The 56,779-nt window shown below is 71.0% G+C and carries 50 protein-coding genes and 1 riboswitch (1 of these 51 running past the window's edge); of the genes, 29 read left to right on the top strand and 21 right to left on the bottom strand.

The window, feature by feature from the left end:
- The 6 genes from IE198_RS07600 to ctaE form a co-directional block, all read right to left on the bottom strand.
- Positions 1-1,374: the 5' portion of an aminotransferase class V-fold PLP-dependent enzyme gene (locus IE198_RS07600; protein WP_189884057.1), read on the bottom strand. The gene continues 18 nt to the left of window position 1, outside the view; 1,374 of the gene's 1,392 nt are visible here — the first part of the coding sequence; its start codon is at positions 1,372-1,374; its stop codon lies off the left edge, out of view.
- 190 nt (positions 1,375-1,564) lie between these two features.
- Positions 1,565-1,681, bottom strand: a riboswitch (SAM riboswitch).
- A gap of 212 nt (positions 1,682-1,893) precedes the next feature.
- On the bottom strand, positions 1,894-2,958 hold the full coding sequence (gene trpD / locus IE198_RS07595) for an anthranilate phosphoribosyltransferase (RefSeq protein WP_189884055.1): 1,065 nt from the start codon (positions 2,956-2,958) through the stop codon (positions 1,894-1,896).
- 154 nt (positions 2,959-3,112) lie between these two features.
- Positions 3,113-4,738 carry a cytochrome bc1 complex cytochrome b subunit gene (gene qcrB, locus IE198_RS07590; protein WP_189884053.1) on the bottom strand — a complete coding sequence of 542 codons (1,626 nt, stop codon included), beginning with the start codon at positions 4,736-4,738 and terminating at the stop codon, positions 3,113-3,115.
- On the bottom strand, positions 4,735-5,811 hold the full coding sequence (gene qcrA, locus IE198_RS07585) for a cytochrome bc1 complex Rieske iron-sulfur subunit (RefSeq protein ID WP_189884051.1): 1,077 nt from the start codon (positions 5,809-5,811) through the stop codon (positions 4,735-4,737). The genes qcrB and qcrA overlap by 4 nt, the downstream gene beginning before the upstream one ends.
- On the bottom strand, positions 5,808-6,617 hold the full coding sequence (gene qcrC / locus IE198_RS07580; protein ID WP_189884048.1) for a cytochrome bc1 complex diheme cytochrome c subunit: 810 nt from the start codon (positions 6,615-6,617) through the stop codon (positions 5,808-5,810). The genes qcrA and qcrC overlap by 4 nt, the downstream gene beginning before the upstream one ends.
- A 92-nt stretch (positions 6,618-6,709) precedes the next feature.
- Positions 6,710-7,330, bottom strand: coding sequence for an aa3-type cytochrome oxidase subunit III (ctaE, locus tag IE198_RS07575; protein ID WP_100106741.1), 621 nt, complete (start codon positions 7,328-7,330; stop codon positions 6,710-6,712).
- A gap of 181 nt (positions 7,331-7,511) precedes the next feature.
- Here ctaE and IE198_RS07570 point away from each other — a divergent pair, with 181 nt between their 5' ends.
- Positions 7,512-7,913 (top strand): DNA-binding transcriptional response regulator, encoded by a 402-nt coding sequence (locus IE198_RS07570; RefSeq protein WP_189884046.1) that lies wholly within the window; start codon positions 7,512-7,514, stop codon positions 7,911-7,913.
- A gap of 13 nt (positions 7,914-7,926) precedes the next feature.
- Here the strand turns inward: IE198_RS07570 and IE198_RS07565 are convergent, their stop codons facing one another.
- From IE198_RS07565 to ctaC, 4 genes are all read right to left on the bottom strand, one after another.
- A complete protein-coding gene (locus IE198_RS07565) occupies positions 7,927-9,183 on the bottom strand; it encodes a L,D-transpeptidase (RefSeq protein WP_189884044.1) in 1,257 nt (418 codons plus the stop codon).
- A gap of 134 nt (positions 9,184-9,317) precedes the next feature.
- Complete coding sequence (locus IE198_RS07560) at positions 9,318-9,716, bottom strand: cytochrome c oxidase subunit 4 (RefSeq protein ID WP_189884042.1); 399 nt, start codon at positions 9,714-9,716, stop codon at positions 9,318-9,320.
- Positions 9,713-11,452 (bottom strand): aa3-type cytochrome oxidase subunit I, encoded by a 1,740-nt coding sequence (ctaD, locus tag IE198_RS07555; RefSeq protein ID WP_189884040.1) that lies wholly within the window; start codon positions 11,450-11,452, stop codon positions 9,713-9,715. Before ctaD ends, IE198_RS07560 begins: the two co-directional genes overlap by 4 nt.
- Positions 11,449-12,420 carry an aa3-type cytochrome oxidase subunit II gene (gene ctaC / locus IE198_RS07550; protein WP_100106744.1) on the bottom strand — a complete coding sequence of 324 codons (972 nt, stop codon included), beginning with the start codon at positions 12,418-12,420 and terminating at the stop codon, positions 11,449-11,451. Before ctaC ends, ctaD begins: the two co-directional genes overlap by 4 nt.
- A gap of 272 nt (positions 12,421-12,692) precedes the next feature.
- On the opposite strand from ctaC, the gene IE198_RS07545 reads away from it, so the two are divergent.
- Positions 12,693-14,108, top strand: a complete 1,416-nt coding sequence (locus IE198_RS07545; RefSeq protein ID WP_189884038.1) for a cysteine desulfurase/sulfurtransferase TusA family protein — start codon at positions 12,693-12,695, stop codon at positions 14,106-14,108.
- Between the two features lie 380 nt (positions 14,109-14,488).
- Here the strand turns inward: IE198_RS07545 and IE198_RS07540 are convergent, their stop codons facing one another.
- A complete protein-coding gene (locus IE198_RS07540) occupies positions 14,489-15,463 on the bottom strand; it encodes a carbohydrate kinase family protein (protein WP_189884035.1) in 975 nt (324 codons plus the stop codon).
- A gap of 128 nt (positions 15,464-15,591) precedes the next feature.
- On the opposite strand from IE198_RS07540, the gene IE198_RS07535 reads away from it, so the two are divergent.
- Both IE198_RS07535 and IE198_RS07530 read left to right on the top strand, forming a co-directional pair.
- Positions 15,592-15,816, top strand: a complete 225-nt coding sequence (locus tag IE198_RS07535) for a hypothetical protein (RefSeq protein ID WP_189884034.1) — start codon at positions 15,592-15,594, stop codon at positions 15,814-15,816.
- A 112-nt stretch (positions 15,817-15,928) separates the two neighbouring features.
- Positions 15,929-17,386, top strand: coding sequence for a hypothetical protein (locus tag IE198_RS07530; RefSeq protein WP_189884032.1), 1,458 nt, complete (start codon positions 15,929-15,931; stop codon positions 17,384-17,386).
- A 102-nt stretch (positions 17,387-17,488) separates the two neighbouring features.
- Here the strand turns inward: IE198_RS07530 and IE198_RS07525 are convergent, their stop codons facing one another.
- Positions 17,489-17,845 carry a HesB/IscA family protein gene (locus tag IE198_RS07525; protein WP_005318559.1) on the bottom strand — a complete coding sequence of 119 codons (357 nt, stop codon included), beginning with the start codon at positions 17,843-17,845 and terminating at the stop codon, positions 17,489-17,491.
- A gap of 257 nt (positions 17,846-18,102) precedes the next feature.
- On the opposite strand from IE198_RS07525, the gene nadA reads away from it, so the two are divergent.
- A complete protein-coding gene (gene nadA / locus IE198_RS07520) occupies positions 18,103-19,290 on the top strand; it encodes a quinolinate synthase NadA (protein ID WP_189884030.1) in 1,188 nt (395 codons plus the stop codon).
- 176 nt (positions 19,291-19,466) lie between these two features.
- On the opposite strand, the gene IE198_RS07515 is transcribed toward nadA, so the two are convergent.
- From IE198_RS07515 to IE198_RS07500, 4 genes are all read right to left on the bottom strand, one after another.
- Entirely contained in the window at positions 19,467-20,156 is a 690-nt protein-coding gene (locus IE198_RS07515; RefSeq protein ID WP_189884028.1) for a response regulator, read from the bottom strand.
- Positions 20,153-21,394, bottom strand: a complete 1,242-nt coding sequence (locus tag IE198_RS07510; protein ID WP_189884026.1) for a sensor histidine kinase — start codon at positions 21,392-21,394, stop codon at positions 20,153-20,155. The genes IE198_RS07515 and IE198_RS07510 overlap by 4 nt, the downstream gene beginning before the upstream one ends.
- A gap of 358 nt (positions 21,395-21,752) precedes the next feature.
- Positions 21,753-22,037 carry a PspA-associated protein PspAA gene (pspAA, locus tag IE198_RS07505; protein ID WP_189884024.1) on the bottom strand — a complete coding sequence of 95 codons (285 nt, stop codon included), beginning with the start codon at positions 22,035-22,037 and terminating at the stop codon, positions 21,753-21,755.
- 32 nt (positions 22,038-22,069) lie between these two features.
- Entirely contained in the window at positions 22,070-22,867 is a 798-nt protein-coding gene (locus tag IE198_RS07500) for a PspA/IM30 family protein (protein ID WP_189884022.1), read from the bottom strand.
- 273 nt (positions 22,868-23,140) lie between these two features.
- On the opposite strand from IE198_RS07500, the gene IE198_RS07495 reads away from it, so the two are divergent.
- From IE198_RS07495 to IE198_RS07480, 4 genes are all read left to right on the top strand, one after another.
- Positions 23,141-23,740 (top strand): DUF3043 domain-containing protein, encoded by a 600-nt coding sequence (locus tag IE198_RS07495; protein WP_189884020.1) that lies wholly within the window; start codon positions 23,141-23,143, stop codon positions 23,738-23,740.
- A 71-nt stretch (positions 23,741-23,811) separates the two neighbouring features.
- Positions 23,812-24,549 (top strand): class I SAM-dependent methyltransferase, encoded by a 738-nt coding sequence (locus IE198_RS07490; protein WP_189884393.1) that lies wholly within the window; start codon positions 23,812-23,814, stop codon positions 24,547-24,549.
- A gap of 84 nt (positions 24,550-24,633) precedes the next feature.
- Positions 24,634-26,421, top strand: a complete 1,788-nt coding sequence (locus IE198_RS07485; RefSeq protein ID WP_189884018.1) for an ABC transporter ATP-binding protein — start codon at positions 24,634-24,636, stop codon at positions 26,419-26,421.
- Positions 26,422-26,472: 51 nt separating this feature from the next.
- The gene (locus tag IE198_RS07480) at positions 26,473-27,558 is read left to right on the top strand and encodes a S1C family serine protease (protein WP_189884016.1); all 1,086 of its coding nucleotides are present in this window, start codon (positions 26,473-26,475) and stop codon (positions 27,556-27,558) included.
- 151 nt (positions 27,559-27,709) lie between these two features.
- Here the strand turns inward: IE198_RS07480 and IE198_RS07475 are convergent, their stop codons facing one another.
- Positions 27,710-27,913, bottom strand: coding sequence for a hypothetical protein (locus IE198_RS07475; protein ID WP_189884014.1), 204 nt, complete (start codon positions 27,911-27,913; stop codon positions 27,710-27,712).
- Between the two features lie 95 nt (positions 27,914-28,008).
- Here IE198_RS07475 and IE198_RS07470 point away from each other — a divergent pair, with 95 nt between their 5' ends.
- From IE198_RS07470 to IE198_RS07460, 3 genes are all read left to right on the top strand, one after another.
- A complete protein-coding gene (locus IE198_RS07470) occupies positions 28,009-29,208 on the top strand; it encodes a bifunctional adenosylcobinamide kinase/adenosylcobinamide-phosphate guanylyltransferase (protein WP_189884012.1) in 1,200 nt (399 codons plus the stop codon).
- A gap of 61 nt (positions 29,209-29,269) precedes the next feature.
- On the top strand, positions 29,270-30,337 hold the full coding sequence (gene cobT, locus IE198_RS07465) for a nicotinate-nucleotide--dimethylbenzimidazole phosphoribosyltransferase (RefSeq protein ID WP_189884010.1): 1,068 nt from the start codon (positions 29,270-29,272) through the stop codon (positions 30,335-30,337).
- A 368-nt stretch (positions 30,338-30,705) separates the two neighbouring features.
- The gene (locus tag IE198_RS07460) at positions 30,706-31,296 is read left to right on the top strand and encodes a hypothetical protein (RefSeq protein ID WP_189884008.1); all 591 of its coding nucleotides are present in this window, start codon (positions 30,706-30,708) and stop codon (positions 31,294-31,296) included.
- Here IE198_RS07460 and IE198_RS07455 read toward each other — a convergent pair.
- The gene (locus IE198_RS07455) at positions 31,245-32,000 is read right to left on the bottom strand and encodes a hypothetical protein (protein WP_189884391.1); all 756 of its coding nucleotides are present in this window, start codon (positions 31,998-32,000) and stop codon (positions 31,245-31,247) included. The two genes, IE198_RS07460 and IE198_RS07455, sit on opposite strands and share 52 nt — an antisense overlap.
- Before the next feature lie 77 nt (positions 32,001-32,077).
- Here IE198_RS07455 and IE198_RS07450 point away from each other — a divergent pair, with 77 nt between their 5' ends.
- From IE198_RS07450 to IE198_RS07410, 9 genes are all read left to right on the top strand, one after another.
- Positions 32,078-32,872, top strand: a complete 795-nt coding sequence (locus tag IE198_RS07450) for an adenosylcobinamide-GDP ribazoletransferase (protein WP_189884006.1) — start codon at positions 32,078-32,080, stop codon at positions 32,870-32,872.
- Between the two features lie 376 nt (positions 32,873-33,248).
- Positions 33,249-34,760, top strand: coding sequence for a leucyl aminopeptidase (locus tag IE198_RS07445; RefSeq protein WP_189884004.1), 1,512 nt, complete (start codon positions 33,249-33,251; stop codon positions 34,758-34,760).
- A gap of 558 nt (positions 34,761-35,318) precedes the next feature.
- Positions 35,319-36,707, top strand: a complete 1,389-nt coding sequence (lpdA, locus tag IE198_RS07440) for a dihydrolipoyl dehydrogenase (RefSeq protein WP_189884002.1) — start codon at positions 35,319-35,321, stop codon at positions 36,705-36,707.
- Positions 36,708-36,762: 55 nt separating this feature from the next.
- The gene (sucB, locus tag IE198_RS07435) at positions 36,763-38,511 is read left to right on the top strand and encodes a 2-oxoglutarate dehydrogenase, E2 component, dihydrolipoamide succinyltransferase (RefSeq protein ID WP_189884001.1); all 1,749 of its coding nucleotides are present in this window, start codon (positions 36,763-36,765) and stop codon (positions 38,509-38,511) included.
- Positions 38,512-38,626: 115 nt separating this feature from the next.
- On the top strand, positions 38,627-39,250 hold the full coding sequence (locus IE198_RS07430) for a GntR family transcriptional regulator (protein WP_189883999.1): 624 nt from the start codon (positions 38,627-38,629) through the stop codon (positions 39,248-39,250).
- Positions 39,251-39,394: 144 nt separating this feature from the next.
- Complete coding sequence (locus IE198_RS07425) at positions 39,395-39,841, top strand: hypothetical protein (protein ID WP_189883997.1); 447 nt, start codon at positions 39,395-39,397, stop codon at positions 39,839-39,841.
- Positions 39,842-40,080: 239 nt separating this feature from the next.
- Positions 40,081-42,750, top strand: a complete 2,670-nt coding sequence (gene aceE, locus IE198_RS07420) for a pyruvate dehydrogenase (acetyl-transferring), homodimeric type (protein WP_189883996.1) — start codon at positions 40,081-40,083, stop codon at positions 42,748-42,750.
- A gap of 97 nt (positions 42,751-42,847) precedes the next feature.
- Positions 42,848-43,666, top strand: a complete 819-nt coding sequence (locus tag IE198_RS07415; protein WP_189883994.1) for a MerR family transcriptional regulator — start codon at positions 42,848-42,850, stop codon at positions 43,664-43,666.
- 18 nt (positions 43,667-43,684) lie between these two features.
- On the top strand, positions 43,685-44,677 hold the full coding sequence (locus IE198_RS07410) for a helix-turn-helix transcriptional regulator (protein ID WP_189883993.1): 993 nt from the start codon (positions 43,685-43,687) through the stop codon (positions 44,675-44,677).
- 28 nt (positions 44,678-44,705) lie between these two features.
- Here IE198_RS07410 and IE198_RS07405 read toward each other — a convergent pair whose 3' ends face one another.
- Positions 44,706-45,623 (bottom strand): SDR family oxidoreductase, encoded by a 918-nt coding sequence (locus IE198_RS07405; protein ID WP_189883991.1) that lies wholly within the window; start codon positions 45,621-45,623, stop codon positions 44,706-44,708.
- A 133-nt stretch (positions 45,624-45,756) separates the two neighbouring features.
- Here IE198_RS07405 and IE198_RS07400 point away from each other — a divergent pair, with 133 nt between their 5' ends.
- Positions 45,757-46,278, top strand: a complete 522-nt coding sequence (locus tag IE198_RS07400; RefSeq protein WP_100106768.1) for a DUF4240 domain-containing protein — start codon at positions 45,757-45,759, stop codon at positions 46,276-46,278.
- A gap of 93 nt (positions 46,279-46,371) precedes the next feature.
- Positions 46,372-48,654, top strand: a complete 2,283-nt coding sequence (locus tag IE198_RS07395; protein WP_189883989.1) for an MMPL family transporter — start codon at positions 46,372-46,374, stop codon at positions 48,652-48,654.
- Here IE198_RS07395 and IE198_RS07390 read toward each other — a convergent pair.
- Positions 48,638-49,141, bottom strand: coding sequence for a GNAT family N-acetyltransferase (locus tag IE198_RS07390; protein WP_189883987.1), 504 nt, complete (start codon positions 49,139-49,141; stop codon positions 48,638-48,640). The two genes, IE198_RS07395 and IE198_RS07390, sit on opposite strands and share 17 nt — an antisense overlap.
- A gap of 43 nt (positions 49,142-49,184) precedes the next feature.
- Between IE198_RS07390 and IE198_RS07385 the strand changes: the two genes are divergently transcribed.
- A complete protein-coding gene (locus IE198_RS07385) occupies positions 49,185-50,084 on the top strand; it encodes a TIGR01777 family oxidoreductase (protein WP_189883985.1) in 900 nt (299 codons plus the stop codon).
- Between the two features lie 184 nt (positions 50,085-50,268).
- Entirely contained in the window at positions 50,269-51,615 is a 1,347-nt protein-coding gene (locus IE198_RS07380) for an NAD(P)/FAD-dependent oxidoreductase (RefSeq protein ID WP_189883983.1), read from the top strand.
- A 237-nt stretch (positions 51,616-51,852) separates the two neighbouring features.
- Here the strand turns inward: IE198_RS07380 and IE198_RS07375 are convergent, their stop codons facing one another.
- Positions 51,853-53,307: an NsdA family TPR-like regulatory protein gene (locus IE198_RS07375; RefSeq protein ID WP_189883981.1), complete on the bottom strand. Its 1,455-nt coding sequence runs from the start codon at positions 53,305-53,307 to the stop codon at positions 51,853-51,855.
- 295 nt (positions 53,308-53,602) lie between these two features.
- Here IE198_RS07375 and lipB point away from each other — a divergent pair, with 295 nt between their 5' ends.
- The 4 genes from lipB to IE198_RS07355 all read left to right on the top strand — a co-directional run bounded on the left by lipB (position 53,603) and on the right by IE198_RS07355 (position 56,720).
- On the top strand, positions 53,603-54,415 hold the full coding sequence (lipB, locus tag IE198_RS07370; RefSeq protein ID WP_189883979.1) for a lipoyl(octanoyl) transferase LipB: 813 nt from the start codon (positions 53,603-53,605) through the stop codon (positions 54,413-54,415).
- Positions 54,416-54,533: 118 nt separating this feature from the next.
- A complete protein-coding gene (lipA, locus tag IE198_RS07365) occupies positions 54,534-55,538 on the top strand; it encodes a lipoyl synthase (protein ID WP_229833787.1) in 1,005 nt (334 codons plus the stop codon).
- 246 nt (positions 55,539-55,784) lie between these two features.
- On the top strand, positions 55,785-56,003 hold the full coding sequence (locus tag IE198_RS07360) for an SCO2195 family GlnR-regulated protein (protein ID WP_100106775.1): 219 nt from the start codon (positions 55,785-55,787) through the stop codon (positions 56,001-56,003).
- Between the two features lie 9 nt (positions 56,004-56,012).
- Positions 56,013-56,720 carry a DUF4191 domain-containing protein gene (locus IE198_RS07355; protein WP_189883977.1) on the top strand — a complete coding sequence of 236 codons (708 nt, stop codon included), beginning with the start codon at positions 56,013-56,015 and terminating at the stop codon, positions 56,718-56,720.
- Positions 56,721-56,779: the final 59 nt, after the last annotated feature.

The following is a 56,779-nucleotide window of genomic DNA, read 5'->3' as shown; positions in this document are numbered from 1 at the left end:
GCAACGGCCGTCCTCCGTACGGTACTTCCACTGCGCGCCGTCGCGGACCAGTTCCTTCACGGCCCGCACGAACCGCTCCAGGTGCTCGTCCGGCGTCCCCGCGCCGAAGCTGACGCGGATCGCGTTGAGGGACCTCTCCCCCGGCTCCGCCTCCGGCGCGCCGCACTCGCCGACGTCCTGCGGGTCGCTGCCCAGCAGGGTGCGCACCAGCGGGTGGGCGCAGAACAGTCCGTCCCGTACGCCGATGCCGTACTCGGCGGACAACGCGGCGGCGAAGTGCGAGCTGTTCCAGCCGTCCACGACGAAGGAGAGCACACCGACCCGGGGGGCGTCGTCGCCGAACAGCGACAGCACCCTGACCTCCGGCACCTCGGCGAGCCCCTCCCGGACCTTCGCGATCAGGTGCTGCTCACGGGCGACCAGCGAGTCGAACCCCGCTTCCGTGAGCGCCTTGCAGGCGGAGGCGATCGCGTAGACGCCGATCACGTTCGGGGAGCCTGCCTCGTGCCGTGCGGCGCTGGTGTGCCATTCGACGTCCACGCCGCCGTCGCTCCGCCGGGCGACCGTGCGCGAGGCACCACCGCCCGCGAGGTACGGCTCCGCCTCCCGCAGCCAGTCCGCGCGTCCGGCGAGCACCCCGGAACCGAACGGCGCGTACAGCTTGTGCCCGGAGAAGGCCACCCAGTCGACGTCCAGTTCCTCCACCGACACCGGGTGGTGGGGCGCCAGTTGGGCGGCGTCGAGCACGATACGGGCGCCGTGGGCGTGCGCCGCGGCGGCGAGTTCCCTGACCGGCCACAGCTCGCCGGTGACGTTCGAGGCGCCGGTGACGCAGACCAGCGCGGGCCCGTGGGGGTCACGGTCGGCCAGCGCCCGCTCCAGCGTACGGATGGCGTCGCCGGGAGTGCGGGGGGCGTTCAGGTACGTCACCCGGGAGCCCCGCCACGGCAGCAGCGACGCGTGGTGCTCTGTCTCGAAGACGAACACCTGGCAGCCTGCGGGCAGTGCCGCGGCGAGAAGGCCCAGCGAGTCGGTCGTGGAGCGGGTGAAGACGACCTGGTCACCTTCCCGGCAGCCGAGGAACTCGTGCACCTGGGTCCGGCTGTTCTCGAACAGGTCCGTGGACAGCTGCGAGAGGTACCCGGCGCCACGGTGCACGCTGCCGTAGTACGGGGCGTACGCGGCGACGTCGTCCCAGACCCGCTGGAGCGCCGGGGCGCTGGCCGCGTAGTCGAGGGCGGCGTAGGTGACTTCGCCGCCGGTGACGAGCGGAACGGTGACGTCCCGGCCGAGCACCGGCAGCGGGGCACAGAGGGCCGGGGCGGCGGCGGTGTCGGTGACAGCGGTCTCGGCGGCGTTCGGGTACGCGGACATGGCGGTATCTCCCAGCAGGAAAGGCGAATCGGCTTCAAGGACCCGGATACGGGATGGCCTCGACACACGGCGGCGCCGTGCGGAGGGTGTTGAAGAAGGGGCGAAGACGCCCTATCGCATTCGCTTGCTCACGAGACTGCTCCCTTGAGGACCAGGACCCCAGGGACGCGGCATTCGACGATGCCGCGGGGGTCCGCGCTTGCCGCAGACCTCGCTGCCTGCGGCCTGGTCTTCACCCGGGGCACCCCGCCACGGACGGAGGGTTGCCGGACAGCGGGCCGGGGCCTCGTCGCTGTCACTCATGACCTGCCCAGAAGCTATGCCAGAGGGGCACGGTCTCGCAACACGTGTCCGCATCACGGGACATCGTGCGGCGGCCGACCCGGCGGCGCCGGGCCCGAGCCGACGCGGAAGCACCCGACGCGTCGGCCGGTCTGTGAGAGGCTCGACGGCCCGGCGCCGCACCACGCGGGTGCCGTGCGGCGACGCACGCCGCACGGCACCACCGCGCCACCCGCGCTACGCGTTGCTCGCGGTCACCCAGCGCTCCAGCGCCGCCCTCGCCGCACCGGAGTCGATCGACTGCGCCGCCCGTGCGATACCGGCCGCAAGCTGCTCGTTGAGCGTGCCGTCCGTCGGCTCCAGGGCCGCGAGCGCCGCCGCCGAGTTGAGCAGCACCGCGTCCCGTACGGGACCTGTCTCGCCGCCCAGCAACCGACGCGCCACGTCCGCGTTGTACGAGGCGTCCGCGCCGCGCAGCGCCTCCACGGGTACGAGGTCGATGCCGATGTCCCGCGGGTCGAACGCCTCCTCGCGCACGGCGCCGTCGCGCACCAGCCACACCCGGGACGTCGCCGTCGTGGTGAGCTCATCGAGGCCGTCGTCGCCGCGGAAGACCAGGGCGGACGAACCGCGCTCGGCGAGCACTCCGGCCACGATCGGCGCCATCCGGGCGTCGGCCACACCGGTGGCCTGCGCCCTGACCTTGGCCGGGTTGGTGAGCGGTCCGAGGAAGTTGAAGACCGTGCGGATGCCCAGCTCCTTGCGGGCCACGGCGACGTGCCGCAGCGCCGGGTGGAACTTCACGGCGAAGCAGAAGGTGATGCCCGCCTCCGCTGCCACCTCGACCACCCGCTGCGGGGTCAGCTCCAGATTGACGCCGAGCTTCTCCAGGACGTCGGACGCGCCGCTCGCCGAGGACGCGGCGCGGTTGCCGTGCTTGACGACCTTCGCGCCGGTACCCGCGACGACGATCGCGGACATGGTGGAGATGTTGACGGTCTTGGCGCCGTCGCCGCCGGTGCCGACGATGTCGACGCTGGGGCCCGGCACCTCGATCAGGTTGGCGTGCTCGTACATCGTCCGTACCAGACCGGAGATCTCCTCGACGGTCTCGCCCTTGGCGCGCAGCGCCGTCACGAAGCCGGCGATCTGGGCATTGGTGGCCTCGCCGCTGAGGATGCGGTCCATGGCCCACGCGGTGGCGTCGGCACTCTGGTCGCGGTTGTCGAGGAGGGCGTTCAGCACGCCGGGCCAGGAGTAGGCCGCCACGCTGTCGCCGCCAACCGGGGTCCATACGTTCATGGTCCGCTCCTGGGTCCTCGTGCTGGGGTCCCCCTCCGACCGCCAGGCCGTAGGGGGCGGGATGGCTCCACCCTATCCAGGGCGCGGGCACGGCGAAGGGCCCCGTCCATCGAGTGGACGGGGCCCGGCGCTGTGGCGACGTATCGGTCAGGGATCAGTGGTGGCCGTGGCCGCTGGTGATCTCCTTGTACTCCTCGGTCGTCGGCTTGGCGATCTGGTGGTCACCGCCGAAGTAGCCCTTGTTGAGCTTGACGCGCAGCTTCTCGGTGAGCTTGACCTTGCGGCGCACGCCGTTCTCGTCGACCGTCGGGCCGATCTCGGCGGGCTTGTACTGCTCGTGCGCCGTCAGCTTGTACAGGTCACTCTGCGACAGCGGCTCGTGGACCTCGACGAACTCACCGTGCGGCAGGCGCTTGATGATGCCGGACTCGCGTCCGTGCAGCACCTTGTCCTTGTCGCGCCGCTGCAGACCCAGGCAGATCCGCTTGGTGATGATGAACGCCAGCACCGGTCCGACGAAGTACGTGATCCGGACGAACCAGGTGATCGCGTTGATCGACAGATGGAAGTGGGTGGCGAAGATGTCGTTGCCACCGCCGAGCAGCATGATCACATAGCCGGTCACCCAGGCGACACCGAGCGCGGTGCGCGTCGGGGCGTTGCGCGGGCGGTCCAGGATGTGGTGCTCGCGCTTGTCGCCGGTGATCCACGACTCGATGAACGGGTAGACCGCGAGTGCCGCGAGGACGACGCCGAAGAGGACCAGCGGGATGAACACGCCGAGGACCAGCGTGTGGCCCCACAGGTTGATCTCCCAGCCCGGCATCACTCGGACGAGGCCCTCTGCGAAGCCCATGTACCAGTCGGGCTGGGCACCGGTGGACACATGGTCCGGCCGGTACGGGCCGAGCGCCCACACCGGGTTGATGGTGAACATGCCGGCGATCAGCGCGATGACACCGAAGACCAGGAAGAAGAAGCCTCCGGCCTTGGCCATGTAGACCGGCAGCAGCGGCATGCCGACGACGTTCTTGTTCGTGCGGCCGGGGCCCGCGAACTGGGTGTGCTTGTGGTAGAAGACCAGGATCAGGTGCGCCACCACGAGGCCGAGCATGATGCCCGGCAGCAGCAGGATGTGGATCGAGTAGAACCGGGCCACCATGTCGTGGCCGGGGAACTCGCCGCCGAACAGGAACATCGAGATGTAGGTGCCGACGATCGGCACCGACAGGATCGCGCCCTGGGTGAAGCGGACACCGGTGCCGGAGAGCAGGTCGTCCGGGAGCGAGTAACCGGTGAAGCCGGTGAACATGCCGAGGACGAACAGCAGGAAGCCGAACAGCCAGTTGATCTCACGCGGCTTGCGGAACGCGCCGGTGAAGAACACGCGCATCATGTGCACGAACATGGCGGCGAGGAAGATCAGCGCGGCCCAGTGGTGGATCTGCCGGATGAGCAGACCACCGCGGACGTCGAAGCTGATGTCCAGCGTCGAGGCGTACGCCTCGGTCATGCGGATGCCCTGCATCGGCACGTACGAGCCGTGGTACTCGATCTCGTTCATGCTCGGGTGGAAGAACAGCGTCAGGTACACACCCGTGAGGATGATGATGATGAAGCTGTAGAGCGCGATCTCACCCAGCATGAAGGACCAGTGGTCCGGGAAGATCTTCCGCATGTTGGCCTTGGCCAGGGAGTAGATCCCGAGCCGGCCGTCCGCCCAGTCGGCCACCCGCTCGCCGGCGGGCGCCTTCTTCCGTGTATCCGTCTGTGTACTCATCCGCGCTCCCAGAAGGCAGGACCGACGGGCTCTTCGAAGTCGCCGAGCGCCTCGAGGTTGCCCTCGGCGTTGACGCCGATACGCAGCTGCGGAAGCGGGTGACCGGCCGGACCGAAGATGACGCGGGCGCCGTCGGAGAGGTCGAAGGTGGACTGGTGGCACGGGCAGAGGACGTGGTGCGTCTGCTGCTCGTACAGGCTGATCGGGCAGCCGACATGGGTGCAGATCTTCGAGTAGGCCACGATGCCCTCGTGGGACCACTCGAGCTCGCGCTGGTCCTTGATGTCCTCCGGCTGGAGCCGGACGATCATCACGGCCGCCTTGGCGATCTCGGTGTTGAAGTTGTGGTCGCTCTCCTTCAGGCCCTCGGGCATGACGAAGGTCAGCGAACCCACAGCAACGTCCTCGGGACGCAGCGGCTCGTTGGTGTTCATGTTGATGAGCTGCTTGCCCCTGGCCCACAGGGTCTTGCGGAGCTTGTCCTCGGGCATCGGCCCGAGCTCGCGCAGCAGCACCACACCGGAGAGCGGCACCATGGCCAGCGCGCCGAACATGGTGTTGCGGATCAGCTTGCGCCGTCCGATCGCGGACTCCCGGGCACCGTCCGCGAAGTCGGCCATGACCTTGGCCCTGACCTCGGGCGCGGCCTCGATCGCGTGACGGTCGTCGGCGACCTCCACGTCGGACATCAGGGTGCGCGCCCAGTGGACGGCGCCCGCGCCGATGCAGAAGAGGGCGAGGCCCAGGGTCACGCCCAGCGAGAAGTTGAGCGCGCTGATGTGACCGAACGGCCAGATGTAGATGATCTTGTCCACCGGGAAGATCACGAACGCGGCGATGAAGCCGATCGTCGCGAGCATCGACAGCGTGAACAGCAGGGCGACGGTGCGCTCGGACCGCTTGGCGGCTCGCTCGTCGATGTCCTGGATGCGCGGCTTGTGCGCCGGCAGCCCGGGATCGGCGAACGGGTCGTCGCCGCGCTGTGCGACGGCGGTGCTGCCACCGTGTGCCGCGTCGTGCGCGGCGCCCTGCTCTACGGGCAGGTTCTCTTCTGGAATGTCTTGGCTACTCATGACTTCTTGGCCTTAGCGGTGTGGGCCGCGACCCAGACGGCAACAGCGATCAGCGAACCGAGACCGAAGATCCAGCCGAACAGACCCTCACTGACGGGGCCCAGGCCGCCCAGCGCGAAGCCGCCGGGGGTCGGCGTCTCCTCGCTGTTCACGGTCTTGACGTACGCGATGATGTCCCGCTTCTCCTGCTCGGGCATCGTGGTGTCGGGGAAGGAGGGCATGTTCTGCGGGCCGGTCTGCATGGCCTCGTAGAGGTGCTTCGGGCTGACGCCCTCCAGGCTCGGGGCGTACTTGCCCTCGGTCAGCGCGCCGCCCTCGCCGGTGAAGTTGTGGCACTGGGCGCAGTTGTTGCGGAACAGCTCGCCACCCTTGGCGATGTCCGCGCCCTCCGGGCTGTACTGCTTCTCGGTCGGCGTGATCGGACCGGCGCCCAGGGAGGCGACGTACGCCGCGAGCTGGTCGATCTCGGCCTGCGAGTAGACGACCGGCTTCTCGGGCACCTGCGCGCCGGGCTGCTGGGCGGGCATACGGCCCGTGCCGACCTGGAAGTCGACGGCGGCGGAGCCGACACCGACCAGGGACGGACCGTCGGAGGTGCCCTGACCGCCGGTTCCGTGGCAGCTTGCGCAGCCCACGGTGTAGAGCTTCTGGCCCTCCTTGATGGCAAGGGACTGGGCGGTTACATCGGCCTGCGCCTTGTCCGCGGGTGCGAACGCGGCGTACAGCCCCCCAGTGGCCGCCAGCGCGAGGAGTAGGACGACGACCGCCGCCAGCGGATGGCGTCGTCGTGCGGAGAGCTTTTTCACGGATTACCCCGGTGTCAGGATCTTCTGCGTCGATGCTTCTGGACTATGTCTGCTTCGGGCGGCGCCCGCTCGGGGCGTGCCGCCCGCGCCGATTACTTGATCATGTAGATCGTGGCGAAGAGGCCGATCCAGACGACATCGACGAAGTGCCAGTAGTAGGACACGACGATGGCGGCGGTTGCCTGCTCGTGGGTGAATCTCCGGGCCGCGTAGGTCCTTCCCAGGACCAGCAGGAAGGCGATGAGACCGCCCGTCACGTGCAGGCCGTGGAAACCGGTGGTCAGGTAGAACACCGAGCCGTACGGGTCGGACGAGAGGGACAGCCCCTCGTGCTTGACCAGCTCGGTGTACTCGAAGACCTGACCGCCGATGAAGATGGCACCCATCACGAACGTGATGATGAACCAGGTGCGGAGCTTCTTCACATCGCCCCGCTCGGCGGCGAAGACGCCGAGCTGGCACGTGAGGGAGGAGAGCACCAGGATCGTGGTGTTCGTCGCCGAGAACGGGAAGTTCAGCGCATCGGCTTTCTCTGCCCAGAACTCGGCACCCGTCACCGATCGCAGGGTGAAGTACATCGCGAAGAGGGCCGCGAAGAACATCAGCTCGGAACTCAGCCAGATGATGGTTCCGACGCTGGTGAGGTTCGGCCGATTGACCGACGGGTGCGCGTGCCCGGTTTCTACTGTCGTTGCTGTCGCCACGACCGACATTATGTCGGTCGCTTATCCCGCCCTCACTCCGGGGGGTGCTGTTCGGAGTGTTCCCACCCTCGGCGGGGCCTCCGGGCGGAGCCGAACGGCCCATCGAAGCCATGTCCGAACCGATGCTGACAGGCAGTGCGACGGAGTAGCATCCCGCGAAACAGCCTGATCGAACGAGTGCGGAGGAACCATGCAGTCGAGCGCCACGGTCCTGGTCTACAGCGACGACGCAAACACCCGCGAGCAGGTCAGGCTGGCGGCCGGTCGCAGGCCCGCGGCCGACGTCCCGCCGGTGCGGTTCATGGAGTGCGCGACCCTTCCCGCGGTCCTGAAGGCCCTCGACGAGGGCGGCATCGACGTCTGCGTCCTGGACGGGGAGACGGTCCCCGCGGGCGGTATGGGCGTGTGCCGGCAGATCAAGGACGAGGTCTTCGACTGCCCGCCCGTGCTGCTGTTGATCGGCCGCCCGCAGGACGCCTGGCTGGCCACCTGGAGCCGCGCCGAGGCGGCGGTGACGCTGCCGGTGGAGCCGGTGGAGTTCGCCGCGTCCCTCGCGGCGCTGCTGCGCAGTCGGCTCTCCATCGGGTGCTGACCAGGATCGACTCTCAGACCTGGGGCCGCAGTCGGGCGGACACCGCGGTGACGTTGCCGCTCGAGGCGTCCGAGCCGGGGACCAGGGCGCTGCCCTTGCGCCACTTGTCCCAGTTCACGTTCCAGTCGCCGAATCCGTTGCCGAACGTGTCCATCATGTTGCCGTAACTGTTGACGACCTTGACGAGGTCACCCGCCCGGACGTTCTCGTAGAACCACTGGGCGTCGGCCATGGACATACCGGTGCAGCCGTGGCTGACGTTCGCGGAGCCCTGGGAGCCGACCGACCAGGGCGCCGCGTGGACGTACTCGCCGCTCCAGGTGACGCGGGTCGCGTAGTAGACGGGCAGGTCGTACGACTCGGAGCTGCCTTCGGCGATACCGATGCTGGTGCTGCGCATCCGCACGAAGTACTCCTTGCCGAGCACCACCTTGATGCCGTTGCGGGTCTCGAAGCCGGGCTTACCGGTGGTCACCGGCATGGTTTTGATCACTTCTCCGTTGCGCATCACCGTCATGGTGTGCGCCGAGGCGTCGGTGACGGCTTCGAGGCGGTCGCCGATGGTGATCTTCAGCGGCTTCGAACGGCCTCCGTAGAGCTTGCCGGCGACCTTGACGCCCTGGAGGTTGCTGGTGACGCTCACCTTCGCTCCCGTGGGCCAGTACTCCCTGGGCCGGAAGTGCAGGGTCTTGTCGTCGACCCAGTACCAGGCGCCCTCCACAGCGGGCTTCGAGCTCACCTTCAGGGCGCGTTCGACCACCGCCCTGCCCTTGCCCTCGGCGACGGCGAGGCTGAGTTTGGCCGTGATGGGCTGCCCCACTCCGTATGTGCCCGACTCCGGGCCCAACTCCGCGGTCAGAAATCGCTTGGCGGGTGCCGTCTCGAAGAACAGGGTGCGCACGCCGGGGGCACCCTCGTCGTCCTCCGTGGAGACCCTGACCGTGTATTTGGCGCCGGCCGCCAGCGGGGCGGTGGAGCGCCAGCGGACGCCGTCGGCGGCCAGTTCGCCCGCGAGGTAGTGGCCCGCCTCATCCATGACGGTGACGTCCGTGAGCCGTCCGCCGTCCCCCTTGGAGCTGACCTCCAGGGGCTTGTCGGGGTCCACCTTCGCGGTTCCGGACCCGGCGTTGAGGCTCACCTGCCGCGCCGCGTCGTACGGCGCGGCGGACAGGGGGTGCCGGTCCGGTTCGCCGCACGCGGTCGCGACCACACCGAGGGAGACGACCAGCGTGATGCAGCTGACGGCACGGATACGAGGCGTGTGGTTCATAACCACACGGTATGAAGAATCGTCAGCCGCGGCGCGCCGGATGACTCCGAACGAGTGGGCCCGGATCACCTCACTGGAGTGAGGCGATCCGGGCCCGTCCCGTTGCTTTGTTCTGCTGTTCCGCTCAGGCGGTCCTACTGGTTCTGGCTCTCACCGCGGTAGTACTCGAACACCCAGCCGAAGAGGCCGATCAGGATCAGCGGCAGCGAGAAGTAGAGCAGCCACCATCCGATCGCCACACCGAGGAAGGCGAGCGCACCGCCGATGCCCAACGAGAGCGGCTGCCAGCTGTGCGGGGAGAAGAACCCCACCTCGCCGGCCTCGTCGGCCACGTCCGCTTCCTTGTTGTCCTGGGCCATGGCGTCCACTCGCCGGGCCGTGAAGGCCAGGTAGTAGCCGATCATGACGCTCAGGCCGAACGCCAGGAAGAGCGCGGTGGTACCGGCCGGCTCCTTCGACCAGACGCCGTACAGGATGGCGACGGCCAGGATGAAGACGCTCAGCCAGAGGAACATCTTGCCCTGGATCTTCACTTGCTCTCCTCCTTGCCACCGGCCAGCACACTGGCGCCGTGGCCGTCGTGCTCGAGCTGGTCGAGAGCCGCGATCTCCGGGTGGTGCAGGTCGAACGCCGGCGATTCACTGCGGATGCGCGGCAGCGTGAGGAAGTTGTGCCGCGGCGGCGGGCAGGACGTGGCCCACTCGAGCGAACGGCCGTAGCCCCACGGGTCGTCGACCTCGATCTTCTTGCCGTACTTCGCCGTCTTCCAAACGTTGTACATGAAGGGCAGGATCGACAGACCGAGCAGGAACGAGGCGATCGTGGAGATCGTGTTCAGCGCGGTGAAACCGTCGGCCGCGAGGTAGTCCGCGTAGCGGCGGGGCATGCCCTCCGCGCCCAGCCAGTGCTGCACCAGGAACGTGCCGTGGAAGCCGATGAACAGCGTCCAGAAGGTGATCTTGCCGAGCCGCTCGTCCAGCATCTTGCCCGTGAACTTCGGCCACCAGTAGTGGAATCCGGCGAACATCGCGAACACCACGGTGCCGAAGACGACGTAGTGGAAGTGCGCGACGACGAAGTACGAGTCGGAGACGTGGAAGTCCAGCGGCGGTGAGGCCAGGATGACACCGGTCAGACCACCGAAGGTGAAGGTGACCAGGAAGCCGATCGTCCAGAGCATCGGTGTCTCGAAGGACAAGGAGCCCTTCCACATCGTTCCGATCCAGTTGAAGAACTTCACACCGGTCGGTACGGCGATGAGGAACGTCATGAAGGAGAAGAACGGCAGCAGCACACCGCCTGTGACATACATGTGGTGCGCCCACACCGTCACGGACAGACCGGCGATCGCGATCGTCGCGCCCACCAGACCGATGTAACCGAACATCGGCTTGCGGGAGAAGACCGGGATGATCTCCGAGACGATGCCGAAGAACGGCAGGGCGATGATGTACACCTCTGGATGGCCGAAGAACCAGAAGAGGTGCTGCCACAGCAGGGCGCCGCCGTTGGAGGCGTCGAAGATGTGGGCGCCGAACTTGCGGTCTGCCTCCAGGGCGAACAGCGCGGCCGCCAGCACCGGGAAGGCCAGCAGGACCAGCACACCGGTCAGCAGCACGTTCCAGGTGAAGATCGGCATCCGGAACATCGTCATACCGGGAGCGCGCATGCAGATGATCGTGGTGATGAAGTTGACCGAGCCGAGGATCGTGCCGAAGCCGGAGAAGGCCAGACCCATGATCCACATGTCGGCGCCGACGCCCGGCGAGCGGACCGCGTCCGACAGCGGGGAGTAGGCGAACCAGCCGAAGTCGGCCGCACCCTGCGGGGTGAGGAAGCCGGCCACCGCGATCAGCGAGCCGAAGAGGTACAGCCAGTACGCGAACATGTTCAGCCGCGGGAACGCCACGTCGGGCGCGCCGATCTGCAGCGGCATGATCCAGTTCGCGAATCCGGCGAACAGCGGCGTCGCGAACATCAGCAGCATGATCGTGCCGTGCATCGTGAACGCCTGGTTGAACTGCTCGTTCGACATGATCTGCGTGCCCGGCCGGGCCAGCTCGGCGCGCATGAAGAGCGCCATCAGGCCACCGATGCAGAAGAAGACGAACGAGGTGACGAGGTAGAGCGTGCCGATCGTCTTGTGGTCGGTGGTCGTCAGCCACTTCACCACGACGTTGCCGGGCTGCTTGCGCCGCAGGGGCAGCTCGTTCTCGTACGAGTCTTCATCTGCCGCGGCGGCACCCTGGGGTTCGTTGAGGATGCTCACAGTTGGTTCTTCTCCGCATTCCTGGCCGGGTCCGTCTGCTCAATGCCCGACGGGATGAAGCCGGTCTGCCCCTTCTCGGCAAGCTCCTTCAGGTGCTGCTGGTAGCGCTCCGGGGAGACGACCTTGACATTGAAGAGCATCCGGGAGTGATCCACGCCGCAGAGCTCGGCACACTTGCCCATGAAGGTGCCCTCACGCGTGGGGGTCACCTCGAAGACGTTGGTGTGGCCGGGGATGACGTCCTGCTTGAACAGGAAGGGGACCACCCAGAAGGAGTGGATGACATCACGCGAGGTCAGGACGAACCGGACCTTCTCCCCCTTGGGCAGCCAGAGCGTGGGGCCCGGGTTGCCGTTCTGCGGGTTCCGGGTGCCGGGGATACCGGCGTCGTAGACGCCCTCCGCACCCTCCGGGAAGTCGTTGGTGTACTTGTCCGGGACCGCGTTCAGTTCCTTGTTCGCGGCCGCGTCCCCGGTGGCCGGGTTCCCGTCCACGTCCTCGAGGTAGTTGAAGCCCCAGCTCCACTGGTAGCCGACCACGTTGATGGTGTGGGCGGGCTTGTCGGAGAGCTCGAGGAGCTTCGACTCGTCGCGCGCGGTGAAGTAGAAGAACACCGACACGATGATGATCGGAACCACGGTGTAGAGCGCCTCGATGGGCATGTTGTACCGGGTCTGCGGAGGGATCTCCACCTTGGTGCGGGTGCGCCGGTGGAAGAACACGCTCCACAGGATCAGGCCCCACACCAGCACGCCCGTGGCGAGCGCAGCCGCCCACGAGCCCTGCCAGAGGGAGAGGATCCGCGGCGCCTCCTCCGTGACGGGGGTGGGCATTCCGAGGCGGGGGAAATCCTCCCAGTTGTACGAACAACCGGAGGCGGTAGCCAGGATCAGGCCCGCAGTCAGCACCTGCGGCAGCTTCCGCCGCATCGGGCGCCGCGACGAGCGGTCGGAGCCGTTGGGACTCACGTAGCGCCTTCCCGAGAGTCTCGGCCCGCGCGGCCGGCTGCGGCCGTCTCGCTGGTCGGTCGCCGGCCCTGACGCGGGCAGGGGTTTGGATGTTTATGCGGACCAAACCCTACTGGACGCTATTTGGGGTCGCGCGGGGAGGGTGCCCAACGCGCCGCCCGACACCCCGAAGGGGTGGCCGACCCCTTCCCGGGAGGTACGGAGCGCCCCGGAATGCCCACTTCCGGCGGCCGGCTGACGCTCGCTCCCCTCCTCGGGGTTAGCGTGACGACGTGCCCTATTTCGATGCCGCTTCCGCCGCTCCCCTGCACCCCGTGGCCCGCCAGGCCCTGCAGGCCTCCCTCGACGAGGGCTGGGCCGACCCCGCACGGCTCTACCGCGAGGGCCGCCGGGCACGGCTGCTGCTCGACGCGGCCAGGGAGGCAGCGGCGGAGGCTGTCGGGTGCCGTCCCGACGAGCTCGTCTTCACTCCTTCGGGGACGCAGGCCATTCATACCGCGATCTCCGGCGCGCTCGCCGGACGTCGGCGTGTCGGCCGCCGTCTCGTCGTCTCCTCCGTCGAACACTCCGCCGTTCTCCACGCCGCGGCGGCCTGGGAGGCGGCCGGCGGCTCGGTGACCGAGGTCGGCGTGGACCGGTACGGGGCGGTGTCCCCCGACGCGTACGCCGCGGAGCTCGATACCACCACCGCACTGGCGTGTCTGCAGTCCGCCAACCACGAGGTGGGCACCGAACAGCCGGTGCGGGAGGTGGCCGAGGCGTGTCGCGTGGCGGGCGTACCGCTCCTTGTGGACGCCGCCCAGTCCCTGGCCTGGGGTCCGGTGGACGGGGACTGGTCGCTGCTGACCGGGAGCGCGCACAAGTGGGGCGGCCCGGCGGGCGTCGGGCTGCTCGCCGTACGCAAGGGTGTCCGGTTCGCTCCGCAAGGCCCCGCCGACGAACGGGAGTCGGGCCGGTCCGCCGGCTTCGAGAACATCCCGGCGATCGTGGCGGCGGCCGCCTCCCTGCGCGCCGTGCGCGCGGAGGCGTCGGACGAGGCGGTACGGCTCCGGGCTCTCGTGGACCGCATCCGGGCGCGGGTTCCGGAACTGGTGCCGGACGTGGAGGTGGTGGGCGACCCGGTGCGGCGACTGCCGCACGTGGTGACGTTCTCCTGTCTCTATGTCGACGGAGAGACTCTGCTCCACGAACTGGACCGGGCCGGGTTCTCCGTCTCCTCCGGCTCTTCGTGCACCAGCAGCACGCTGATCCCGAGCCATGTGCTGCGGGCGATGGGGGTGCTGTCGGAGGGGAACGTTCGGGTGTCGCTGCCGTCGTCGTCCGGTACGTCCGGCACATCCGGTACGTCGGAGGAGGACGTGGACCGCTTCCTGGAGGTGCTGCCGGGATTGGTGGCGGGAGTGCGGGAGCGGTTGGGGGCGCCTGCGACTGCGCCCGCGCCCGCTGTTTCGCCGGAGGTGTCCGAGTCCCTCGTGGTGGACGCACTCGGCCGGCGCTGCCCGATCCCGGTGATCGAACTGGCCAAGGTCATCGGCGACGTGCCGGTCGGCGGCACGGTGACGGTGCTCTCCGACGACGAGGCGGCGCGGCTGGACATCCCGGCCTGGTGCGGGATGCGGGGGCAGGAGTACGTGGGGGAACAGGGGGCGGAGCGGGGCGTGGCGTATGTGGTGCGACGCCTGCGGTGACGCCTGCGGCGGGCCCTTTCCCCACCTCCCCCTTCCCGAACCGGGGCTTCGCCCCGGACCCCGTACAGCGCTTCGCGCGGTGTCCGGGGCCGCCGGACGGCTGGAAATCCGGCCCCCGCCGGGGGTAACTCCCCTTTGCCCGACGGCCGTGCCCCCACCCACGGCCGTCGAGCCCTAGCGGGATTTCGAGGCACGGGGTACGGATACGAGTGCTTCCCCCATGCCGTACGGCCGGCCCGGGGGAAGCAGCCTCGTAGTCGGGTCCGCCGCGCGCAGCGGCCCCTGGAGGGGCACGGGGGCCCGGGCCGCCAGGCCCGGGGCGGACCCCGTAACCGGGTCCGCCCCGCGCGGCGGCCAGGCCCGCCGCCTCACCCGGTCCGTCAGGCCAGGTGCTCGCGGACCTCCGAGGCCGCGTCGTCGCCGTACGCCTTCGTGAAGCGCTCCATGAAGTGGGCGCGCCGCAGCGTGTATTCCTGCGTGCCCAGAGTCTCGATCACCAGGGTCGCCAGCATGCAGCCCACCTGCGCCGCCCGCTCCAGGCCCACGCCCCACGACAGGCCGGAGAGGAAGCCCGCGCGGAACGCGTCGCCGACGCCGGTCGGGTCGACCTTGGCGTCCTCGTCGGGGCAGCCGACCTCGATCGGGTCCGCGCCCACGGACTCGATGCGGACGCCGCGCGCGCCGAGGGTGGTGACACGGTGGCCGACCCTGCCGAGGATCTCCTCGTCGCTCCAGCCGGTCTTGGACTCGATGAGGCCCTTCTCGTACTCGTTGGAGAACAGGTACGCCGCACCGTCCAGCAGTATCCGGATCTCGTCGCCACTCATACGGGCGATCTGCTGCGAGAAGTCCGCGGCGAACGGGATGCCGCGCGAGCGGCACTCCTCGGTGTGGCGCAGCATCGCCTCCGGGTCGTCCGCACCGATCAGGACGAGGTCGAGGCCGCCGACGCGGTCCGCCACCGACTTGAGCTCGATCTGTCGGGCCTCGCTCATCGCGCCCGTGTAGAAGGAGCCGATCTGGTTGTGGTCGACGTCCGTGGTGCACACGAAGCGAGCGGTGTGCAGGACCTCGGAGATACGGACGGACGCCGTGTCGACCCCGTGGCGGTCGAGCCAGGCCCGGTACTCGTCGAAGTCCGCGCCCGCGGCGCCGACCAGGATCGGGCCGGTGCCGAGCTGACCCATGCCGAAGCAGATGTTCGCTCCGACTCCGCCCCGGCGCACATCGAGCGTGTCGACGAGGAAGGAGAGGGAGACCGTGTGCAGCTGGTCCGCGACCAACTGGTCGGCGAAGCGGCCGGGGAAGGTCATGAGGTGATCGGTGGCGATGGAGCCGGTGACTGCGATACGCACGGTGAGGCGCTCCTGAGGCGGTCTGGCAGTGACAGTTCACGCTACCGGGTCCTGCGTACCCGCCGAGTGCGGAAACTACCCGATAGTAGGGCTTTTTTCCTGGACTCCCAGGTGCATACGGTGCGGCTATGACGAAGCACAGCGCCGCGCTCGAGCCGCGCACGCCACACGATCCGCGGGAGTACGAGATCAGTCTGGCCCAGCTTCGCGGCGACTGTGCCCGAATGGCTCCACACTGGGTCGTACCGGCGGCTGCGGCACCGAGGCCCGTGTCCCCGTCCCTCATCCACGGTGTCGTGGTGCCGCCCGCCTCCGCACGGCTGGTGGACGCGATGTCCGACTACGGCTACTGACGCGCAGGACTGCCGTGTCGCCGCCGGGGAGAGGCGAAGGGAACCACGCGCTCCCCCGCTCCGTCCCACCCGTGTCCTCCGCAGCAGGAGGCACGAGACAAGGAGCGATGCGGTGAGCAGCACGGAGAACACGCACGAGACTCCCCGCCGTCGGCGTTCCGCGCTGGTCGTCGCCTCTGTGGCGGCCGCGGTGCTGGTGGCCGGCGGGGGCGGCGCGTACTTCGCGACCTCCGGCTTCGACAGCGGCGAAGGCGCCGGGGCCACGGACACCGGAAGCGGTTCCGGCGATGGGAAGAACCCGCCGCTGCTCGCCCTGGACACCGGCGGGCCCCGGGCCGAGCGTGGCATCGCGCCGGGTGGTGAGCCCGACCCGACCGGGGGCGTCGTCTACCGGCCGGAGGGCGACCTGCCGAAGGGCCCCGACAGTGCGGCCGTGCACCGCGCGAAGGGATCGGTCACCGAGGCGGAGGTGTCCCGTCTCGCGAAGGCGCTGGACCTGCCGGGGACCCCGCGGCTCGAGGGGCCGGCGTGGAAGGTGGGCCCGTCCAAGGACGGACAGGGACCGACGCTGCAGGTGAACAAGGAGGCGCCGGGGAGCTGGACCTTCGCCAGGCACATCGCGTCGCCCGGCGGCGACAACTGCCTGAAGGGCAAGGCGTGCCCGTCCCGCGGCGCCGACGAGCCCGGCCCGGCCGTGAGCGAGGCAGAGGCGAGGAAGGCGGCTGCCCCCGTGCTCGAGGCGGTCGGCCAGGGCGACGCCGATCTGGACGCGGGTCAGCTGATGGGCGCCGTACGGGTGGTGAACGCGAATCCCGTCGTGAGCGGCCTGCCGACGTACGGCTGGTCGACCGGTGTCCAGGTGGGTGCGGACGGCGCCGTCGTCGGCGGCAGCGGTCAGCTGAAGGAGCCCGTGAAGGGGCACACATATCCCGTGATCTCCGCAGAGGAGGCGGTCGAGCAGCTGAACGAGGCCGGCAAGGAAAGCGGTCGTGTCCGGATCGGCGGGTGCGCCACCCCGGTGCCCCACAAGGACGAGCCGACTGCCGAGACACCGTGCGAACCCGAGAGCTCCCCGGCGGCACCTGATCGGCTGACGATCCGCAAGGCCGTCTTCGGGCTCTCCACGCAGTACGTGGACGGGCGGCAGGCACTCGTGCCCTCGTGGCTGTTCGAGGTGTCGGCGAAGGACGGGGACCGGCCGTTCACCGTGACGCACACGGCGGTGGAGGAGCGGTTCCTCAAGAGTGCGGAGCCGCCTGCGAAGGACGTCACCCCCGTGGACCCGCCGAAGGACCCCTCCGAGCAGACGGGTCCCGCCCAGATCTCGTACAGCGTCGACGGGCGGACCCTGAAGATCACCTTCTGGGGCGGCGTGTGCAGCGACTACGCGGCGAAGGCGACCGAGACGGACGACCAGGTGAAGGTGCGGATCGTGGAGACGAATCCGGACCCCAAGCGGGTCTGCATCCTGCTGGCCAAGGAGCTCACGGAGTCCGTGACCCTGGAGAAGCCGCTGGACGGCCGGAAGGTCGTCGACGCGGAGGGCAAGCCGCTGCCGCGCAAGGGGTAGCGGCCCGGGGTCGGCGGCCCGGCCCTTTACGCATTACGCAGACGTGCCGAAGGCGGCGGACCGGGAACCGGTCCGCCGCCTTCGGCATGTGCAGCCGGAGTCCTAGCTGAACGAGTCGCCGCAGGCGCAGGAGCCCGTGGCGTTCGGGTTGTCGATCGTGAAGCCCTGCTTCTCGATGGTGTCGACGAAGTCGATGGAGGCGCCGCCCAGGTACGGGGCGCTCATGCGGTCGGTGACGACCTTGACGCCGTCGAAATCCTTCACGACGTCGCCGTCGAGCGAGCGCTCGTCGAAGAACAGCTGGTAACGCAGGCCGGAGCAGCCGCCGGGCTGAACCGCGACGCGCAGCGCCAGGTCGTCCCGGCCTTCCTGGTCCAGCAGGGCCTTGACCTTGGCCGCGGCGGCGTCGGACAGGAGGATGCCGTCGCTCACGGTGGTGGTCTCGTCCGATACGGACATCTGCTTCTCTCCCGGGTTGTGCGGACTGCTTGCCGATGGTGAAACCGGCGTGGCCGCGGATTCATTCCGGGCCGGCCCGTCTTTGCGCTTCGTGCCTCTTCATGCTCGCACACCGGGACGAAGTGCGGCACGGTCTGTGGACAGGGGGGTGCGTCACATCGACGCTATGGCCATCGTCAAAGTGACGTGAAGCGGTTATGATAGATAGCGTCAAATAGACGAGAAGTCCTCAGCCAGACGAAGAAAGGGTGCGTGTCGTGACCACCGCCCCAACCCGCCCCGAGCTCGACGTATCGCCGACTCCGCTCGCCCTCCTGCTGCTCGGCCGTGAGGCCGACCCGCGGAGCGAGCGCGGCGTGGAGTGCCCCGGCGACCTGCCCTCGCCGTCCGACCCGGACCTGGTGGAGCGCGCCCGCGCGGCCAAGGAGAAGCTCGGCAGCAAGGTCTTCGTCCTGGGGCACCACTACCAGCGCGACGAGGTCATCCAGTTCGCCGACGTCACCGGCGACTCCTTCAAGCTGGCGAAGGACGCCGCGGCCCGGCCGGAGGCCGAGTACATCGTCTTCTGCGGTGTGCACTTCATGGCCGAGTCGGCCGACATCCTGACCTCCGAAGACCAGAAGGTCGTGCTGCCCGACCTGGCGGCCGGCTGCTCGATGGCCGACATGGCCACGGCCGAGCAGGTCGCCGAGTGCTGGGACGTGCTCACCGAGGCGGGTATCGCCGAGCAGGTCGTCCCCGTTTCGTACATGAACTCCTCGGCGGACATCAAGGCCTTCACCGGCAAGCACGGCGGCACGATCTGTACGTCGTCGAACGCCAAGCGGGCGCTGGACTGGGCCTTCGAGCAGGGCGAGAAGGTGCTCTTCCTGCCGGACCAGCACCTCGGCCGCAACACCGCCGTCCGTGACATGGGGATGTCCCTCGAGGACTGCGTGCTCTACAACCCGCACAAGCCGGGCGGCGGACTGACCGCGGAGGAGCTGCGGAACGCCAAGATGATCCTGTGGCGCGGCCACTGCTCTGTCCACGGCCGCTTCTCGCTGGACTCGGTCAACGACGTGCGTGAGCGCATCCCGGGCGTGAACGTCCTGGTGCACCCGGAGTGCAAGCACGAGGTCGTCGCCGCCGCGGACTACGTGGGCTCGACGGAGTACATCATCAACACGCTGGAGGCGGCCCCGGCCGGCTCGAAGTGGGCGATCGGCACGGAGCTGAACCTGGTCCGTCGCCTGGCGAACCGATTCGCGGACCAGGGCAAGGAGATCGTCTTCCTCGACAAGACGGTCTGCTTCTGCTCGACGATGAACCGCATCGACCTGCCGCACCTGGTGTGGACGCTGGAGTCGCTGGCCGAGGGGAACCTGGTCAACCGCATCCAGGTCGACCAGGAGACGGAGAGCTTCGCGAAGCTCGCGCTGGAGCGGATGCTGGCGCTGCCGTAGCGGTGACGTCGCACAGGCTGAGGGGCACCCGCCACGGGCGGAGTGCCCCTCAGGCGTGTCCGGCCGGCCGCGGGCGCCGCGCTGCGGCCGAGGTCCGGGCGGCTCGCCGTGAGTGCGGGGGCCCATCCGCTGCAGCGGCTCTTGGCTCCTCCCTCCGCGCCTGCGGTACGGCGCCCTCACTCCGCCCTCGGCCGTACCAGGCCCGACTCGTACGCGGTGACCACCAGTTGGGCCCGGTCACGAGCGCCCAGCTTGGCCATGGCCCTGTTCACATGGGTCTTGACCGTGAGCGGGCTCACCTCGAGCCGCTCCGCGATCTCGTCGTTGGAGTGCCCGCCCGCCACCAGGACCAGCACCTCCCGCTCGCGGACGGTGAGAACCGACAGCCGCTGCGAGCGGTCCCGCGCCTGGCGGCCGTCGTCCTCCGCCGTGCCGCCCTGCGCGAGGAACGTGGCGATGAGGCCCTTGGTCGCGGCCGGTGACAACAGCGCCTCGCCCGCGGCGGCGACACGGATGGCGTTCAGCAGTTCGTCCGGTTCCGCTCCCTTGCCCAGGAACCCGGAGGCGCCGGCCCGCAGCGACTGCACGACGTACTCGTCGACCTCGAAGGTCGTCAGCATGACGATCCGTACGTGCGACAGCTCCGGGTCCGCGCTGATCGTCCGGGTGGCGGCGAGGCCGTCCGTACCGGGCATCCGGATGTCCATCAGGACCACGTCGGCCCGCTCGGAACGGGCCAGCGCCACGGCCTGCGCCCCGTCGGCCGCCTCCCCGACGACCTCCATGTCCGGCTCGGAGTCCACCAGTACCCTGAACGCGCTGCGCAGCAGCGTCTGGTCGTCCGCGAGCAGCACCCTGATCGTCATCCGTCCTCCCCCGCCGGGTTCGACCGAACCTGCAGCGGCAGTATCGCCTGCACCCGGAACCCGCCTCCGTAGCGGGGGCCCGCCGTGAGGGTGCCGCCGAGGGCGGTGACGCGTTCGCGCATGCCGAGCAGGCCGTGCCCGCCGTTGTCGTCGGGGCTCTTGGCCTCTTCCAGGCCGTTGTCGATGACGGTCACCTCCAGCCGGGAGCCGACCCGTACGACGCTCACCTCCGCCTTGGCGTCCGGCCCCGCGTGCTTCTGCACATTGGTCAGCGCCTCCTGGATGATCCGGTACGCGGCGAGGTCGACGGCGGCGGGCGGCACTTCGCCGCCGTCGGCGCGGGCGACCTCGACGGGCAGGCCGGCCTGGCGGAACGTGGTGACCAGTTCGTCGAGGACCGCCAGACCGGGCGCCGGTTCGGTGGGCGCCTCCGGGTCCCCCGACTGACGCAGCAGCCCGACGGTGGCGCGCAGCTCGTTCAGCGCGGAACGGCTCGCCTCCCGTACGTGCGCGAGCGCCTCCTTGGCCTGGTCCGGACGCTTGTCCATCACATGTGCGGCGACGCCGGCCTGCACATTGACCAGCGCGATGTGGTGGGCGACCACATCGTGCAGATCGCGGGCGATCCGCAGCCGCTCCTCCGCCACCCGGCGCCCGGCCTCCTCCTCGCGGGTCCGCTCGGCCCGCTCCGCCCGCTCCCGTATGGCGTCGACGAAGGCGCGGCGGCTGCGGACGGCGTCACCGGCGGCGGCCGCCATGCCGGTCCAGGCGAAGATGCCCAGGTTCTCCTGCGTGTACCAGGGGCTCGAGCCGAAGAACATGGCCGAGCCGGTCAGCACCGCCATGGTCAGCAGGCCCACCCGCCAGGTGGTGGGCCGGTCGGTGCGCGCGGCAACGGTGTAGAGGGCGATCACGGCGCTCATCGCGACGGGGGCCGCCGGGTCGCCGGCGACCAGCTCGACGACGGACACCGCGCCGGTGACCAGCAGCACCCCCATCGGCTCCCGCCGCCGGAAGACCAGCGCGGCCGCGGCCACCAGTATCAGGGCCACGCTGCGCGGATCGGGGATGCGGGTGCCGAAGGTGGGCCCGTGCGGGCCGTGCGGGTCGGCGAACGATCCGGCGACCATGCAGACCAGCGCGGCGAACGCCAGGGCACCGTCGAAGGCCAGCGGGTGCGCGCCCAGCCAGCGGCGGGTGCGGTCGTACCGGGCGGCGAGTGGGGTCACGTCGGGCAACGTTACGCGTGGCGTCGGAGGACGTGGCCGCGGCAGGGGCGTGGCCGCGATTGGCGGCCGGGACACGTACGGCGGGCGGGGGCGCGGTCCGCCGCGCCGGCGGGCGGCACCGTGTCGTTCCGCCCCTCCCCGAAACCGGGCTCCTCTCCCTACGCCTGGCGGCGTGGGACCCAGGCTCCGTTCACCGCGCTGCGCGCGGTGTTTCGGGGGCTCTGCCCCCGGACGCCCGCGCCTCGGACGCCGGCGGGGCTGCATGCGCGGAGCGAGGTCCGGGGATGTCCCGCCACACGGCGGAGCCGCAATTCGGTACAGCGGAAGGGGGCGGGTGGGAAAATTGCCGCCCCCGGCGGGAGGTGGGTCAGTCCGGGGTCGGAATCAAGCCGTTCTCTCCGAGGAGCTCCCGGACCTCCTCCAGGGTCGCCTCCGCCGCCGGCAGGATCAGTTCCGACGGTTCCAGGGAATCGTCCGGCAGCGGCTCCCCCAGATCGCGGACCTTCTCCAGCAGCGCGTGCAGGGTCCGGCGGAAGCCGGTCCCGTCGCCGCTCTCCATCTCCGCGAGCAGTTCGTCGTCGAGCTTGTTCAGCTCGGGGAGGTGGCTCTCGGCCACCTCCAGCTGGCCCTCCCCCATGATCCGTACGATCATGACGAGTCCTTACTGTCCGTCCGTACTGTCCGTCACTGCTTGTCGAACTTGTGGGGGCTGCTCTGCTGCTGCGCGGCGTCCGTCGAACCTCCGGTGCCGCCCTCGATCGCCTGCTGCGACGCCGGGCCGCCGGCCAGCTCCGCCTTCATGCGCTGGAGCTCCAGCTCGACGTCCGTACCGCCCGAGAGCCGGTCCAGCTCCGCCTGGATGTCGTCCTTCGCCAGGCCCGACTGGTCGTCGAGCGCGCCGGAGGCGAGCAGTTCGTCGATCGCTCCGGCCCGGGCCTGGAGCTGCGCCGTCTTGTCCTCCGCGCGCTGGATCGCGACGCCGACGTCGCTCATCTCCTCCGAGATGCCGGAGAACGACTCCGCGATCCTGGTCTGCGCCTGCGCCGCGGTGTACGTGGCCTTGATGGTCTCCTTCTTCGTACGGAAGGCGTCGACCTTGGCCTGCAGCCGCTGCGCGGCGAGCGTCAGCTTCTCCTCCTCGCCCTGGAGGGTCTGGTGCTGCGTCTCGAGGTCGGTGACCTGCTGCTCCAGCGCGGCACGGCGGGAGAGTGCCTCGCGAGCCAGGTCCTCGCGGCCGAGCGCCAGGGCCTTGCGGCCCTGGTCCTCGAGCTTGGAGGACTGTCCCTGGAGCTGGTTCAGCTGCAGTTCGAGGCGCTTGCGGGAAGTCGCCACGTCGGCGACTCCGCGGCGGACCTTCTGCAGCAGCTCCAGCTGCTTCTGGTAGGAGTAATCGAGGGTCTCGCGCGGATCCTCGGCCCGGTCGAGGGCCTTGTTCGCCTTCGCGCGGAAGATCATCCCCATACGCTTCATCACACCGCTCATGGGCTTCGCGCGCCCCCTTCTGACGGACTACGGCTTCAGCACTCCAACTAGAACCCAGCGTACGGGCCCTGCATCCATTACCGCACTGTTCGGGCGCGGATGCGCTCATCCCCAAGGACGACTGCGGACGGCTCCGATCCGGCGCAAGGAGTAGGTGCCTGTCAGGGGAGCCGTGCGTGCCGTCCCGTTCTGTCCGGTACGGACGCACGCCGTTGCGGGATCGTTCCCCACCGGGGTGGGGTCCATGCCCGGCAACCCGTACCCTTGGGCTTTGTGTTCCGTAGCCGTTCCAAGGAAGAGAAGGCCCCCACCGCGAAGGTGACGGCGGACCTCTCCAAGCAGCCCCGCGACCCCGAGGCCCCCAAGGGCCGCCCGACGCCGAAGCGCAGTGAGGCCCAGGGCCAGCGCCGCCGTGCGAGCAGCGGCGCTCCGCTGGACCGCAAGGAGGCGACGAAGCGCCAGCGCGAGGCGCGCCGTGCGGACCTGGCCAAGCAGCGTGAGGCCCTCGCCAGCGGCGACGAGCGTTATCTGCCGGCCCGCGACAAGGGACCGGTGCGGCGTTTCGTCCGTGACTTCGTTGACTCCCGCTTCTGCATCGCCGAGTTCTTCCTGCCGCTCGCGGTGGTGATCCTGGTGCTGAGCATGATCCGGGTCGCCCAGTTGCAGAACGTGGCGCTGCTGCTCTGGCTCGGCGTGATCGTGCTGATCGTCGTCGACTCGATCGGCCTGACGATCCGCCTGAAGAAGCAGCTGCGCGAGCGCTTCCCGGACGAGCCGAAGCGCGGCGCCGTGGCCTACGGCCTGATGCGTACGCTTCAGATGCGTCGGCTTCGGCTGCCGAAGCCGCAGGTCAAGCGCGGAGAGCGGCCCTGAGCGCCAATTCTTCGCGGCCTGGCGGCTTCACGCCGGAGGCCTCTGCGAACTGGCTCGCCGGTGCGGGCGGACTGCGCAACACCGTCCGCCAGGAACTCGTGGCCCGTCAGCTCGAGGAGCAGATCAGTGCCCGGTATCCCGTCGGCCAGCGCCTACGGGTCCTCGACGTCGGCATGGGCCAGGGCACGCAGGCCCTGCGGCTGGCGCGCGCCGGGCACACGGTCACCGGCCTGGAGTCCGACGCCGTGATGCTCAAGGCCGCCCGTGAGGCGCTGGCGGGCGAGCCGGCCGGAATCCGCGAGCGGGTCCGGCTGGTGGAGGGCGACGGCCGGGACACCGGTGTGCACTTCCTGCCGGGCAGCTTCGACGTGGTGCTCTGCCACGGCGTGCTCATGTACGTCGAGGAGCCGGACGCGATGCTCGCCGGCCTGGCCAGGATGCTGGCGCCCGGCGGGCTGCTGTCGCTGCTCGTACGCAACGGGGACGCCTTGGCCATGCGGCCCGCGGCGGCCGGGGACTGGCAGTCGGCGCTGGACGCCTTCGACACGACCACCTACACCAACCGGCTCGGACTGCGGGTGCGGGCCGACCGGCTCGGGGCGCTGACGGCGACGCTCGCGGGGATCGCGGCGCCGCTGCACGCCTGGTACGGAGTGCGGATCTTCACGGACAACGTCGGCAACGAAGTCGAACTCCCCGCCGCCCACGAGCTGCAGCAGGTGCTGGCGCTGGAGGAACGCGCCGGCCGCACGGACCCGTACCGCGGGGTGGCCGCGCTGCTGCATCTGTGCGGAGTGCGTCGGATCTGACCCCGGACGGCGGGATCGCGCCACAGTGCCCGCAGTGCGACGCCCCCGGTCAGGCGACCGGGGGCGTTCGGCGTCCTTCGGGGCATGATCACTGACGAAAGGGCCGGGACGCCCGCCGCACGACTGTCGACCGGTGAGACCTGGCGGGCTCTGTACCGGCACTTCCGACCGCACCGCTCGGCCGTCGCGCTCGGCGCCGCGTTCACCCTCGTCGGCGCGGCGAGCGCGTTGGCGCAGCCCCTGGCGACCAAGGCACTGGTCGACCGGCTCGGCGGCGACGGGTCGATCACCGGGATCCTTGTGCTGCTCACGGCGCTGGTGGTGCTCGGGACGGCCGTCGAGTCGGTGGGTGCGTACATCCTGGCGCGTACCGCGGAGTCGGTGGTCCTGACGGCCCGGCGCACGTTGATCACACGGCTGCTGCGGCTGCGGCTGCCGGAGATGGAGCGGACACAGCCGGGCGACCTGATGTCGCGGGTCACGTCGGACACGACCCTGCTGCGCACGGTCACGACCCAGTCGGTCGTCTCCGCCGGCACAGGCGGGTTGTCCTTGCTCGCCACGATCGCGCTGATGGGCGTGATGGACCCGGTGCTGCTCGGTGTCACGCTGGGCGTGATCGTGCTGGTCGTCGGAGCCACCGCGCTGGTGATGCCACGGATCGCAGAGGCCACGAAGCGTTCCCAGGAGGCGGTCGGCGAGATATCGACCGTACTGGAGAGGGCGTTCGGGGCGTTCCGTACGGTCAAGGCGTCGGGTGCGGAGGACCGGGAGACGGCGGTCGTCGAGGACGCCGCTCGCCGGGCGTGGCGGCACGGCCTGCGGTCCGCGAAGTGGGAGGCGGTCGCCTGGTCGTCCGTCGGCCTGGCCGTGCAGGTGTCGTTCCTGGCCGTACTGGGGATCGGCGGGGCACGGGTCGCGTCGGGCACGATCCAGGTCTCGACGCTGGTGGCGTTCCTGCTGTTCCTCTTCTATCTGATCGAGCCGATCTCCGAGCTGATGGAAGCGGCCACCCAGTACCAGGTCGGCTCTGCGGCGATCGCGCGGATCCAGGAGGCGGAGCGGCTGGAGGCGGAGACCCTGACCGCGCCGTCGGGGACCGGCAGCGGGCCGGCGGCCGTGGCCTTCGAGGACGTCACCTTCCGTTATCGGGACGATCTTCCCCCCGTCCACCAAGGCGTCTCCTTCACGGTGCCCGGCGCGGGGACGACCGCCTTCGTCGGACCGTCCGGTGCGGGCAAGACCACGGTGTTCGGCCTGATCGAGCGCTTCTACGAGGCGACCGGCGGCCGGGTCCTCGTCGACGGCAAGGACGTACGCGACTGGCCGCTCGCCGATCTGCGCGCCTCCATCGGCTACGTCGAGCAGGACGCCCCCGTACTGGCCGGAACCCTGCGCGAGAACCTGGTCTTCGGGGCGCCGGACGCGGACGACGAGCAGATCACGCAGGTGCTCGTACGGGCCAGGCTGGACGCCCTCGTCGAACGGCTGCCGGACGGGCTCGAAACGGTGGTCGGGCATCGCGGCTCGAAGCTGTCCGGCGGTGAACGCCAGAGGGTGGCCATCGCGCGTGCGCTGCTGCGCAGACCGCGTCTGCTGCTGCTCGACGAGGCGACCTCGCAGCTCGACGCGGTCAACGAGATGGCGCTGCGGGACGTGGTCGCGGAGGTGTCGCGCGAAGTGACGGTCCTCGTGGTCGCGCACAGGCTGTCGACGGTCACCCTGGCGGACCGGATCGTGGTCATGGACGCCGGAAAGGTCCGTGCGGCGGGCTCGCACCACGAGCTGATGGCCACCGATCCGCTGTACGGGGAACTGGCGGCGACCCAGTTCCTGGCGTCGGCTCCACGGGCCTCGTCCGACGCCCCCTGATCGGAGGCGCACCGCAGGCACCGGCCCGCCACCAAAAGGGATACTCCGGGCATGTACGTATCCCCCCGCACCGGCCGACGGGCCCTACGGCTGCTGCTGTCCGCGAGCGCCGGGCTGTGCGCGATCGCCGTGGCGGGCGGCTGCACACCGGGGGCCGGCCCGGTGTCCGCGCCTTCCACCCGGGCCGGGGCCCGCGCCGCCGCCCCGGTCGCCGCGAGCGAACTCGAGGACGACTACCGGGAGGTCATCGCGAACGTGCTGCCCTCGGTCGTCCAGATCGAGGCCGGCCGGAGTCTGGGCTCCGGCATCGTCTACGACGACAAGGGACACCTCGTCACCAACGCGCACGTGGTCGGGGACGGGAGACGTTTCAGGGTCACCGTCGCCACCGGCGAGCAGCCGCTGACCGCGACGCTGGTGTCCTCCTTCCCCGAGCAGGACCTCGCCGTCATCAAGCTCGACTCGATCCCTCCGGGCCTGCGCGCCGCGCGCTTCGGCGATTCCTCCGCGGTGGCGGTCGGCCAGATCGTCCTCGCCATGGGTTCACCGCTCGGCCTCTCCAGCAGCGTCACCCAGGGCATCGTCTCCGCCGTCGGACGTACCGTCAGCGCGAGCAGCGAGGGCGGCGGAATCGGGGCGACCCTCGGCAACATGGTGCAGACCTCGGCGGCGATCAATCCCGGCAACAGCGGTGGCGCGCTGGTCAATCTGAACAGCGAGATCATCGGCATCCCGACGCTCGCCGCGTCCGATCCCGGCCTGGAAGGCAGTCCGGCGCCGGGTATCGGCTTCGCGATCCCCGTCTCGATGGTGCGCACGGTGGCCGACCAGATCGTCAAGTACGGCGAGGTACGGCGTTCGGGCCGGGCCGCCCTGGGCATCACGGGCCGCACCGTGCTCGACCACAGCTACCGCCCGTCCGGCGTGGCGGTGGTCTCCGTGACGCGCGGCGGCGCCGCGGAGCAGGCAGGCATGCGGGCGGGGGACATCATCACGAAGGTCGGAAACACGGAGATCACGACGATCACGTCCCTGGCGGAGGTGCTGGCGTCGCGGAGCCCCGGCGAGAAGGTGCGCGTGACGGTGGAACGCGGCGCGGCGGAACGGACGGTCGAGGTCACGCTGGGCGAGATCTGACGGGCCCTCGGGGCGGGCGGCGGGCCGGGTGCCGCGTGTCCGGGGCGGCCCGGTCCGTGCCCGTGACGCCCTGGGGCGGGGCCCGTTCCGGCGCAACGCACCCCGACCCGGCCCGACCGAAGGGGCGCAGCGCGCCCCCCGGCGTCGAGCGTCAGGACTCGTGGAGGCTCATCGGGCCGTAGATCTTGCTGCCGTCCTCGGAGAGGACGACCTGGTCCGCGCCGCCTTCCTGGAGTTCGCGCCAGTGCTCGCCGATCCAGGACTCCGCGTCGCCCTGCGTCGTGAACTCCTCCGGCTCCACCGCCGGCGGGACCTCCGTACCGTCGGACCTCTCGAACCGCCACGTCCACGCCATGTGCGCCTCCCACGTCCTTGGGGCAAGCTGATCAGTTGCTGCCCGCAGCGTAGCCGGGCGCGCACCGCCCCGGGAGAGACGGCAGGATCAGAGGCGTGGAACTGACTCTGCTCGGCACCGGCGCCCCAGCCGGTCTCCCCCGGCCCGACTGCCCCTGCGCCGTGTGCGCCACCGCCCGCGGACCGGAGGCGCGGGCCGCGACCGCGCTGCTCGTGGACGGCGCGCTGCTTCTCGATCTGACGCCGGGCGCCGCGCTCGCCGCGGCCCGCGCGGGGCATTCCCTCGTGGGCGTACGGCAGGTGCTGCTGACGCATCCTCATGACGGGCCGGCCCTGGATCTGCCGGCCGGGCTGCCGACGGCGGGGCGGGTGCCGGACGGGCGGGAGTTGACACTGATCAGCGGGCACCGGGTGCGTGCGCTGCCGATGGACCACCCGGGCACGGGGTACGAGGTGACGTCCCCGGACGGCGACCGGCTGCTGTATCTGCCGCCGGGGGCAGCCCCCGCCGGTCTCGCCGAGGGACTGGCGGCCTACGAGATGGTCGTGGCCGACGTCGTGGGCCGCCCTGACGCGATCGCCCGGCTGCGGGCGTCCGGGGCGATCGGCGCGACGACGGACGTGATCGCCGTGCATCTGGACCACGACGCCCCGGGCGGACCTGAGCTGGCCCGGCGCCTGGCGGCCGCGGGAGCCCGCGCGGTACCGGACGGGACGACGCTGATCGTCGGCGAGTACCACGCGGTGCCGGACGTGCCCCGGCGGACCCTGGTGACGGGTGGGGCTCGTTCGGGCAAGTCGCTGGAGGCCGAGCGGCGGCTGGACGCCTTCCCCGACGTGCTGTACGTCGCGACGGGGGGCGGCCGGGACGACGACCCGGAGTGGGCGGCCAGGGTGGCCGCGCACCGTGAGCGCCGGCCCGGTTCGTGGCGTACGGCGGAGACGTGCGATCTGGTGCCGGTGCTGGCGCAGGACGGGCCTCCGGTCCTGATCGACTGCCTGTCTCTGTGGTTGACGGACGCGATGGACAAGGCGGGCGCCTGGGACGACGAGCGCGGGGCCGCGGAGGGCGAGCGCGCGCTGCGCGAGCGGGTCGGCGAACTTCTCGCGGCGGTACGGGCGACGTCCCGTACGGTCGTGGCCGTGACGAACGAGGTGGGCTCCGGAGTGGTGCCCGCCACGGCCTCCGGGCGGCGCTTCCGTGACGAGCTCGGCCGGCTGAACTCGGCCTTCGCCGCCGAGTGCGAGCAGGTGCTGCTGGTTGTCGCGGGCCAGGCCCTCGTACTGCGCGGCTGAGCCACGGGCCGGGCCGGTACTGCTCGGCCCGGCCGCACCCGGTGCCGGTACTGTTCGGCGAATGAGCAGGCTGAATCTCGACGACTTCTCCGATCTGATCGAGCGCCCTGACAGCGGCAGGCGGCGTGATGCCGAGGAACGCCGGGAGCGGCTGACCGTGGCGCCCGGTGCGCTGGGCCGTCTCGACGAGCTCGGCGAGTGGCTGGCCGCCGCACAGGCCTCCGTACCGGTCAGGGCGGTCGAGCACCCGCGCGTGGTGCTGTTCGCCGGTGACCACGGTGTGGCAGAACTGGGCGTCTCCGCCCGGGAGTCGGGCAGCGCCCACCGGCTGGTGCGCGATGTGCTGGAGGGCGTGAGCCCGGTGGCCGTGCTGGCCCGCAGGGCGGGCGTGCCGGTGCGGATCGTCGACGCCGGCCTGGACTGCGACCCCGCGCTGCTGCCCGAGGAGGTGTCACGGCACCGGGTGCGGCGCGGCAGCGGCCGTATCGACATCGAGGACGCGCTCACCGTCGAGGAGGCGGAGCAGGCCGTACGCCTCGGCATGGCGATCGCCGACGAGGAGGCCGACTCGGGGACCGATCTCGTCGTCCTCGGCGATCTGAGCGTCGGCGGTACGACACCGGCGGCGACGCTGATCGCGGCGCTGTGCGGCACGGACGCCTCGGTGGTGACGGGACGCGGCGGTGCGGGCATCGACGACCTGGCCTGGATGCGCAAGTGCGCGGCGATCCGGGACGCGCTGCGGCGGGCCCGGCCGGTGCTGGGCGACCAGTTGGAGCTGCTGGCGGCCGTGGGCGGTGCGGACCTGGCGGCGACGACGGGATTCCTGCTGCAGAGCGCGGTGCGACGGATGCCGGTGATCCTGGACGGCGTGGTGTCGGCGGCGTGTGCGCTGGTCGGGCAGCGGGCCGCGTTCCGGGCACCGGACTGGTGGATCGCGGGGCAGGTGAGCGGTGAGCCGGCGCAGACGAAGGCCCTGGACCGGATGGCGCTCCACCCGGTGCTCGACCACGGTGTGACGGTCGGCGGGGGAACGGGTGCCATGCTCGCGCTCCCGCTGGTGCAGGCGGCGGCCGTGCTGGCGGCGGAGCTGCCGGAGCGTGAGGAGACGGCCGCCGGCGCGACGTGACGCCAGGGGCGTTCCGCCGTTCCGGGGAGCGCCTGCGGCGGGCGGCCGGGTGGCCTGCGACGGCCCGTTCCCCCGGCGGGGCGGGGACCGGTCCCGGACCCCTGCCCCTGACGGCTCCGGGGCCCATGGCCCGGCACCGCTCTTCGGACGGTGACCTCGATCGCCGGACGGTCGCATGTACCGCTGCGCGACAGACCGGCCGTGCCGGGAGTGCCTTCCGCCGGACGGGGGCACGGGGAAACGCGACTGGGGGACCGCTGCCCCCCGTGCGCCGGCGTCGGCGCCCCGACAGGGCCCCGGAGGCGTGACCGGGCGCGCTCGAGCCGTGGCCGGCCGAGGCCCCCGGCGCACCCGAGCTCGCCACCGTCATGCTCACCGCACTGCTGCACCTGGTGCAGAAGCAGCCGTGGGGGCTGGGGCCGATCGAGGCGATCGGCTTCGTACGGGCCGGGGACCCGTGGTGGCTCACGCTGCTGAGGACTCCGCTGTCGCTCTTCGTGCCGGTGCTCGACCTGCCGGTGTGGGGCGCGCTGGCGCAGATCCTGGTGGTGTTCGGCATCGCGGAGATCACGCTCGGTCCGCTGCGGACCCTGGCCGTCGCCCATCTGGCGACGCCGACGGGGACGACGTACGCCCGGATCGGTGTCGCGGTCGGACCTGACGGGCTCCTCGGGCTGCCCGTCTCCGACGCGCAGATCGTCGACACCGGCCCGTCGGCCGCCGTGGTGGGGCTCGCGGTCCACGTCTGCCACCGCTACCGGGCGTGGCTGACGACGGGGCTGGTCGTCCCGGCGATGGTGGCCGAGGTGCTGGTGAAGAACAACCTCGCGGGCAAGGAGCATCTGGTGGCGATCGCGGCGGTGCTGGTCGTCTGTGCGGTGCCGGAGGCCGGGGGACGACGCCCCGGTCACGGCTCCCGGGGCGGCACCCGATCCGGCGTCCCGCCGATCAGATCCTGAAACGCCCGACGGGGGCCCGCCCAGCGCCGGTCGTGGCGGATCGACCGCAGCCTGGCCCGCGCCCGGGCCTTCGGGCGGCGCCGGTAGAACCTGCGGGCCCAGTACGACTGGGGGCGGGCCAGGCGCAGTGCGCCGACGAGCGCCAGCAGCGGCACGAGCACACCGAGCAGGCCCATCCTCGTCTTGCCCTTGAGAAGGGCGATCAGTGCGAAGAGCAGATTGCCCACCACCGTGAGGATCACCACGGCGCGGTTCTGCTGTTCGTCCGGAGTCAGTGCGTTGACACCGAGCGGTGAGGAGCCGCTGAGGACCAGCAGCGCGAGGGCGGTGGCCAGCACGACGACCTCGACGCTCTGGCGGCCCTGCTCGGTCCAGTAGACGTCGGCCAGATGGAGGATCAGGGCGAACTCGTCGAGCACCAGTCCCGCCCCCATGCCGAAGATCACCGCACACACGGCGGCGGCGCCGCCGTGTGTGCCGCTGCCGACGGCACCGAAGCCGCCGATCACCATGAGGATGACGCCCGGCACCACGTGGTGGATGTGCATCCCGCCGGGATTGACGTTCCTGAACGGCCCCCGCTCGGCCCTGATCAGCCGGGTGATCGTGCGCGTGATCAGGAACGTGAGCACGAACGAGGCCAGCGCGAGCAGCATCGGGAGCTTTCCGGGCTCCATGATGTTGCGGTAGAACCAGTGACCCATGCCACCCGCTTCCGTTTCACCCGGTCTGTCCGTCATGCGCAATCTACCGCCGAGAGGTCCGGGCTACCCTTCGCGCGATGACTCCTCCGACCGCCGATCCGCCCCTCGCGCACGGCATACGTTTCGCCTTCGGCACCCTGACCGTGCTCCCCGTCCGCGTCACCCGCTGGGACCGCGACGCCGCACGCGCCGGGATGCTCTGCGCACCGCTCGCCGGACTGGTCGTCAGCGTGTTCGCGGCGGCGGCCGGCGCTCTGCTGACCCTGCTGGGCGCGGGACCGCTGCTCGCCGCCACGGCCACGACCGCGGTGCCGGCCGTCCTCACCCGGGGCCTGCACCTTGACGGGCTCGCCGACACCGCCGACGGCCTCGGCAGCGGCAGGCCGGCGGACGACGCGCTGCGCATCATGAAGCAGTCCGACATCGGCCCGTTCGGCGTCATCACCCTGCTGTTCGTCCTCTTCGCTCAGGTCGCGGCGCTGGCGGAGCTGTACGCGCAGAGTTGGGCGCTCGGCGCCACGGCCGCCGCCCTCAGCGGCGTCACCGCCCGGCTCGCGCTCACCCTCGCCTGCCGCCCCACCGTCCCGGCGGCCCGCCCCGAGGGCCTCGGCGCGGCGGTCGCCGGCGTCGTCCCCGTACGCGCCGGAGTCGCGGTGACCGCCCTGGTCGCCGTATGCGCTGCGGCAGCGGGCACGCTCTTCGGCCCGTACGCCGCACTCCACCACACCCTGGCGACGGCGACCGGCCTGCTGGTCGCCCAACTCCTGCTGCGCCACTGCGTGCGGCGCTTCGGAGGTGTGACGGGTGACGTGTTCGGGGCACTGGCGGAGACGGCGGGGACGGTGACCCTGGTGGCGCTGGTCCTCGGCTGACTGCCCGGCTTCACCCGGCAGACGTACGGCAGTTCCCCCTGCCCGATCCCGGAGCGGGCAACCGCGGAGCCCCGCCCGGTTGCCGGACCGGCGTTTCAGGGCGGAGGGGGACAACGTCGCGTTTCATCGGCCGGGCGCCAACTCCTGCTCGGAACAGCCACGTTGTGACTCGAGGCGGAGAAGCAGACCGGTCCTCCGCCCGGACGGGACCGGCAGCGGCCTTGGAGGCGGACGCGGACGGGTACACCGCGCGCACGGGCGAACCGCCGCCGCCGTGAGTGATGTGCACTGCCGCGCGTAGGCTCTCCTCCGGTGTGAGGTGTCGATCCGCCTCGCCGCCACCCTCAGAACTCAACGGAAGCGAGATTTCACCACCGTGACTGCTCTCACTCTCAGCACTGCAGGCGCTGCGACGCTGCGCGCCGACGCCCTCGTCGTCGGCGTGGCGAAGGGCGCCAAGGGCCCGGTCGTCGCGCCGGGCGCCGAGGCCGTGGACAAGGCGTTCGACGGCAAGCTCGCCTCCGTTCTGGAGACCCTCGGCGCCGGCGGTGGCGAGGGCGAGATCACCAAACTGCCCGCACCGTCCGGCATCAAGTCCGCTGTCGTGCTGGCGGTCGGTCTCGGCACCGCGCCGGAGGACGACGACGCGTACGGCACCGAGGCACTGCGCCGCGCGGCGGGTGCGGCGGCGCGTGCGCTGAGCGGTGCCAAGAAGGCAGCCTTCGCGCTGCCCATCGAATCCGTCGAGGACGCCGAGGCCATCGCCGAGGGCGCGCTGCTCGGCGCGTACGCCTTCACCGCTTACCAGGAGAACGGCAAGGACTCGAAGAAGCCGCTGGCCGAGGTCGCTCTGCTGGGTGCCAAGCCCCGGGACAAGGCCTTCAAGGCCGCCGCGGAGCGCGCCGTCGCGCTGACCGAGGAGATCAACCGCGCGCGTGACCTGATCAACACCCCGCCGAACGACCTCACCCCAGAGGCCTTCGCCGCCGTGGCCACCGCCGCCGGCAAGGAGCACGGCGTCAAGGTGCAGGTGCTCGACGAGAAGGCACTGGTCAAGGGCGGCTTCGGCGGCATCCTCGGCGTCGGCCAGGGCTCGCAGAACCCGCCGCGCCTGGTGAAGCTCTCCTACACCCACTCCAAGGGCGCCAAGCACCTGGCACTGGTCGGCAAGGGCATCACCTACGACTCGGGCGGCATCTCCCTGAAGCCGGCCGGCCACAACGAGACGATGAAGTGCGACATGAGCGGCGCGGCCGCGGTGTTCGCCGCGGTCGTCGCTGCCGCCCGTCTGGGCCTCGAGGTCAACGTCACCGGCTGGCTGGCGCTCGCCGAGAACATGCCGTCCGGCACGGCCACCCGCCCGGGCGACGTACTGCGCATGTACAGCGGCAAGACGGTCGAGGTGCTCAACACCGACGCCGAGGGTCGTCTCGTCCTCGCCGACGCACTGACGAAGGCGTCCGAGGAGAACCCGGACGCGATCGTCGACGTGGCGACGCTGACCGGCGCGATGGTGCTGGCGCTCGGCAACCGTACGTTCGGGATCATGGCGAACGACGACGCGTTCCGTACCTCGATCCACGAGATCGCCGAGGAGGTCGGCGAGGCGTCCTGGCCGATGCCGCTCCCCGCAGATCTGCGCAAGGGCATGGACTCGCCGACCGCCGACATCGCGAACATGGGTGAGCGGATGGGCGGCGGCCTGGTGGCCGGACTGTTCCTGAAGGAGTTCGTGGGCGAGGGCATCACGTGGGCGCACCTGGACATCGCGGGTCCCGCGTTCCACGAGGGTGCACCGTACGGCTACACGCCGAAGGGCGGCACGGGAGCGGCGGTCCGCACGCTGGTGAAGCTCGCGGAGCGGACGGCCGCCGGCGACCTGGGCTGAGGGCCCGGGCCCGCCGCGCGGGCCCGCTCCCCTGCCCGCCCGTCCCGAACCCGGGGCCCCGGTCAGCGCGGTGTGCCTCGACCGCCGGACGGGCCGCAAGTGCCGCTGCGCGGCAGACCGGCCCGCCGGGCGCCGACACCTTCGCTCCGCGAAACCCGTCCCGCCGACGGGGGAGGTCGAGGCCCCGCCGGCGGCGCCTCCCACGGCGGCCGGGCCGTAGCGGGAGTGAGGCACGGCGGTCCGGGTGGGGTCCCCCGGACCGCCGTGCCTGAGGGGAGGACCCCGGAAGCCGGTCCGGGCGGCGCCCCGGTTCCGGGGAAGGGGCGGGATGCGGAACAGGCCCCGAAGGCAGGGCGGTACCACCCGGTAATCCAAGAACGCGGTCAAGCTCACTGTCCCAAGCTCCGGCCCCGCGTCCCACCTTCGGTCAACAAGTGCAAAGATGGGTTCCCGGCAGGACAGGGCCCCACCACAGGGCCGAAGAAACAGCGGCCGAACACCAGCCGCCGCCCGGTCATCGAGGACCGGCGAACGGCGCACATGCATGGAGGACGTGACGTGGCGAACGACGCCAGCACCGTTTTCGACCTAGTGATCCTCGGCGGTGGTAGCGGCGGTTACGCTGCGGCGCTGCGCGGAGCTCAGCTGGGCCTGGACGTCGCACTCATCGAAAAGAACAAGCTCGGCGGCACCTGCCTGCACAACGGTTGCATTCCCACGAAGGCTCTGCTGCACGCCGGCGAGATCGCGGACCAGGCTCGTGAAGCCGACCAGTTCGGTGTCAAGACCTCTTTCGAAGGCATCGACATCGCGGGCGTTCACAAGTACAAGGACGAGGTCGTCTCCGGCCTCTACAAGGGTCTGCAGGGTCTGGTCGCCTCCCGCAAGGTGACCTACATCGAGGGTGAGGGCCGACTGTCCTCCCCGACCTCCGTCGACGTGAACGGCCGGCGCGTGCAGGGCCGCCACGTCCTTCTGGCGACCGGTTCCGTACCGAAGTCGCTGCCGGGTCTGGAGATCGACGGCAACCGCATCATCTCCTCCGACCACGCGCTGAAGCTGGACCGCGTCCCGCAGTCCGCGATCATCCTGGGCGGCGGTGTGATCGGCGTCGAGTTCGCGTCCGCGTGGAAGTCGTTCGGCACCGACGTCACGATCGTCGAGGGCCTCAAGCACCTGGTCCCGGTCGAGGACGAGAACAGCTCGAAGCTGCTGGAGCGCGCGTTCCGCAAGCGCGGCATCAAGTTCAACCTGGGCACCTTCTTCGAGAAGGCCGAGTACACCCAGGACGGCGTGCGGGTCACCCTCGCCGACGGCAAGACCTTCGAGGCCGAGGTCCTCCTGGTCGCCATCGGCCGCGGCCCGGTCTCCCAGGGCCTCGGCTACGAGGAGCAGGGCGTCGCGATGGACCGCGGCTACGTTCTGGTCGACGAGTACATGCAGACCAACGTGCCCACGGTCTCCGCCGTCGGCGACCTGGTCCCGACCCTCCAGCTCGCGCACGTCGGCTTCGCCGAGGGCATCCTGGTGGCGGAGCGGCTGGCCGGTCTGAAGACCGTCCCGATCGACTACGACGGTGTGCCGAAGGTCACGTACTGCCACCCCGAAGTCGCCTCCGTCGGCATCACCGAGGCCAAGGCCAAGGAGATCTACGGTGCGGACAAGGTCGTCGCCCTGAAGTACAACCTCGCGGGCAACGGCAAGAGCAAGATCCTGAAGACCGCGGGCGAGATCAAGCTCGTCCAGGTCAAGGACGGCGCCGTGGTCGGCGTCCACATGGTCGGTGACCGTATGGGCGAGCAGGTCGGCGAGGCTCAGCTGATCTACAACTGGGAGGCTCTGCCGGCCGAGGTCGCGCAGCTCATCCACGCGCACCCGACGCAGAACGAGGCTCTCGGCGAGGCGCACCTGGCGCTGGCCGGCAAGCCGCTGCACTCCCACGACTAGTCAGTCACGGGCGCGACAGACCACTTCCGCACTTTCGTAAGGAGCAACTGAAACCATGGCGGTTTCCGTAACCCTTCCGGCGCTCGGCGAGAGCGTCACCGAGGGCACTGTCACCCGCTGGCTGAAGGCCGAGGGAGAGCGCGTCGAGGCCGACGAGCCGCTGCTCGAGGTGTCGACCGACAAGGTCGACACCGAGATCCCCGCCCCCGCAGCCGGCGTTCTGGCCTCCATCAAGGTCGCCGAGGACGAGACCGTAGAGGTCGGCGCCGAGCTGGCCGTCATCGACGACGGCAGCGGTGCACCCGCTGCCGCCCCGGCTCCGGCCGCTGCCGAGGCCCCGGCTCCGGCCGCCGCCCCGGCCCAGGAGGCGCCGCAGGCGGCGCCGTCCACCGAGGCCGCCGCCCCGGCCCCCGCGCCGACCGCTCAGGCCGCGGCCGGCGGTGGTGCCGCCGAGGGCACCGACGTCGTCCTTCCCGCGCTCGGCGAGAGCGTCACCGAGGGCACCGTCACCCGCTGGCTGAAGGAGGTCGGCGAGGAGGTCACGGAGGACGAGCCGCTGCTCGAGGTCTCCACCGACAAGGTCGACACCGAGATCCCCGCCCCGGCGTCCGGCGTGCTGCTGGAGATCGTTGTCGCCGAGGACGAGACGGCGGAGGTCGGCGCGAAGCTGGCCGTCATCGGTGCGAAGGGTGCGGCTCCGGCCGCTGCCCCCGCTCCGGCCGCGCCTGCCCCGGCCCCCGCGCCGGCGGCCCCGGCTCCGGCACCCGCCGCCCCCGCCCCGGCTCCTGCTCCGGCTCCTGCTCCTGCCGCCCCGGCTCCCGCCCAGGCCCCGGCGGCTCCCGCCGCGCCCGCCGCCCCGGCTGCCGTCGAGGCGAGCGACGCGTACGTGACCCCGCTGGTCCGCAAGCTCGCCGCCGAGAACGGCGTCGACCTCGGCACGGTCAAGGGCACCGGCGTCGGTGGCCGTATCCGCAAGCAGGACGTCATCGCCGCCGCGGAGGCCGCCAGGGCCGCCGCCCCGGCGCCGGCCGCCGCTGCCGCTCCGGCCGCGGCGCAGGCGCCGAAGCTCGAGGTGTCCCCGCTGCGCGGCCAGACGGTCAAGATGACCCGCATGCGCAAGGTCATCGGCGACAACATGATGAAGGCGCTGCACGACCAGGCCCAGCTGACCTCGGTCGTCGAGGTCGACATCACCAAGCTGATGAAGCTGCGCGCCCGTGCGAAGGACGCGTTCGCGGCCCGTGAGGGAGTCAAGCTCTCCCCGATGCCGTTCTTCGTCAAGGCCGCCGCCCAGGCGCTGAAGGCCCACCCGGTCGTCAACGCCCGGATCAACGAGGCCGAGGGCACCATCACGTACTTCGACTCGGAGAACATCGGCGTCGCCGTCGACTCCGAGAAGGGTCTGATGACGCCGGTCATCAAGGGCGCGGGCGACCTCAACCTCGCCGGTATCGCCAAGAAGACCGCCGAGCTCGCGGGCGCCGTGCGCGCCAGCAGGATCACGCCGGACGACCTCGCCGGTGCGACCTTCACCATCAGCAACACCGGCTCGCGCGGTGCGCTGTTCGACACGATCATCGTGCCGCCGAACCAGGTCGCCATCCTGGGCATCGGCGCCACCGTCCGCCGCCCGGTGGTCGTCAACCACCCGGACCTCGGCGAGACGATCGCGATCCGCGACATGACGTACGTCGCGCTCTCCTACGACCACCGTCTGGTGGACGGCGCCGACGCCGCCCGCTACCTGACGACGGTCAAGGCGATCCTCGAGGCCGGCGAGTTCGAGGTCGAACTCGGCCTCTGAAACACGCGGCTGTAACCAGGCTCACCTGCTGCGCCCCCGCTCGGGAGTACATCCCGGCGGGGGCGCAGCCGTATTGTCTAAGGGCCAAGGTCGACGCGGCTTTAAGGAGCGCTCCATGACCATCCCCGTCGTCCACTCGCTGCGGGATCAGATCCGCGAGCACATCGTGGAGGGGATCGTCAGCGGCCGCTGGAAGCCGGGGGAACGCATCGTCGAGCGCCGTATCGCCACCGAGCTCGAGGTCTCCCAGACGCCGGTGCGCGAGGCGCTGCGCGAGCTGGAGTCGCTGCGGTTGATCGAGTCGGCCCCCAACAAGGGCGTCCGGGTAAGGAACCTGACCGCCGCGGACCTGGAGGAGAGCTACCCGGTCCGGGCGGGCCTGGAGCAGATCGCGGCGGAACTCGCGGCCGACCGGCTGGCGGACGACTGCTCGGCGCTGTCGCCCCATGTGACGGCCCTCTACGAGGCGGACCGGACCGGCGACTCCGCGGGCCAGGTCCGCCACACCGTCGCCTTCCACCGCGAGCTGGTCCGCGCGGCGGGCAACGGCGTGCTCCTGCACACCTGGGAGGGCCTCGGCATCGAGGTCTTCACGGCGCTGTCGATCCGCTGGCTGGGGACGGTGCAGAAGTCGTACGCGGAGGAGCACCAGGATCTGGTGGAGGCGTTCCGCCGACGCGATCCGGACATCGGCGCCCTGGTGAAGGCCCACGTCCTCGGCTGCGCGCCCCGCGCCTAGCCCTTGGGCGCGGCGCCCCTGATCGGGATGCCGGCAAGGGGGCGATGGCTGGAGAACGACCACTCAGCTCCCAACTTCCTCGACCCAGTGGACAGTCGAGTCGCCGCGGCCGAAGTTCGGCAATCCGGCCGGGGGAAACGACCGGTGACCGAAACGAGTCGCCGCCGCAGCGGGCTGCTCGGCTCTCCGCCCGCGCCGGCGGACAGCACCGGACCTGCCAAAGGCACTGCTGTAGCCGACAGCATCCCGGCCACCGACGGGGGCCGGATCCTCGACCTGTGGGCGAACGGCGGAGCGGGTTCGGATGGCCGGCTTCGGCGCCCCGGTCAGGCCGGTGCCGACATGGTCGGACTGAAAGAGGCCGCCCCGCGCCCGCACCCGCGGGACACCGCACTGATCGACGCGGCATGCGCGGCCGCCGGCAGCACCTTCGTACCGCCCGGCCCCCTGCTCGAGGAGTACCGGGGGCCGACCCGGCTCGACGAGCCCCTCCCCGGCGAACTTCTCGAGCCCGGCGACGGGACGGCGGAAATCGCCGACGACGAGGATGTCGGCCCACTGCGGTTCCACCGTTTCTTCGACTGCATGTGACATCGTCGCAGCCGTCGCCCTCCTGCGGTGGACGCGGCACGGTGTCGTGAATGCACCGATTCACCCCGGCACCGGGTGCCCACTTTTGCGGCACCGGATGCCAATTTCTCCCCAGGCTTTGATCGATCATCGATCAGCGACTTAGAGTGCCACCCGGGGCGCCACCCGCCCTTCGCCCTGTCCTGCCAGACACGGCACCCCCCTTTCTCCACCCCCCTCCTGTCCGGAAGGCGGCGATCATGACCGACCCCGTAGGCAAGCTTCCGAGCGAGCTCGACCAGCTCCCGGACCGCGACGCCGAGGAAACCGCCGAGTGGGCGGCGTCCCTCGACGCCGTCGCGGAGCACGCAGGCCCGCATCGCGCCGCGTATCTGATGCGCCGCACGCTCCAGCACGCCGAGAAGGCCGGTGTGGCCCTGCCCCGCCTGTTGGAGACGGACTACGTCAACACCATCCCGACCTCCGCCGAGCCGGCCTTCGACGGCGACGAGGCGATGGAACAGCGCATCACCGCCTGGAACCGCTGGAACGCGGCCGCCATGGTGACCCGTGGCTCCAAGTACGGCGTCGGCGGCCACATCGCCACGTTCGCCTCGGCGGCCTGGCTGTACGAGACCGGCTTCAACCACTTCTTCCGCGGCAAGGAGGGGGACGGCTCCGGCGACCAGCTCTACATCCAGGGCCACGCCTCCCCCGGCATCTACGCCCGCGCGTTCCTCGACGGCCGTCTCACCGAAACGCACCTCGACAACTTCCGGCAGGAGGCGGGCGGCAACGGCCTCCCCTCCTACCCGCACCCGAGGCGGCTTCCCTGGCTGTGGGAGTTCCCCACCGTCTCGATGGGCCTCGGCCCGCTCTCCGCGATCTACCAGGCGCGCTTCAACCGCTATCTCCACAACCGTGGGATCAAGGACACGGCCAACTCCCATGTGTGGGCGTTCCTCGGTGACGGCGAGATGGACGAGCCCGAGTCGACGGCGGCACTCGCCCTCGCCTCGCGCGAGCAGCTCGACAACCTGACCTTCGTGGTCAACTGCAACCTGCAGCGTCTCGACGGCCCGGTACGCGCCAACTTCAAGATCGTGCAGGAGCTGGAGGCCCAGTTCCGGGGCGCCGGCTGGAACGTCGTCAAATCGCTGTGGGGCTCCGCCTGGGACGAGCTGTTCCGGCTCGACACCACCGGCGCGCTGGTCCGCCGGCTGCGCGAGGTACCTGACGCACAGTTCCAGACGTACGCGACCCGCGACGTGGCGTACATCCGCGAGCACTTCTTCGGCGCCGAGCCCGCATTGGTCGAGCTGGCCAAGCTGCTCACCGACGCGAAGATCGCCGAGTGTTTCTACACCTCCCGCGGCGGCCACGAGGCCCGCAAGGTGTACGCGGCATACCGCGCGGCGCTCGCGCACAAGGGTGCGCCGACCGTGATCCTCGCGCAGACGGTGAAGGGCTACACGCTCGGCAAGGGCTTCGAGTCCAAGAACGCCAACCACCAGATGAAGAAGCTGACGATCGACGAGTTCAAGGGCATGCGTGAGCTGCTCGGGCTCCCGATCCCGGACAGCGCCTTCGCCGACGGCGTCGTGCCCTACGGCCACCCGGGCGCCGATTCCCCGGAGGTGCGCTACCTCCAGGAGCGCCGCGCCGCTCTCGGCGGGCCCGCCCCGGCCCGCCGGGTGCAGCCGCTGGCCCCGCTGCCCGAGCCGGAGGAGCGCGCCTTCAAGGCCCTGTACAAGGGGTCGGGCAAGCAGGAGATGGCCACGACCATGGCGTTCGTACGCCTGGTCAAGGACCTGATGCGGGACAAGCAGACCGGCAGGCGCTGGGTGCCGATCGTCCCCGACGAGGCCCGCACCTTCGGAATGGAGTCGCTGTTCCCGTCGGCGGGCATCTACTCGCCGCTGGGCCAGACGTACGAGCCGGTCGACCGCGACCAGCTGATGTACTACAAGGAGGCCAAGGACGGCCAGATCCTCAACGAGGGGATCACCGAGGCCGGCGCCATGGCCGACTTCATCGCCGCCGCGACGTCGTACGCGACGCACGGCGAGACGATGATCCCGTTCTACATCTTCTACTCGATGTTCGGCTGGCAGCGGACCGGCGACCAGATGTGGCAGCTCGCCGACCAGCTCGGCAAGGGCTTCATCGTCGGCGCGACCGCGGGCCGTACGACGCTGACCGGTGAGGGTCTGCAGCACGCGGACGGCCACTCGCACCTGATCGCGGCCACCAACCCGGCGTCGCTGAACTACGACCCGGCGTTCGCCTACGAGATCGCGGTGATCGTCAAGGACGGTCTGCGCAGGATGTACGGCCCCGAGGCCGAGAACGTCTTCTACTACCTCACCGTCTACAACGAGCCCAAGCCGCAGCCCGCCATGCCGGAAGGCGTCGAGGACGGCATCGTCAAGGGCCTGTACCGCTTCAACGAGGGCTCCGCGGGCGCGGACGCGCCGCGGCTGCAGCTGCTCGCCTCCGGTACGGCCATCCACTGGGCGCTCGAGGCCCAGCAGTTGCTGGCGGACGACTGGAACGTGGCCGCCGACGTGTGGTCCGCGACCTCGTGGGGCGAGCTGCGCCGCGACGCCCTGGAGGCCGACGAGGCGCTGCTCCGCGGCGAGCAGCGCACCCCGTACGTCACCCAGGCGCTGGAGGGCGCACCGGGCCCGGTGCTGGCCGTCTCCGACTGGATGCGCCAGGTGCCGGACCAGATCAGCCAGTGGGTCGAGCAGGACTGGTCCTCGCTGGGCACGGACGGCTTCGGCCTCTCCGACACCCGTGCGGCCGCCCGCCGCCACTTCGGTGTCGACGCGCAGTCGATCACGGTCGCGGCACTGGCGCAGCTCGCCCGGCGCGGCGAGGCCCCGGCGTCGGCCGTGAAGGAGGCGCGGGAGCGCTACGGCCTGTAGGACGTGACCGCGAAGGCCCCCGGAGGCATGCCCTCCGAGGGCCTTCGTGCGTGATGCTTGACCTTCACACCGTGTGAGGCCGTGCAGTGGAGGAGTCATGTTCACCATCGGAGGCTTCGCCAGGCACGGCCGTGTGTCCGCCCGGATGCTGCGCCACTACGACGCCGTCGGGCTGCTGCGGCCGGAGCACACCGACCCTTTCACCGGCTACCGCTACTACTCCGCGGCCCAGCTCGCCACGCTCAACCGTGTCATCGCCCTCAAGGACCTCGGCTTCACGCTGCAGCAGGTGCGGCAGATCCTCGAGGAGCGGGTGAGCACGGAGGAGCTGCGCGGCATGCTCAAGCTGCGGCAGGCGGAGCTGGAGGAGGCGATGGCCGCGGCGGCCGCCAGGCTGGCGCAGGTCGAGGCGAGGCTCCGGTCGATCGAGAGCGAGGGCCACATGCCCACCCAGGACATCATGATCAAGAGCGTGCCGGCCGTGCGGGTCGCCGTGCTCTCAGCCGTCGCCGCCAGTTACGCGCCCGAGCACATCGGGCCGGTGATCAGCCCGCTGTACGACCAGCTGTTCACCCGGCTCAAGGCGGCGGACATCACCCCGACCGGCCCCGGCATCGCGTACTACGAGGACGCCCCGGACGGCGACGGCGCGGTCCTGGTGCACGCCGGGTGCACCGTCTCCGCCGGCCAGGAGCCCGGCCAGGACTTCGAGATCGTCGACCTGCCCGCCGTCGGGCGGGCGGCGACGATCGTGCACCGCGGGCCGATGGACACGGTCATGCCCACGGAGCAGACCCTGGCCCGCTGGATCGACGCGGGCGGCCACCGCTCGGCGGGCTATGCCCGCGAGGTCTGTCTGGAGTGCCCGCCGGACAAGGAGAAGTGGGTGACGGAGCTCCAAGTACCGCTGGAATGAGCGCGCGATGATGAGGGCATGCGCGCTGCCCGGCTGATCAAGATGGTGCTCCTGCTACAGGCCCGACCCTCGATGACCGGGGCGGAGCTCGCCCGGGAACTCGAGGTGTCGGAGCGGACGGTCGCCCGGGACGCGCTCGCACTGTCGGAGGCAGGTGTCCCTGTCTACGCGGACCGTGGCCGGGCCGGCGGCTACCGGCTCGTCGGCGGGTACCGGACCCGGCTGACCGGGCTGGCCCGCAGCGAGGCCGAGGCCCTGTTCCTCTCCGGGCTGCCGGGCGCGCTGTGCGACATGGGGCTGGAGGACGCGGCGTCCGTGGCACGCCTGAAGGTGTCCGCGGCGCTGCTCCCGTCGCTCAGCAACGCCCCGGAATCGGCGGCCGGGCGCTTCCATCTGGACGCGCCGGGCTGGTACCAGGAGCCAAAGACGCCGGAGCTGCTGCCGGTGATCGCCGAGGCCGTGTGGGACGACCGTCGCATACGGGCGACCTACCGCCGCCGGGACACCGAGGTGGACCGGGAGCTGGAGCCGTACGGGCTCGTACTGAAGGCGGGCGTCTGGTACCTGTGCGCACGGGCGGAGGGCGGCTTCCGGGTGTACCGGATCGACCGGTTCTCCTCGGTGTCCACGGACGGCGAACCCTTCGACCGGGACCCCGGGTTCGACCTGCCGGCTTTCTGGGAGGAGCGTGCCGCGCAGTTCGCCCGGTCCATCCTCCGCGCCGAGGCCGTCGTCCGCCTGACCGGCGAGGGGGCGCGCCGGCTCCCGTACGTCACGGACCGGTCTGCCGCCCAGGAGGCGCTCGCGGCGGCGGATGCGCCCGACGGCCAAGGTCGGGTGACATGCACGCTGCCGGTGGAGTCCCTGGACGTGGCGTACACCCAACTCCTCGTGCTCGGCCCGGAGGTGGAGGTTCTTGCCCCCGCGGAGCTGCGGGAGCGTTTCGCCCGGACGGCGGCGCGGCTGGGCGAGCTGTACGCCGGGCCCGGCAGGGAGCCGGGCCCGGCGTGAGGCGTCGGGTCGGCGGTGACCACCGGGGTCAGCGGTAGTCCTCGAGCTGCGGTGTCCGGCCCGCCTGCTCCGCCATGATGTACCCCCACACGTCCGGCCTGCTGCCGTCCGCGTCGGTGACGCCGTACTCCTTGGCAAGCCGGCCGCTGTCGAGGGACTGCCCGTTCCAGCGGGCCCGTTCGGGGTCGGCCGCGAGGGCCGTGACACCGCGGCCCACGTACACGGGCGACTCGGACAGTGCCCAGTGCTTCTGTTTCGCCACACCGTCGCGCCAGTTGTCCTCGGTGAGACCGAAGATGTCGAGCATCTCCTCGGAGCGGAGGAAGCCGGGGGTGACCGCCACCGCCGTGCAGCCGACGCCCTTCAGCTCCTCGCCGAGGATGAACGCCATCCGGATCGGGCCGTTCTTGGCGAGGTCGTAGTAGAAGTTCTCGCGGAAGACCTTGTTGGTCTCGGCGGTGCCGTCGGTGACTTCGACGACCAGGCCGCCGGGTTCACGGACCAGCAGGGGCAGCGCGATGCTGCTGGTGATGATGTGGCTCTTCACACCGAGGTCGAGCATCCGCAGTCCGCGGTCCAGGTCGACGTCCCACATCCGGGTGTCGAAGTCGAGCAGGAAGTTGCCGCCCCAGACGTCGTTGACGAGGATGTCCAGGCGGCCGTGTTCGCTGTCGATGCGCTCCACCAGTGCCCGTACCTGCTCCGGCTGAAGGTGGTCGGTCGGGACGGCGACCCCCGCGCCGCCGGCCGCGGTGACCAGTTCCGCGCTCTCCTCGACGGTCTCCGTGGGGCGGCCGACCTCGCTGACGCTGTCGCGGGTGGTCCGCCCGGTCACGTACACCGTCGCGCCCGCGGCGCCGAGTTGTACGGCGATGGCTCGGCCCGCGCCCCGGGTGGCGCCGGCGACCAGTGCGATTCTGCCGTCGAGCGGCTTGTTCGTCGTCATGGCCCCGACCGTCGCACGGATACCGGACATCTACTGTCCGGCTTGCGCCGGCGTGAGTCCCCGGTTGCGAAACAGCCGCTTTTCGGCTGCTCCGCGTGCGCGGGCCGGTGCCAGCCACGATGCTTGACCCGTGATGGACGAGACGGAGTTCTGGGAGATCATCGACAGCACCCGCGAGGCCGCCGAGGGCGACCCCGAGGACCACGCGGAGTTGCTCGTGGAGCGCCTCCTGCAACTCGACCCCGACTCCGTGCTCGACTTCGCGCGGCACTTCGAGGCCCGCTACAACCGCGCGTACACCTGGGACCTGTGGGGGGCTGCGGCCGTCCTGCTGGGCGGAGCGAGCGACGACGCGTTCGACTACTTCCGCTGCTGGCTCATCGGACAGGGCCGGGAGATCTTCGAGGCCGGGGCGCACGAGCCGGACACGCTGGCCGAGCTGCTGGACGAGTTCGACGAGGACATCGACGGCGACGGCGAGGAACTCGGTTACGCGGCCGACGAGGCGTACGAGCAGCTGACCGGCGCCGACGCACCCGATCTGGGCATCCCCGTGCAGTCGGCCGAGCCCGCCGGTACGCCGTTCGACTTCGACGACGACATGGCGCTGGCGGCGCGTTTCCCGAAGCTGTGGGAACGGTTCGGCGGCCTCTGACCGTCCTCGCCGCCCCCTACGTGCCGCGAGGACGGCTCACCCGTTTCCCCCGGGCGGTGAGCCGAAGCCGCGGGGCCGGATTTCAATGAGCCCATGTCGCAACCGCAGCCTTCCCTCGGCCGGACCGCCCCGAGCAGCGGCAAGGGGCTGCTGCGGCGCACCGGGGAGTGGTGCGCCCGCCACTTCGTCACGGTGCTCGTTCTGTGGCTGGCCGGCGTGGTCGGGCTGCAGGTGCTGGGCCGGGTGTACGGCGGCGACTACTCGGACAACTTCGCGCTTCCGGGCACCCAGTCGCAGGACGGCCTCGACGTGCTCAAGGCACATGAGCCCGCCGCGGGCGGCTACAGCGCGCAGATCGTGCTGCACGACTCGGCGAAGCCGCTCACCGACTTCGGCAGCCAGGTCCAGGGGGCGGTGAGCGACCTGGGGAAGCTCCCCCATGTGCTCTCGGCGCAGAACCCGCTGCCCCCTCCGGGCACGACACCACCGAAGCCGCCCGCCGGCACCCCGAACGTCGGGCCGCTCTCCACCGACCGGAAGACGGCGTACATCACCGTCCGGTTCGACGCCCAGCCCTCGACATTCGGGTCCTCGTACCTGGACGGTGTGGACTCGGCGGTCCAGCCGCTGCGCGCCGCCGGGATGGACGTGGAGTACGGCGGCACGCTCGGCGAGCTGGCACGGCCGGAGCCGGACGACCGCACCAGTGAGGCGATCGGTTTCTCGGTGGCGATCCTGGTGCTGCTGATCGGTTTCGGCAGCGTGCTCGCGGCAGTACTGCCCCTGGTCACCGCCCTGATCGCGGTGATCTGCGGACTCGCCCTGCTCGGGCTGCTCGCCGCCGCGTCCACCTTCGCCACGGTCTCGCCGACCCTGGCCACGATGATCGGTCTCGGGGTCGGGATCGACTATGCGCTGTTCCTGCTCACCCGCCACCGCCAGCATCTGATGGACGGGCGGGACCCGGTGACGGCCGCCGGCCGGGCCACGGCCACCAGCGGCCGCGCCGTGCTGGTCTCCGGCTGCACGGTCGTCATCGCCCTCTCCGGCCTGTGGGTGTCCGGGATCAGCTTCATCGGCAAGCTCGGCCTGGCCGCGGCGGTCACCGTCGTCACGGCGGTGCTCGGCGCGCTCACCCTGGTGCCCGCCGTGCTCGGGCTCACGGGCCGGTGGATCGACAGGCTCCGGGTACGCCGGCCCATCGCCGAGACCGACGCGGAACCGGGCGAGGAGGCCCACGGCACATGGCACCGGTACGCGCGGCGGGTGGAGCGCCGCCCGTGGTGGTTCCTGGTCGGCGGGGCGGTCGTCCTGGCGGTTCTCGCGGTGCCGCTGTTCTTCATCCAGCTCGGGCACATCGGCGACGGCGCCGACCCGAAGTCGTTCACCGACCGGCGGGCGTTCGACCTGATGTCGAGCGCCTTCGGGCCGGGCTCCAACGGGCCCATGACCCTGGTCGTCGACCAGTCCGACGTGCCCGAGTCGGACCGCTCCGCGCTGGCCACGCAGGCACAGGACGCGCTCGCGAAGGTGCCCGACGCGGCCGCGATCACCCCGCTGAAGGCGACCTCGGACGGCGATGTGCTGATCTCCACCGCGTACTCCGTCGCCGCCCCGCAGGACGAACGGACCACCCGGTTGGTCAACCACCTGGTCGACGACGTGCTGCCGCAGGCGGTGAAGGGCACGGACGCCCGTACCTACGTCACCGGTACGACGGCGGCCCAGGTCGACTTCCTCGACATCGTCTCCAGCCGGCTGCCGCTGATCATCGCGGTGGTCGTCGGGCTGGCGTTCGTCGTGATCCTGATCGTGTTCCGGGGGGTCCTGGTCGCGGTGAAGGCGGCCGTGCTCAACGTGCTGTCCATCGCCGCCTCGTACGGCGTGGTCGTGGCCGTCTTCCAGTGGGGATGGGGCGGGCCGGCCCTCGGGGTGTCGGGCGACGTGCCGATCGAGAGCTACGTGCCCATGATGATGTTCGCCATCGTCTTCGGCCTCAGCATGGACTACGAGATCTTCCTGCTCTCCCGCGTCCACGAGGCGTGGCTGCGCACCGGCGACCCGCACGCGAGCGTCGCACACGCGCTGGAGATCACGGCCCGGGTCATCACCTGCGCCGCGCTGATCATGGTCAGTGTGTTCGCGGCGTTCATCCTCAGCGACAACATCGTGGTGAAGATGCTGGGGTTGGGGCTCGCCGCCAGCGTGCTCATCGACGCGACGGTCGTCCGACTGCTGCTCGTACCCGCCGCGATGACGCTGCTGGGCCAAGCGGCGTGGTGGACGCCTCGGTGGCTCGACCGGCTGCTGCCGCATGTGGACGCCGAGGGCGAGGGACAGCCGGCCGCCGGCCGCGGGACTACCCGGCGCCCGTGAGGGACCGGCCCATCAGCACGTCGTCCACGTACCGCCCTTCGAGGTGGAACTCACCCGGCAGGACCCCCTCGACAACGAACCCCTCCGCCTCGTAGAGCGCCCGCGCCGGTGCGTTGTGGGCGAGGACCCGCAGGGTGATGCGCAGGGCGCCCCGCTGCCGCGCCTCGTCGCACGCCGCCCTCAGCAGGGCCCGCCCGACGCCGCGGCCGCGGGCACGGTCAGACACGGCGAGGCCCTGGATCTGGCGGACGTGCCGGTTGCAGGCCAACGGAGTCGGCGGGGCGAGCCGGATGTAGCCGACGACCGTGCCGTCGGCGTCCTCCGCGACGAGGAACTGCTCCGGCCGGTGGTTCTGGTCGAAGAACGGGTCGTACGGCGGCTGCGGCCGGGGTGTCACGGCGTGCAGCGGCGACCAGGCGGCCCGGTCGAGTTCGGCGAGCTCCGTCTCGTCGGAACGCCGTGCGGGACGTATGTGCGATTCGGGCATGGGGTCACTGTGCCATGCAGGCGACCGCGGGCAGGATGGGTCCATGCAGAGATCTCGAATCGCCGTCACCGGTGCCTCCGGACTCATCGGCAGGGCGCTGGTGCACTCCCTGCGCGCGGACGGCCACGAGGTGGTGCGCCTGGTGCGACGTCCCTCCGAGGCCGCGGACGAGGTCCGCTGGGACCCGGCCCGGCAGTACGTCGACGTGGCCGGCCTGGCCGGCTGCGAGGCCGTCGTGCACCTGGCGGGCGCGGGGGTGGGTGACCGTCGCTGGACGGAGGCGTATCGCAAGGAGATCCGTGACAGCCGGGTCCTCGGCACGGCGGCGATCGCGGAGGCCGTCGCCTCCCTGGACGTGCCGCCGCGGGTGCTGGTGAGCGGCAGCGCGGTCGGCTTCTACGGCGACACCGGGGAGCGGGCCGTCGACGAGAGCGCACCGCCCGGGGACGGATTCCTGTCGGACGTGTGCGTCGAGTGGGAAAGAGCCACGGGCGCCGCCGAGGAGGCAGGGGTGCGCACCGCGTTGGTGCGCACCGGACTCGTGGTGTCGCGGCACGGGGGCGCGTGGGGACGGATGTTCCCCCTCTTCAGGGCGGGGCTCGGCGGCCGGCTGGGCAGTGGCCGGCAGTACTGGAGCTTCATCTCGCTGCACGACACCGTGGCGGCGCTGCGTCACATCGTGGACACGGAGTCCTTGTCTGGTCCGGTGAACCTCACCGCGCCGGAGCCGGTGACCAACCGTGAGGCGACCGAGGCGATGGGCCGTGTGCTGCGCCGTCCGACGCCGTTCGCGGTGCCGGCGCCGGCACTGCGGGTGGTGCTCGGCGGGCTGGCGGACGACGTGCTGAGCAGCGGGCGGGTGCTGCCGGGGGCGCTGTTGGGGTCGGGATTCTCGTTCGCCTTTCCTCGTATCGACGACGCGGTGCGGGCGGCACTGGGGTAGCGGGCGGTCCTGCGCGCGCGGGGCGTGTACGGGGCGTTGTGCGCCCCCGCGCTCCGGTGCTCCGCGATGTGCGCTACCTCCGCGTGCCGCCCACCTCTTTAGTCTCGAACCGAACTCGGGTATTCCTCGGGCGGGTCGGGGGCATGAGCCTCCCACCAGCCGCGCCGACCTCGGGGAGGGGCACGTGCTCAGCACCGCTCATGATGCGGACGTCGTCATCGTCGGGGCAGGGATCGCCGGACTGTCGGCGGCCCACCGGCTGACCAGTGCAGGGGTCACGGTCAGCGTCCTCGAGGCCGCCCCCGTGATCGGCGGCAGAACCGCCACCACGCAGATCGACGGGTTCCGGCTCGACCTGGCCGGCCAACTCCTGTGCACCTCGTATCCGGAGTTGCAGCGTACGGACGTGCTGCGGGACGCCGATCTGCGGCTGTTCTCCCCCGGTGTGCTCGTCCACAGCGGGGGCCGGCTGCAGCGGACCGGCGAGGTCGGCAGCGCGCGGTGGGGCTCTGCCCACACCCGGAGGAACGGGGGCGCGCAGGGCGTGGGGGTCGCATCCACCGTTGCGCGCGCCCTCGCGAGCGCCCCTCGTCCTCGGCAGCTGGACCAGGCGCGGCTGGGGGCCTCCTTGGCCCGCCTCGCCGCGACCCCGGTGGACCGCGTCCTCGCCCGGCCGGAGCGCTCCGCAGCGGAGGCCCTGCACGGACGCGGGCTGCCGACGCGTACGGTGCACGGCTTTCTGCGTCCTCTGCTGTCCGCGCTGCTCGGCGACCCGGAGCTGGCCGACACCTCCAGCCGCTGCGCGGATCTGGCCCTGCGCGGCTACGCCCTGGGCCGCCTGTGCGTGCCGGCCGGCGGTGCGGCGACGCTGCCCGAACTGCTGGCGGCCGCGCTGCCCGCCGGGTCCGTACGGACCGGGCTGCGGGTCACCGACATCTCCACGACCTCCGTGACCACGGAGCAGTTCGGGCAGCTCCACTGTCGTTCCGTGCTCCTGGCCACGGGAGCACGGGCGGCGGCCGCGCTGCTGCCGGGGCTGCGGGTGCCGTCGTACCACCCGGTGACGGTCGTCCACCACACGGCGCCCGAATCCCCGCTCAGGGAACCGGCGCTGGTGCTGGACGCCGACCGGGGCGGGCCGGTGTCGCACACCGCGGTGATGAGCGAGGTCGACCCGTCACGGGCGTCGGACGGACGGGTGCTGATCACCTCGACGGTGCTCGGCGAGCCGGGGGACGACCTGGACCGCCGGGTGCGGCGGCAGCTGGCGACGGTGTACGGGAGTCCGACGGACGACTGGGAACTGCTCGCCGTCCACCACGACCCCGAGGCCGTCCCCGCGATGCCTGCGCCGCACGATCTGCGGCGGCCGGTGCGGGTGCTCTCGGGTCTGTACGTCTGCGGCGATCACCGGGACACGGGGACGGTGCAGGGAGCGCTCCACTCGGGCCGGAGGGCGGCGCACGCGATACTGAACGATTTCGGAATCCGGCTCGGCTCTGCGGCTGCACCGCTGACCACGGCGGCGTGAGCCCCGCCGGGCAGGGCCGGTGAGGTGTCGGGGCGCCGCGGGTGCGGCCGCTGCGCCGGACCGTCCCGGTCCCGCCCTTCCGTGGACCGAGGCGGGCCCCCGAGCCCGTACCGCCCACCGGCCTCCGCCCGGACCCGGGCCGCGCGCCGCATTCGGGGCTTCGCCCCGGGCCTGCACGGGCGGGGCGGGTTCCGGCGTCGAGGCGCAGGGTTCGGGGCGGCGGAGCCCCGTCAAGGGTCAGCTCAGGGCCGAGACGCGGTCGCGGTACGTGCGGACCGGTGGCGCGTCCCGGTAGGGCTCGAGGCGGCGTTCGAACTCGCGCACATACTCCGACGCCCGCACCGACCGCATCTCCGACGCCTGGAGCGCCGCCTCCGCCCCCAGCGCGCACGCCTGGTCCAGCTCCCCCAGGCCGAGCCGGGCCGACGCCAGGACGACCCGGCAGAAGAGGCGGCTGCGGGCGAAGGCCGGGGCCCGAAGCTGCAGGGAGCGTTCCGCGTGCTGTACGGCGCTCCTGTACTGCCGCAGATCCCAATGGCAGTGGCCGAACTCGTCCGCCAGCTGTGCCTCGTCGAAGAATCGCGCCCAGTACGGCACGTCGTCGCCGGGGCGCGCCGCCTCGAGCGCGCGCTCGGCACGTACGAGCGCGGCCGTGCAGGCCCGGGCGTCGCCCAGCACGCCGTGCCCGCGGGCCTCCGCACAGTGCAGCAGAGCCTGCACCGCGGGCGGCGCCGAGGACCCCACGCCCTGCTGGGCGACCCGGGTCAGCTGCACGGCCTCACGGCCGTGGCCGAGGTAGACGGCCTGGCGGCTCATGGTGACCAGCACGTACGAACCGTAGGCCCGGTCCCCCGCCGCCTGTGAGAGCCGCAGCGCCTGGACGAAGTACCGCTGGGCGAGGCCGTGCGCCGCGATGTCGTACGAGGTCCAGCCGGCGAGCCTGGTCAGGTCGGCGGCCGCCGCGAACAACCGCCTCCCGGTCGTCTCCCCGTACATGCCGCGCAGCATCGGCTCGGCCTCGTGCTCGAGATAGCGCACCAGCGCCTGCCGGGCGTGCCCGCCGCCGTACGCGTGGTCGAGGGCGCGGAAGAGTTCGCCGACCGAGCGCAGTGCGGAGATGTCGCCGCTGGAGACCTTCTGGCCGGGCCCCCGGTCGGTGGCGCCGCGCTGCCGCGGCACGGCGATCCGCGGGCCCTGGGACGGGACCCGGCCCGAGCCGACCTGCGCGGCCGCCTCGACGCGGCCCACGCGCTCGTCGGCCCGGCCGATCAGCCAGTCCCGGCTCGGTACAACCAGTCCGGCCGGGGTGAACGCGATCTTGCGCAGCTCGGCGTGGCTGCCCGAGTCCTTGCGCCAAAGCCCGCTGACGATGTCCACGGCCTCCTCCGGGGTGGCGGCGAACTCCAGCCCTGCATAGACGGGGGCGCAGGCGTCCAGTCCCAGGTCCTGGGCCGAGAGCCGGCGGCCGAGTCTTCGGGTGAACACCTCGGCGATCAGCGCGGGTGTGGTGCCGCGCGGTTGCTGCCCGCGGAGCCAGCGGGTCACTGAGGTCTTGTCGTACCGGAGGTCCAGGCCGTGTTCGAGCCCCAGCTGGTCCACTCTGCGGGCGAGACCGGCATGGGAGAAGCCGGCCTCCGCGATGAGCGCGGCGAGCTGCCGGTTGGGGGTGCGCTGGGTGGTCCGTTCCGTCATCGGTTGTGGCGTCTCCTGCCTTCCGGGCCGGGAGCAGCCCATGGGGGTACCTCCTGGGGGTGCCCCCAGGCGTAGCTCTGGGGGAGAAGCCCTGGGGGAGGAACGGCGCGAACTTAGCGGCCTTCCACTGCCATTCCGCCGCCTTCGCCCCACATTCATCCGATCGTGTGAGGATTGACGGCAGCACTGATCACGGAGCTGACGGGCACGACCTGCGCGGTCCTCGTGTTCGCACCCGCCGTACAGTGGCTGGGGCCCGGTCACCACCGGGCGGATGTTCTAGGGAGGCACAGCCGTGAGTGAGCTGCGGTTCGTCCGACTGGGGTTCGGCGAGGACGCCGTCGAGTACCGGGAGGCGTGGCAGAAGCAGCGCGAGGTCCACGCCGCCCGCTTCGCGGACGAGATCCCGGACACATGTCTGCTGCTGGAGCACCCGCCGGTCTACACGGCGGGGCGGCGCACCGAGGACAGTGAGCGCCCCCTGGACGGGACGCCCGTCATCGACGTGGACCGCGGCGGGAAGATCACCTGGCACGGCCCCGGCCAGCTGGTGGGCTACCCCATCCTCAAGCTGCCGCGCCCCGTGGACGTGATCGCGCACGTACGCCGCCTCGAGGACGCCCTGATCGCGACCTGCGCCGAGTTCGGCGTGGAGACGAGCCGGGTCGAGGGCCGCAGCGGGGTGTGGGTGCTCGGCGACCCGGTGGAGCAGCGGCCGTCGCTCGGCGGGCTGTCCCTGGACTTCGACCCCCGGCTGCACGACGAGGAATTCGACCCGCGGATGAACGGCCCCGAGTACGCCCCGTCCAACGCCGGCCAGCGCCGCGAGGACCGCAAGCTCGCGGCGATCGGCATCCGTATCGCCAAGGGCGTCTCCATGCACGGCTTCTCGCTGAACGTCAACCCGGACAACACCTGGTTCGACAGGATCGTGCCGTGCGGCATCCGGGACGCTGGTGTGGCCTCGCTCGCGAACGAGCTGGGCCGGGACATCACGATCGAGGAGGTACTCCCGGTGGTCGAGAGGCATCTGCGGCTCGTGATGGACAACGCGGTGCTGCTGCCCCGCGAGATCGAGAAGACCGAGACCGAGAAGGCGCCCGTCTGAGGCCGCCGGGCCCTGGGGAATGCCGACCCGGGGCCACAGGTTGGCCGAACGTAAGGCCGCATTTTTAACGGGCGTACCCTGGTGTCCGCCGAAGAATCGAAGCTGTAGGGAGCCGGTCGTGTCCGCAGTCGCACCCGACGGACGCAAGATGCTGCGCCTGGAGGTCCGCAACAGCCAGACCCCCATCGAGCGCAAGCCCGAGTGGATCAAGACCCGGGCGAAGATGGGCCCCGAGTACAACCAGCTGCAGAAACTGGTCAAGAGCGAGGGTCTGCACACGGTCTGCCAGGAGGCGGGCTGCCCCAACATCTTCGAGTGCTGGGAGGACCGCGAGGCCACCTTCCTCATCGGCGGCGACCAGTGCACCCGCCGCTGCGACTTCTGCCAGATCGACACCGGCAAGCCGCAGGCGCTCGACCGTGACGAGCCCCGCCGTGTCGGCGAGTCCGTCGTCACCATGGACCTGAACTACGCCACGATCACCGGTGTCGCCCGCGACGACCTCGAGGACGGCGGCGCCTGGCTGTACGCGGAGACCGTGCGCCAGATCCACGGGCAGACGGCGGACCGCGAGGCCGGCCGCACCAAGGTCGAGCTGCTGATCCCCGACTTCAACGCCGTGCCCGAGCAGCTGGCCGAGGTCTTCTCCTCGCGTCCCGAGGTACTCGCGCACAACGTGGAGACGGTGCCGCGGATCTTCAAGCGGATCCGCCCCGGTTTCCGTTACGAGCGCTCGCTCGAGGTCATCACGCGCGCCCGCGAGGCGGGCCTGGTGACGAAGTCGAACCTGATCCTCGGCATGGGCGAGACGCGCGAGGAGGTCAGCGAGGCGCTGCAGCACCTGTACGACGCGGGTTGCGAGCTGATCACCATCACGCAGTACCTGCGACCGTCCGTGCGCCACCACCCGGTGGAGCGCTGGGTGAAGCCGCAGGAGTTCGTGGAGCTGAAGGAGGAGGCCGACGAGATCGGCTACTCCGGCGTGATGTCGGGCCCGCTGGTCCGTTCTTCGTACCGGGCCGGCCGGCTCTTCCAGCAGGCGATGGAGGCCCGCGCCGCCAGGACCGGCAACGGTGAGGTCCGGGCCGGCGGCACGCAGACGGGTGCCGCCCAGGCCGTGTGACGGCGTGTGAATTCAGGCACAAGTAATTACTGTCCAGTAATGGCCGGTTGTGCGCGGTCCGTACCCTCCCCGCAGGTCGGGGGCACGGTACGGGCCGCGTCCGCGTTCCCCGGGGCCCGCGACCCGCGAATCCGTCCTTCATCAGCGTTTGACCGGCGGGTCATGCCCTGGTAACACCAATCAGTGACGCTGAACTCACGCACAGCTCCCACTCATCGCCGCTCACCCCGAGGGGGAACCGCCACCATGCAGGCCGCGCCGGTACGCCACGTCAGTGCCAACCCGATCCCGTCCGTCACCGGCGCGCTGCGCGCCATGGAGGAACTTCTGATGCGCGGCGGCCAGCGCACCGCCCGCCGCAACGCGTGGACGGCGGTCCTCGAGGACCGGCGCCGGGCCAAGGACCGGGTCGAGGCTCAGCACGTACTGGAGGCCGTGGCGACCCGCACTTCGCAGGCCACGTAAACTTCCCGTATGGCGAGGAAGGCAAATTCAGACAGCGCTGACGCTGCTGCGGAACCGGGGCGACTGAAGCAGATCGCCCTGACGTACAAGATGACCCGGAAGGCCGACCCGAAGGTCGGTCTTGTCGTCGCGGGTGTGGGAATCGTCACCTTCGGTGTCTTCCTCGGGATCGGCTTCCTGATCGGTCACCCGGTCTATCTGGGCATCCTCGGCTTCGTGCTGGCTTTCCTGGCGATGGCGATCATCTTCGGGCGGCGCGCGGAGCGGGCGGCCTTCGGGCAGATGGAGGGCCAGCCGGGTGCGGCGGCCGCGGTTCTGCAGAACGTCGGGCGGGGTTGGACCACGACCCCGGCGGTGGCGATGAACCGCAACCAGGACGTCGTGCACCGGGCCGTCGGCAAGGCGGGCATCGTGCTGGTGGCCGAAGGCAACCCCAACCGGCTGAAGCCGCTGCTCGCGGCCGAGAAGAAGAAGATGAACCGCATCGTCGTGGACGTTCCCGTGCACGACATCATCGTCGGCAACGACGAGGGTCAGGTGCCGCTGAAGAGGGTGCGCGCCACGATGCTCAAGCTCCCGCGGGTGCTCAGCGGCCCGCAGGTGACGGCGACCAACGACCGGCTGCGCGCGCTGGGCGACCTGATGAGCAACATGCCGCTCCCGAAGGGCCCGATGCCCAAGGGCATGCGGATGCCGCGCGGCGGCAAGATGCGCTGACGCGCTCGACGCGCTCGACGCGCTCGACGCGCTCGACGACATGAGGCGGGGCCCGGACA

The sequence above is a fragment of the Streptomyces xantholiticus genome, from assembly GCF_014651015.1.
Lineage (GTDB): Bacteria > Actinomycetota > Actinomycetes > Streptomycetales > Streptomycetaceae > Streptomyces > Streptomyces xantholiticus.
The sequence above is the reverse complement of the archived record's forward strand: the minus strand, read 5'-3'. Positions and strand labels throughout refer to the sequence as shown.

Bases quoted from the DNA above. Each gene is read 5' to 3' on its own strand.
- trpD (WP_189884055.1), bottom strand. From the start codon at position 2,958: ATGAACGTATGGACCCCGGTTGGCGGCGACAGCGTGGCGGCCTACTCC.
- qcrB (WP_189884053.1), bottom strand. From the start codon at position 4,738: ATGAGTACACAGACGGATACACGGAAGAAGGCGCCCGCCGGCGAGCGG.
- qcrA (WP_189884051.1), bottom strand. From the start codon at position 5,811: ATGAGTAGCCAAGACATTCCAGAAGAGAACCTGCCCGTAGAGCAGGGC.
- ctaE (WP_100106741.1), bottom strand. From the start codon at position 7,330: ATGTCGGTCGTGGCGACAGCAACGACAGTAGAAACCGGGCACGCGCAC.
- IE198_RS07570 (WP_189884046.1), top strand. From the start codon at position 7,512: ATGCAGTCGAGCGCCACGGTCCTGGTCTACAGCGACGACGCAAACACC.
- IE198_RS07565 (WP_189884044.1), bottom strand. From the start codon at position 9,183: ATGAACCACACGCCTCGTATCCGTGCCGTCAGCTGCATCACGCTGGTC.
- IE198_RS07535 (WP_189884034.1), top strand. From the start codon at position 15,592: ATGACGAAGCACAGCGCCGCGCTCGAGCCGCGCACGCCACACGATCCG.
- IE198_RS07525 (WP_005318559.1), bottom strand. From the start codon at position 17,845: ATGTCCGTATCGGACGAGACCACCACCGTGAGCGACGGCATCCTCCTG.
- IE198_RS07515 (WP_189884028.1), bottom strand. From the start codon at position 20,156: ATGACGATCAGGGTGCTGCTCGCGGACGACCAGACGCTGCTGCGCAGC.
- pspAA (WP_189884024.1), bottom strand. From the start codon at position 22,037: ATGATCGTACGGATCATGGGGGAGGGCCAGCTGGAGGTGGCCGAGAGC.
- IE198_RS07500 (WP_189884022.1), bottom strand. From the start codon at position 22,867: ATGAGCGGTGTGATGAAGCGTATGGGGATGATCTTCCGCGCGAAGGCG.
- IE198_RS07485 (WP_189884018.1), top strand. From the start codon at position 24,634: ATGATCACTGACGAAAGGGCCGGGACGCCCGCCGCACGACTGTCGACC.
- IE198_RS07480 (WP_189884016.1), top strand. From the start codon at position 26,473: ATGTACGTATCCCCCCGCACCGGCCGACGGGCCCTACGGCTGCTGCTG.
- IE198_RS07475 (WP_189884014.1), bottom strand. From the start codon at position 27,913: ATGGCGTGGACGTGGCGGTTCGAGAGGTCCGACGGTACGGAGGTCCCG.
- cobT (WP_189884010.1), top strand. From the start codon at position 29,270: ATGAGCAGGCTGAATCTCGACGACTTCTCCGATCTGATCGAGCGCCCT.
- IE198_RS07460 (WP_189884008.1), top strand. From the start codon at position 30,706: ATGCTCACCGCACTGCTGCACCTGGTGCAGAAGCAGCCGTGGGGGCTG.
- IE198_RS07455 (WP_189884391.1), bottom strand. From the start codon at position 32,000: ATGGGTCACTGGTTCTACCGCAACATCATGGAGCCCGGAAAGCTCCCG.
- IE198_RS07450 (WP_189884006.1), top strand. From the start codon at position 32,078: ATGACTCCTCCGACCGCCGATCCGCCCCTCGCGCACGGCATACGTTTC.
- sucB (WP_189884001.1), top strand. From the start codon at position 36,763: ATGGCGGTTTCCGTAACCCTTCCGGCGCTCGGCGAGAGCGTCACCGAG.
- IE198_RS07430 (WP_189883999.1), top strand. From the start codon at position 38,627: ATGACCATCCCCGTCGTCCACTCGCTGCGGGATCAGATCCGCGAGCAC.
- aceE (WP_189883996.1), top strand. From the start codon at position 40,081: ATGACCGACCCCGTAGGCAAGCTTCCGAGCGAGCTCGACCAGCTCCCG.
- IE198_RS07415 (WP_189883994.1), top strand. From the start codon at position 42,848: ATGTTCACCATCGGAGGCTTCGCCAGGCACGGCCGTGTGTCCGCCCGG.
- IE198_RS07410 (WP_189883993.1), top strand. From the start codon at position 43,685: ATGCGCGCTGCCCGGCTGATCAAGATGGTGCTCCTGCTACAGGCCCGA.
- IE198_RS07405 (WP_189883991.1), bottom strand. From the start codon at position 45,623: ATGACGACGAACAAGCCGCTCGACGGCAGAATCGCACTGGTCGCCGGC.
- IE198_RS07400 (WP_100106768.1), top strand. From the start codon at position 45,757: ATGGACGAGACGGAGTTCTGGGAGATCATCGACAGCACCCGCGAGGCC.
- IE198_RS07395 (WP_189883989.1), top strand. From the start codon at position 46,372: ATGTCGCAACCGCAGCCTTCCCTCGGCCGGACCGCCCCGAGCAGCGGC.
- IE198_RS07390 (WP_189883987.1), bottom strand. From the start codon at position 49,141: ATGCCCGAATCGCACATACGTCCCGCACGGCGTTCCGACGAGACGGAG.
- IE198_RS07385 (WP_189883985.1), top strand. From the start codon at position 49,185: ATGCAGAGATCTCGAATCGCCGTCACCGGTGCCTCCGGACTCATCGGC.
- IE198_RS07375 (WP_189883981.1), bottom strand. From the start codon at position 53,307: ATGACGGAACGGACCACCCAGCGCACCCCCAACCGGCAGCTCGCCGCG.
- IE198_RS07360 (WP_100106775.1), top strand. From the start codon at position 55,785: ATGCAGGCCGCGCCGGTACGCCACGTCAGTGCCAACCCGATCCCGTCC.
- IE198_RS07355 (WP_189883977.1), top strand. From the start codon at position 56,013: ATGGCGAGGAAGGCAAATTCAGACAGCGCTGACGCTGCTGCGGAACCG.